This window comes from Amycolatopsis sp. M39, from assembly GCF_001651785.1.
Taxonomy (GTDB): domain Bacteria; phylum Actinomycetota; class Actinomycetes; order Mycobacteriales; family Pseudonocardiaceae; genus Amycolatopsis; species Amycolatopsis rubida.
Map to the genome: position 1 here is coordinate 105411 of NZ_LWSF01000008.1, position 56077 is coordinate 161487.

The window sequence follows — 56077 nt, forward strand, 5'->3', positions numbered from 1 at the left end:
ATCTCGGTTGCCGATGATCGGCTAATCAGCCCGCTGAACGCCGCAGCCAGCACCAATGCAAGGGCTGGCTCGGCCGTTCTTTGCACTTGAGTTCAGTCGCCGCCGACTGTCCTCAAGTGCAGACAATCTCCCTCCCGAAGGTGACGTTGCCCGCCAACGGCTACCGATTCCCCTGGGTGCGCCAAGCGGCGGCGATCAGCACTTGTCGGCGTAGAGGGTGACAACTGTGTCAGCAGAAACCACGGTTCCAGGCTTGGGATCCTGTCCGGTCTGGCACCAGTTCCGGTCGATGACCATCATCCGCTTCTTCCCGGACGAATCGACCTCGCGCAAGTTGTACAGCCCAGCCGCCTGCATGGCGTCCTGCGCGTCCTGATGGTTCATCCCGGACACGTCAGGGACTTTGATCGTCGCCGACTGCGCAGCGCTGGCCGGCGCGTTCATGGTCGCCGTCGCGGATTGGGTTGCCGTTGCGGTCACGGTCTCGATCGTGACTGTCGTTGAGGTGCCACCAGGCTGCGGTGCCGCGTTGCACGCAACAGCAAGAAACGCGGCGATGCCAACGACCGGTACGGCGGCTTGAACGAACTTCGCCATGATCACGCTTCCTCGGTACGAGTCGGTACTTCACGCGTGACAGCTTGAGTCGAAGCCAGACATCTACACGTTACAACCCGTACCCGATCGAAGCTCGCCAAACAGACGCGCCCGCGCGCGGCTGCCCGCCAGCGACAGCCTGGCTACTCCCGCCCGACCGACGCTCACCGCCACGACGGTCAAAGCACTCACCAACACCCGACGAAAGCCGGGGCGGGTTCGCCAAACCGTCGCCACTCAACGGCGAAAACCGGCGGCGAACCCCGTCCAGCGCTTTCGCCAAAAACTGGCAAAAGTCCCTGACCTGCGAGAACGAGAAGTCAGAAGCCGTATTCGTAGGCGATCAGGTTGACCCCCGGATGCGGATGCCAGTCCCGCCCCGGCAAGCGCCGGAACCCGATCCGCTCGTAGAGCCGGTGCGCCTTCCGCATCACGTCGAGGCTGCTCAGCACGACCCGGTCGACGCCGAGTTCCCGGCCGCGGGTCAGCACCGCCTGGGTGAGCGCCTCCCCGACCCCTTGCCCACGCGCCGCCTCCGCGACCGCCAGCATGCGGAACTCCAACTCCCCTGGCTGGGAAATCTCGGACAGTTCGCTCCCCGGCTGAACGATCGCGACCGACCCCACGACCTGTCCGTCCGGCCCGACCGCGACCAGCAGTTCGGCGTGCTCCGCTCGTCCCGACACGTCACGAAGTTTCGCCTCGTATGCCGCGTCCGTGTCGAAGAATCCCTCGATCCGGTAAGCCTCGACGGTCACCTCGCCGAGCGCCTCGAACTCCTCCGGCCGTGCCGGACGGATCTCCACCTCACTCATCGCCGCCCACAGCTTCCTCGTCCGCACCGGTGTCGAGCGCCAATTCCGCAGCCGCCTCCGGGCCGCGCTCCAGCAAGGCGCGGAACCCGTTCTCGTCCAGCACCGGCACCTTCAACTGCACGGCCTTGTCGTACTTCGCCCCCGGAGCATCGCCCACCACGACGAACGCCGTCTTCTTCGACACCGATCCCGCGGCTTTGCCACCGCGCGCCATGATGACTTCCTTCGCTTCGTCACGGGAAAACCCGCCGAGCGAACCGGTCACCACGATCGACAGGCCCTCAAGATTCCGCGGGATGGACTCATCACGCTCTTCCTCCATCCGGACCCCGGACCGTCGCCATTTTTCGACGATTTCCCGGTGCCAGCCGACCTCGAACCATTCCTGCACGGCGTGTGCGATGGTCGGCCCCACGCCGTCGACGTCCGCGAGTTCCTCCTCGCTCGCGTCCTCGATCCTTTGCAACGAACCGAATTCGCGCGCGAGCGCCTGCGCCGCGGTCGGCCCGACATGCCGGATCGACAGTGCGACGATCACCTTCCACAGCGGACGGTCCTTCGCCGTATCGAGGTTCGTCAACAGCTTCCGCGCGTTCGCCGACAGGTCGCCTGCCTTGGTGCGGAACAACTCCACCTCGGCGAGCGCCTCCTCAGTGAGGTCGAATACGTCGCCCTCGTCGGCGACCACCCTGGCGTCGAGCAGCGCGACCGCCGCCTCGTATCCGAGGACCTCGATGTCGAACGCGCCGCGACCGGCGAGGTGGAACAGCCGTTCCCGCAGCTGCGCAGGACAGAACCGGGTGTTCGGGCACCGGATGTCCTTGTCGCCTTCCTTTTGATAGGCGAGTTCCGTGCCGCATTCCGGGCATTCGGTGGGCATCACGAATTCGCGCTCGTCGCCGGTCCGCGCGTCGACGACGGGGCCGAGCACCTCGGGAATCACGTCGCCGGCCTTGCGGATCACGATCCGATCGCCGATCAGCACGCCCTTGCGCTTGACCTCTTCTTGGTTGTGCAGCGTCGCCCGCGCGACCGTCGAGCCCGCGACTTTGACCGGCTCGGTTACGGCGAACGGCGTGACCCGTCCTGTGCGCCCGACACCGACCTGGATGTCGAGCAGCGTGGTGATTGCTTCTTCCGGCGGATACTTGTACGCGATCGCCCACCGCGGCGCACGCGACGTGGTGCCGAGCCGGCGCTGCAAAGCGACCTGATCGACCTTGATCACCACGCCGTCGATCTCGTGCTCGGCGTCGTGCCGATGTTCACCCCAGTAGGCGACGTGATCGGTGAGTTCCTTGCCGGTCCGCAACACTCGCGTGTGCGGCGATACCGGCAACCCCCACGCCGCTAACGCGTCGTAAGCATGTGACTGCGTGACCGGCTCGAAACCGTCGCGCTTGCCGAGACCGTGGCAGATCAGCCGCAGCCGGCGCTCCCTGGTGATTTTCGGGTCCTTCTGCCGCAGCGAACCGGCAGCTGTATTGCGGGGGTTCGCGTACGGCGGTTTGCCCGCTTCAACCATCTTCGCGTTCAGCTCAAGGAAGTCCTCGACCCGGAAGTAGACCTCGCCGCGCACCTCGACCAGTTTCGGCACCGGGAACTCGTCGGTGCCGGTGAGCTGGTCCGGTACCTGGTCAAGGGTGCGGATGTTGAGCGTGACGTCCTCGCCCGTACGCCCGTCGCCGCGGGTAAGCCCTCTGGTGAGCTTGCCGTTTTCGTAGAGCAGGTTGATGGCCAGGCCGTCGATCTTCAACTCGGCCAGGTACTCCGTGGACCCGATTTCCTTCTCGACCCGTTCGACCCAGGCGAGGAACTCGTCGGTGTCGAACACGTTGTCCAGGCTCAGCATGCGCTCGAGGTGGTCGTGCGCGGTGAACTCGGTGGAGAACGTGCCGCCGACGTTCTGGGTCGGCGAATCCGGCGTGACCAGCGCCGGGTACTCGTCCTCGATCTCCTGGAGGTCGCCGAGGAGCGCGTCGAACTGGCCGTCGGAGACGATCGGCGAATCCAGCACGTAGTACCGGAACTGATGGCCGCGGATCTCCTCGGCGAGCGCGCCGTGCCGCTCGCGCACGTCGGCCGGTACGTCGGTCACGTCCTGGGCGGCCTCCACGGCCACCTGGTCTTGGGGAAGGTCGGTGCTGCTCACAGGTGGTGAGCCTAGCCGGAGGCACCGACACTTTCGTCCGGTTGCTCGGTCAGTCCGCGGACCAGCTCCCGGAACTCCAGCAGATCGATCGTGCTCTCCGGCATCGCCTCGGCGGTCTCGACCCGGCGAAGCCGCTCGGCGGCCAGGCGCTCGCCTAACGTCGCGTCGAGCGGCAGGAACGTCATCGTGGAGCGGGAAGCCTCGTCCAGCTTCGCGAACACCGGATGATGGACCGCGACGTCAACCACGCCATCGTCCACCTGCGCGACGACCCGGACGTCGGCCAGCGAGATCCGATGCTCGCCCAGGTTCACCGTCACCTCGGTCGGGTCCGGGACCGGAGGCACCGAATCGTGGTACTCCCAGATCGCGTCGTCCGGCGGTCCAGCCGCTTTCCACGCGTCGGTGTACGGGCGCAGCTCCGGGTCTTCCTGCCCGCTCACGACCAGCGCGTAAATGGCGGCCCGGCCGCGTTCGAGCGAGAAGTGCAGCCGCGGGTGCAGTGTCTCGACCAGCACGCACAGGTCGTGCTCGACGCGATGAGGCTCGCCTTCGCCCAGCGCAGCACTGACCTCGGGCAGGAGGTCGTACCACCCTTCCCAGAACGCAGTTGCCGCAGCGCCAGCGTCGGACGGCACCTGCTGCTCAGGCCATGGCGTACGGGGATCTGGCGGCGCGGCCTCGGTATCAGCTTCCGAGCGGCGACGACGGAACAAACGCATGATTCGGAATTCCCCCGGTTGTTTCTCTTCACCAACCACGGTACGCGTCACAGCGGCAGCACGTCCGTGAAATCACCAGTTCTCGGGCGGCTCCACAAACCCTTTGCCCAGGTCGCGACTAAGAGCGAGCGCACGGCGCATCCACTCGTTCGTGGCACCGGCCAGACCGCACGCAGGCGTCGGAACAGCACGCTCGGCCAGAATTGAACGATTGAATCCCAGCCGGTCCACGAGCTTGAGCGCCGGCGACGCCAGGTCCTTCAGACCCGGGTCCGTCACCGGGTCCGTGGCCGGAACGAGGCCCAGGAAGAACGAGATACCGCTGTCCCAAGCCTCGCCGATCTCGTCCAGAAGTTCAGCGGACGCCCCGGCGAGCATGCTGACGTCGAACGCGATGGCCCCGGCACCCGCGGCACGGAAGAGCGCGATCGGCGGCCGCGGAGCGCAGCAGTGGACGATGACGGGCTGCCCAGTCATCGCGCCGATTCGTTCAATCGTCGTCGCAAGCAGCTCCCGAACCTCAGGCTCAGGTACCGCCGGTACATTGCCGTATCCCGACGGAGTCGGCAGTTTTCCAGCGAGAACAGCAGGCAACGACGGCTCGTCGAGCTGCACCACCACCGGTGCGTCAGCCCTCGCGCTCAGCTCCGCGACGTGCTGTGCAAGCCCGTCGAGCAGTGACGCGGTGAAGTCCCGCAACGCCCCGCGGTCGGTGAGCACCCGATGTCCGCGGGCAAGCTCGATCCCCGCGCCGAGCGTCCACGGCCCGGCGATCTGGGTCTTGAGAACGGCTGGCGCACCAGTGTTCTCACGGGCGGCTTGGACGGCGTCGAGGTCCCACTGGAGCAGGTCACGCCCACGACGATGGTCGTGACCGGGCCGCCCGGCGACGCGGTAGCCGCTGGGCACGACCTCGACCGCGAGGTCCACGAGCAACGCCGCAGTCCGGCCGACCAGGTCGGCACCAACGCCGCGAGCCGGCAATTCGGGCACATACGGGAAGCCGGGAAGCTCTCCGAACACCACGGCGGCGGCCTCGACGGAATCGGTCCCCGGCATTGACCCGATTCCCGTCGCCGCGCCCGCGGGCCAAGGTCGTTCACTCACAGACCGGATTGTCGCGGAACGTGCGGCTGCCGTCCGCACCGCCCCTGTGGACAAGCTTCACCCAGCCGCGCGGCAATAGCCGGACATTCGCCGCATATCCCTTTGCCTGCACCGAATTCGCGGTCACCGCGTTAGTCTGGATCGTCATGACCAGCTCCGCCCCGCCACCGCCCGGCAAAACACCCGGCGACGCATCCGCCCGGGAGCCGCGGCGGGGCAGCATGCCCGGAACACCGAGCCGCCGGGCTTCAGGCCGCTCCTTTGAGCGGACCCTCTTCACGGAGCCGGTCCTTTACGTCAGCCGAGAGGCGGAGCCGACCACCGCCGGCCAGGAGTACGGCGTGTTCGACCGCCATGGCCTCCGCATTGGCGGGGTAGCCGTCACGACGCCCAGTTTTCCGCGCAGAGTCATTCAGCATCTGTGGAAATCCGACCAGTACGTCAGCCGCAGGTTCGAGGTCCGCGACGCGAATCAGAGCACTGTCCTCAAGGTCGAGAAACCCTCGAAAGACCCGTCGGCCCACTTCGTAGTCACCCGCGCGGACAGGACACCGATCGGGGAAATCATCCCGACCGACGCAGGCCGCGTCCGTTTCACCCTTCGCGCCGAAGGCAAGACGATCGCCACTGTCGTCGCCAGTGGCCGGCAACGCTGCGAAGTCACGGTCGAGGACCCGGCCGGCACCGAGGTCGCCCAAGTCGGAATTCCGTCGCCGGAGCTTTCGCCGATCAGCGGCAACGCCTGTCTCGCAGAGATCCCGCAGCAGGTCCCCGAGCCGCTGGCCAGCATGCTCGTCGCGACAACGTTGACTATCGACATCGCGCTCACCGCGTAACCCGGCTGACCACGTGACCGGTGTCTCAGCCCAGCCAGGTGGACAGCGACCGGAATGGGGCCCAATGTAAGAAAAGTCCGGGACGCCGAGGTCCCGCCTGGACGGAGGTCGCCGTGGAGCCGTTGCCCGAAGGCAGTAACTCGAACTGGGCCGATCCCGGGGTCTACGAAGTGGCCGCGGGCGTCTACCGGATCCCCTTGCCGCTGCCGAACGACGCCCTGCGTGCAGTCAACGTCTACGCCGTCACCGACGGTACGAACCTCGTGCTCGTCGACTCGGGGTGGGCCCTCACCGAATCTCGCCAGTTACTGGCCGACGCGCTCAAGGCGATCGACGCCGAACTCGGCGATGTCCGCGAGTTCCTCATCACCCACGTCCATCGTGACCACTACACACAAGCAGTCGCACTTCGGCGCGAGTTCGGCAACCGGATCGCTCTCGGCAAGCTCGAACAGCCTTCGCTCGACGCGAGCGCCAACCCGAACCAGTTCCCCATGCAAGCCCAGCTCGACCTCCTTCGCCTCAGCGACGGCCAAGAGGTCATCACCGCACTCAGCAAGCTGTTCGGGTCGGAACCTCGCCACCCCGAGGCGAATCTTTGGGAAGAGCCGGACGAATGGCTGACGCCCGGCCGGCGAGCAGTGCTGCCCGACCGCGAATTCGACGTGGTCCACACCCCAGGACACACCAACGGACATGTGGTGTTCGTCGACGGCGCAGCCAACCTGTTGTTCTCCGGTGACCACGTGCTCCCTCACATCACTCCGTCGATCGGTTTCCAGCCGGTTCCGGCTGAGTTGCCGCTGAACGACTATCTCGACTCCCTCCGCCTGGTTCGAGGCATGCCGGACCGGCGCATGTTGCCGGCTCACGGCCCAGTCACCGACAGCGTGCATGCCCGCATCGACGAACTTCTCGAACACCACCGGCAACGTCTCGAAACAATGGCGGCTCAGATCGAAGCCGGAGCGAGCACTGCTTTCGAAGCTGCCAACCGCCTCGGCTGGACTCGCCGCGGCCGCAAGCTGTCCGAAATGGACGCCTTCAATCAGATGCTCGCCGTCTTGGAGACCGGCGCACACCTGGATCTGCTGGTCTCACAGAACAAGCTCGCGGCCGAAGACGTCGACGGCATTCGCCGTTACAAGACCACGTAGCTGCCGACCATCCAGCACACACTCAGTGGAATACTGATCCGCCGTGCCTCCTATCACCGTGAGACGAGCTCGAGCCGACGATGTCGAAGCAATCGTCCAGATGCTTGCGGACGACCAACTGGGAGCGACCCGCGACTCGCCAGCCGATCTGGAGCCCTACCTGCAAGCGTTCAAAACCATTGCTGCAGACCCAAATCAGTTACTGGTCGTAGCAACGTCGAACGACCGACCGGTAGCCACACTTCAGCTGACGATCATCCCCGGTCTCGCACGGCGTGGAGCACTTCGCGGGCAAATCGAAGCCGTGCGTGTACACCGTGATCACCGCGGCTCAGGCATGGGCGCACAACTCGTGCAGTGGGCCGTCGACGAATCGCGACGACGCGGCTGCAACCTGGTCCAGCTCACCTCGGATACAACGAGGAAGGCAGCGCACCGCTTCTACGAACGATTGGGCTTCGTCGCGAGTCACACGGGTTTCAAGCTGCATCTCTGATCACTCCCTCCCGCAGCTTCAACCGTCCGAACGCTCGATGGCCCCGCTTTCACCGTGCCAGAGTTGCCACGCAGAAGCCAAGCGATTGCACGAGGGGTCCCTTCGTGCAATTTAGCTGACTGTGCTCGAATCAATGCGTATCGTGACGATCATGAGCAAGTCGACCACGCCGGCGGATCACGCCGATCAGACCAACGACACCACCGAAACCGCGGACCTCGCCTTCCTGCTCCGCACCATGCACGCGAACCTCAGCCTTTTCGATCGCTTGCAGCCAGACCAGCTGATGGCGGCAGTAAAGGACGCGAACCGTCAGATCGCCCGCTTGCAGGCGTTGCAGCTGCATTGCATGGCGGGCATGCGAAGACGAAGATCAGACCCGCACGAGCTGGCGTGCGAGTTCGCGATTGCCTTGCATATCACCGATACCCGAGCCGGAGCGATGATCGCCGCCGCGGAGGCCCTGGCCCAACGTCTGCCTCGAACCTTCCGGCTGATGGACCAGGGCAAGTTCGACCTCTATCGCGCGATGAAAGTCACCGACGGCACCAGCCAGCTGTCCGATCGCCATGCCCGGATGGTCGACTACCTGCTCGAACACCGGCTGGAGGACAAGAACCCGACCCAAGTCCGCAAGGCGACCGCTTACGCCGCAACGAAAATCGACCCGGATGGTGCGATGAACCGACTGGCTCAGCGGAAAGCTGAGCGTCGTATCATCCTGCAGCACCAGAGCGAAGGGATCTCGCGGTTCTCCGTCGACAACGCCTCGACTGACAAAGCGGCAGCAGCCTACCTCCGCGTCGACAAGATCGCCCGGTCGCTCAAGACAGGCGACGAGAAGCGAACCCTCGACCAGTTACGCGCTGACGTCGCGATCGATCTGCTGCTCAGCGGCAAGGGCGGCGTTCCAGAGCAGACCGAGGTGTACCTCTATGTCGATCTGAAGACATATCTAGGCCTCAACGACAATCCCGCTGAGCTGGCTGGCCACGGTCATATCCCCGCCGAACTCGCGCGCCACATCGCGACGGGTCCCGACACGATCGTCCGTCGGGTCATCACTGATCCGCTGACCGGGCAAGTGATCGAGGTCGGCAAGTTCCGGTATCGGCCGAACATCGATGTCGAAGAGTTCGTACGGATCCGCGACCGTGAGTGCCGACAGCCCGGCTGCCCGCGACCCGCACAGAACTGCCTCACGGAACCGACCGGTCCTGATTCCGCGGACACAGACTCGACGTTGAGCTATTGCCTACGCCACCGCCGTCTCAAGAATCGAGCCGACTGGAGCTACGAGGTCCTGCAGGACGGGAAGCTGATCGTCACGACGCCGACAGGCGAGACAGCTGAGAGCACGCCTCCGCCACTACACGATCCACAGCCCACGCCGGAACAATCTGAGGAGGAACGCCTAGGCGCATAGGGAGATCAGCGCGTGCCAGAGATCTTGGCACTCCCGAGGACGAGGTCACCGGCCTGGTCGTCTTGCCGATAAAGGACAACGACCTGGCCAGGTGCCACACCGCGCAGCGGTTCCCGCAGTTGGATGACGACTCGCCCGTCTTCGTCCGCTTCGGCGACCGCATCGGCGATGCCTCCGTGCGCGCGAACCTGGACGGTGCATTCGGTCGGTCCGTCCAATGCTCGTCCGCTCGGCCAGATCGCCCGGTCCGCGTCGATGGCCTGGACACCGAGGTCTGCTGACGACCCGACCTTCACCGTGCCCGAAACAGGTTCGAGCGAAAGGACATACCTCGGTCGCCCGTCAGCAGCCGGCGCATCGATGCCGAGGCCCTTCCTCTGGCCCACGGTGAATCCGTGCACGCCAGTGTGATGCCCAAGCACCGCACCTGTCTCTGCGTCGACGAGTTCGCCGGGACGTTCGCCGAGCCGCTTCTCCAAGAAATTTTTGGTGTCCCCATCCGGGATGAAGCAGATATCGTGGCTGTCCGGCTTCCGCGCGACGGAAAGCCCGCGCTGCTCCGCCTCGGCACGCACGTCCGACTTCCAGGAGCCGCCCAGCGGAAACATCGCGTGACGCAGCTGCGCTGGCTGTAGTGAAGCCAGTACGTACGACTGGTCCTTGCCTTCGTCCGCGCTCCGGCGAAGTTCCAACTCGCCGTCAACGGTCGCCACGCGCGCATAGTGGCCGGTCGCAACAGCGTCGAAGCCAAGAGCGAGCGCCTTCTCAAGCAGCGCCTCGAACTTGATCTTCTCGTTGCAAGTCACGCATGGGTTCGGCGTGCGGCCGACGGCGTATTCGCCGACAAACGTCTCAACGACTTCTTCAGTGAAGCGCTCCGCGAAATCCCAGATGTAGAACGGGATACCAAGGATGTCGGCAGCCCGGCGGGCGTCGTGCGAATCTTCGATGGTGCAGCAACCGCGGGAACCTGTCCGCAGCGTGCCAGGTTGAGCTGAAAGCGCCAAGTGCACTCCGACGACGTCGTGGCCGGCGTCCACTGCACGCGCGGCGGCGACGGCCGAGTCGACTCCTCCGCTCATTGCGGCCAATACGCGCATTGCTTTACACCTCTTGCTTCTGCGTTTGCTTGCGCATGCCGGCGAGGCCGGCCTGTCGGGCACGGGTGACGACGCCACCGATCTCGCGGGCCAGCGTGTGCACGTCGTCGAGGGTCGACGTGTGACCAAGCGAGAATCGGAGCGAACCGCGAGCCGCGGCAGCGTCTGCCCCCATTGCCAGGAGGACGTGACTTGGCTGGGCGACACCCGCGGTGCATGCCGAGCCGGTGGAGCACTCGATGCCCTTGGCGTCCAAGAGCATCAGCAGGCTGTCGCCGGCGCAGCCGGGGAAAGTGAAGTGAGCATGGCTCGGCAAACGCTCGCCGTCGCGACCATTGAGAATCGCGTCCGGAACCTCCCGCAGGACCGCGGCAACGAGTTCATCGCGCAGCTTCTCAACTCGGTCCGCGTACTCCGCTCGGCCGCCGATCGCCGCTTGCACAGCAGCGGCGAAGCCAGCAATCGCCGGGACATCGAGAGTGCCCGAGCGAACACTGCGTTCCTGACCACCACCGTGGAGAACAGGGACGCATGAGGTATCCCTGTCGAGAAGAAGCGCACCGACGCCGTACGGGCCGCCAAGCTTGTGGCCGGTCAGCGTGAGTGCGGCTGTGCCGGAAGCGGTGAAGTCGACGGGAACTGCTCCGACCGCCTGGACGGCGTCAGTGTGCAGGGGGATCGCGTATTCGTTGCAGACCTCGGCGAGGGCGGCGACCGGATTGGCAGTGCCGACCTCGTTGTTCGCCCACATCACTGTTGCCAGGGCGACAGTCTCCGGTGCCGACTCAATCGCCGCGCGGAGCGTTTCCGGCGAGACCCGGCCCTGGTCGTCGACTTCGAGCCAGGTGATCTCGGCGTCGGAGTGCTGCTCCAGCCACTCGACAGTGTCGAGGACCGCGTGATGCTCGACCGTGCTGCAAAGGATGCGACGCCGAGCCGAGTCCTCGCCGTGCCGAGCCCAGAAAATGCCCTTGACCGCGAGATTGTCACTCTCCGTACCACCGCCGGTGAAGATAACCTCCGACGGCCGCGCGCCCAGAGCCGCAGCGATCACTTCGCGCGCTTCCTCGACGGCCCGCCGAGCTCGACGGCCCGAAGAATGCAACGCAGAGGCGTTGCCCACGGTGGACAAAGCCTCAGTCATCGCCGCAATGGCTTCGGGCAGCATCGGAGTCGTTGCCGCATGATCGAGATAGGTCATCGCTCTATCAGGGTAGACCGATGCGGCCTGTGACGAAGCTCGCCCCGGGCCGCGGAGTGGCGCGTCACACCTGTTTCGGCCACCTGCTCGTGAGTTGGACGCCGAGCAGAGCCAGCAGGACGAGGGCGATACTGAGCAATCCCATCGCGGCAGAAGGCTGAGCGGCCGACGCGACGGCGGCCAGGAGGACCCCGCCGAGCCCGATGAGCAGCGCTGATCCGACCCAGTCGGCGAGCTGCATTGCGGAGGTGTTGAATCCTCGCTCCCCCTCCGGGGAGTAGCGCAGCAGGAGGACCGAGATAGCCGGCATCGCGATTCCCATCCCGGCTCCGCCGACCGCGTAAACGGCGAAGGCCACCCAGGCCGGGAACCACGATTGGGCGACAAAGCCGAAGCCGACCAGGCCGACCGCGACGAGCGCGAAGCCAGTGCGCAGCGATGCCTCGCGGGACCAGTCGAGGAACCGGCCTTGGAGGGCAGACGCGGCGGACCAGCCGAGAGCGGTGATGGTCAGCGGCAGGCCAGCGAGCGCAGGGCTGTAGCCGTGAACAGCGGTCATGGTCAGCGGGAGATACGCCTCCATGCCCGCATATGCGCCGGCGACCAGGGCTCGGGAGGCAACTACCGTGGGCAATCCGGGACGAGAGGTCATCGTTCCGGCAGGCAGGAGCTTGCGCAGTGCGACGGCTAGCGCGACAAGACCCGAGATTCCGTATGCGATCGCGGCAGGCGACGGGTGTTGCGCAGCCCAACTCAGGGCAGCGACACCGAGCGCAGCGACAACGGCGGCGATGACGCCCGCGCGACGTCCGGCTGGCAGGGGCACGTGGGCGGGCAAGCGGCGAGTGATCTTGCAGAGGAGAGCGATTCCGATCCCGACCAGCGGAAGCAGTCCGAGGAAGACCCATCGCCAGCCCGCGGTCACGGTCACCACGCCGGCGACGGATGGGCCAATGACCGCCGGGAGGACCCAAGCAGCCGCGTTGGCCGCGTAGATGATGGGGCGTTCGCGGTCAGTGAACGTCAGGGCGATCAGCAGTGAGACGGACACCAGCAGAAATCCCGAGCCGAAGCCCTGCAGCGCTCGGCCAACCAGGAGCATCGGCATCGTCGTTGCGATGCCCGCGACAGTGAGTCCTGCGGCGAACACAGCCGGCCCCACCAAGAGTGCTGGCGCTGGGCCTCGACGGTCGCCCAGTCGTCCGGACAAAACGGTAGCGACGACGCTCGCCACCAGGAACGTCGTGAACGGCCACGAGTAGAGCGCAAGGCCGTGAAGCTCGGCGACCAGCGTCGGCATCGCGGTGGCAACGCCCATGTTTTCAAAGGCCACCAGCGTGACCACAAGCAACAACCCGACGGTGACAAGGCGGTGTTCGCGACTCCAGAGAACGCTTTTTCGAGGCTGCGCTTCGACGATCTCGCTCATGATCGCGAGCTTGCACCCTCCAGCGCTCTGGAGGTCAAGCCGCCTGCGGGTATTCAGGTGAACAGCGGGACGCATCGCATCAGGGCGGAATTCGGGGCTTCAAGTCTGACGTTCTACGGCTCACATGGGATCGGCGAAAGCCCGTGAATGCCACGGCAGGCCAAGCGAGCGGCCCTCGGCACTGGAAGTCGATGACGCCGCGTAGCTGGCGACGTCGTAGCGGCCGTCTGGACCAATGGGTCGGGCTCTCTTGCGGCTATGGGCGGCACTGTCTGTGTCTCTACGCTGGGACAGGCCTGGTGGTCGAGCGCGACAGGGTCCAGGTTTTGCCGTTGGCTGGCGAATCGAGCGTGCGGGTCGGAATGCGCCGGATGCCGGTGGGCTTTAAGTAGGAGGTACGACGACCGAAGGAGAGTGCGAACCGAGATGCGAACCATCACTTTCGCCGAGTACGGCGGGCCCGAAGTGCTGCAGCTGAAGGAGGTTCCGACACCTGAGCCTGGCCCGGGGCAGGTTCGGGTCGCGGTCAGGCGCGCGGGGATCAACCCGATCGACTGGAAGATTCGTTCGGGGGCGATGGCTGGCGGTGCCGGACTCGAAGCTCCGCAGATTCCGGGCCTGGAGATCGCCGGAGTGGTCGACGCGGTGGGCGACGGCGCCGAATTCGGCGTCGGCGATGAGGTGTTCGGCTGGTCGGCCACCGGCGGGTATGCGGAGTTCGCGCTCGGCGGTGCGATCGTTCGCAAGCCTGCTGACCTCTCCTGGGATGACGCGGCGGCATTGCCGGTTGCTGGCGAAACCGCGTTGCGCGTGTTGCGGCTGCTCGACGTCAAAGCTGGCGAACTGTTGGTTGTCCACGGAGCGAGTGGCGCTGTCGGTCGTTTCGCGGCACAGATCGCGGTCGCATTGGGCGCGACGGTGATCGGAACGGCTGGACAGCACAATCTCGATGAGGTGAAAGCGCTGGGCGTGATTCCGGTGCGTTACGGCGATGGGTGGCTGGAGCGGGTCCGTGAGGTGGCGGACCGGCCGGTCGACGCGGTGTTCGACGCGTCCGGCCATGGCGTTTTACCGGAATCGATCGAGTTGCGAGGGTCGAAAGATCGTATCGTGACCATTGCCGACGGTGCGGCTTTCGAACTCGGACTGCCGTTCTCGTCTGGCGGTCAGGACGGGCAGACACCAGAGGTGCTGAACGAGATTCTCGGGTATGTACACAATGGGCTGCGGATTGCGCAGGGGAAGACATTCCCCTTGGAGGAAGCAGCAGCCGCGCAGGAGGAGAGCCGGAACGGGCACCCTGGCGGGAAGCTGACTCTTGCCATTTCCTGACCGCGATAGTCGGCTAGGCTCGACGACGGGTCGGCTCGGCAGGTTGGTGTTGCCGGTCTGCGGAAAGTGGCCGTTGCCGCTCAGGGGCAAAAAGGCTGAGGACCGTGGGCGGACGCTCCGAGGGTGAGCGACTGTGGCCACTCAGCGGCGACAAATGTGGGTCGCGGAAACTAGGCGCGCCGACGCAAGTGATTCGTCGCCGTGAGGCAGATGACGGGGCGGCGGTTACCTGCGACAAGCCGGAGGAGCCGTCGTCATCCGGCGGCGAGGCGAGTCGGGTGGCTGTCGCCGTTGAGCGGCGAATAGGCCCGGTCGCAGTCAGCCGAAAGGACAACCGGCCGGGTTGGAGACCCGCAGAGAAGTGTCGCCAAAAAACGGCAACTCCCCTCCGCGGGCCCGTGACCAGGGTTTTCGTCAGTGCGCGACCGGCTGGGAAGACACAGGACGGCCGACCAGAACCCGGCGGCGACGCTGTGGCGGGATGCGGACTGTGCCGAGGGCCGAGTGGACAGCTGCCTCGGCAAGAGCGGCCAGCGAACGGCGGTCTTCGGCGCGGCCCGGGGCGATCTCCGGGCATACGCGCACTTCCAGGACCAGACCGCGCAGCGCGGCGACCCGGCGCAGGGACGCGATGAGCGACTCCGGCCCGATGAACGCCGGCTGGCTGGTTTCGCGGCCATCGGCGAGGCGGTAGCGGAGGGCGATCGGCCGGACCGGAACTCCTCCGTCGATCGCGGCTTGGAAGGTGGCGGTCGTAAAGCGGCCGGAGGCCAGCCCGCACCAGGTGGTGCCTTCGGGAGTCACGTTGACGAGCGCACCGGCGCGGAGGCTGTCGGCAAGTTCGGACATGGTGTCCGGCAACGCGCGCAGACGGTTGCGGTCCAGGAAAATGCTGCCGCCGCGGCGCACGAGCGTCCCCAGGACTGGCCAGGAGGCGATCTCGATCTTCGCGAGGGCGCGCATCGGGCGCAGCGCGTTGATGGCGATGATGTCCAGCCACGAGATGTGGTTGTTCACCACGAGCGCACCGCGACCCGCTGGGGCAGCTAGGAAGTCCGCACCGCCCACCACGGACATCCCCACCCCGAACGCCCTCAGCACTGCCCGGAAGATCCGGCGCACCAAGCGTTCCCGGCTCTGGCCGCGAATCACCAGCAGCGCCGGCGCGATCAGCAGCGCCGCGAAGACCACGGAAACCGCCGCAGTGAAACGCAAAATCCGTCGGGGCAAGCCGACCGTCGGCGCGCCTTCAGTGAGACAACCGTCACCGCAGGGCGACGTCGGCATCCATGCGTGACTCATCCTTGCGCCCCGAGGAAGAACTTCAAGTACCGCTCGTCGACCTGCTGCAGATCAAGAAGGACGAAGAAGTCCGCGACCCCGAAGTCAGCGTCGAGGGCCGGCGGGCCGCACACTTTGGCACCAAGCCGCACGTAACCTCTGATCAGCGGCGGAAGCATGGCCCGGTCTGGACGCGCGATCGCGCCCGGCTCCCAAGGGTTCAATGGCGAGACGAGCAGCGAGTCGTCGGCGTGATGCTTGGTGCGCAGGACATCCCACACGCCCGCGGCGTAGCTGCCGCCGTCGTTGATCGGGACCGAAGCACAGCCGGCAAGGTAGCGATGTCCGGAAAGGAGCATGTAGCGCGCGATCCCGGCCCACACCAGGCTCACGACGGCGCCGCTGCGGTGGTCGGGGTGGACGCAGGATCGTCCGGTCTCGACCAAGGACGATCGCAGCGCGGCGAGCGTCGTCAGGTCGAATTCGCTGTCGGAATAGAGCTTTCCGGCCTGTGCGGCGCGCTCCGGCGGGAGCATGCGGTAGCAGCCGACGATCTCTCCGGTGTTGTCGTCGCGGACAACGAGGTGGTCGCAGAATTCGTCGAAGTAGTCGACGTCCCGGCCGGGCTCCGGGGAATGCAGTTCCGCCCCCATCTCCTCGGCGAAAACCCGGTATCGCAGTTTCTGTGCGGCGAGCACTTCATCGTTCCCATTGGCGACCAGAAGCGAATACCGCGGCGCGCCTGCGGGAAGGTCGGCACCCGCCTGATCAGTACTGACGAGGAGCTGTGACGACGTCATGGTCAAGGTGTACCTGCCGGTAAGCGGCCTCGGAGAGTGCCAATCGATGACCGGTCAGTGCACGTTGAGTTAATTGCGGGTTCTCAGGTTCCTCTCAGGCAACCGAGAAGCCCCCGGAGAACGCGGAAGGCCGCCGCGTGACGAGCACGCGGCGGCCTTCCGGGCGAAAGAAAAACGTCAGCCCTTGCGCTTGTCGACAGCGTCGGTCAGCTGCGGCGCGACGTTGAACAGGTCGCCCACCACGCCGAAGTCGGCGATCTCGAAGATCGGGGCCTCGGCGTCCTTGTTGATCGCGATGATCGTCTTCGACGTCTGCATGCCGGCGCGGTGCTGGATCGCGCCGGAGATGCCGAGCGCGATGTACAGCTGCGGCGACACCGTCTTGCCGGTCTGGCCGACCTGGAACTGCGCCGGGTAGTAGCCGGAGTCGACGGCGGCACGGGACGCGCCGACAGCCGCGCCGAGCGAGTCGGCCAGCTTCTCGACGACGTCGAACTTCTCCGCCGAACCGACACCGCGGCCGCCGGACACGACGATCGACGCCTCGGTCAACTCCGGACGGTCGCCGCCGACGACCGGCTCGATGCCGGTGATCTTGGCGGACTTCGCCGGGTCCTGAGCTGGGATCTCGACGGTCTCCTCGGCGGCCGCGCCATCGGCAGCCTCCGCCTCGACCGCGCCCGGACGCACCGACACGACCGGCGCGCCCTTGGCAGCCTTGGCCTTGACGGAGAACGCGCCACCGAAGATGGACTGGTCCACAGTGCCGTCGGCGTTGACCCCGACCGCATCGTAAAGCAGACCGGAGCCCAGCCGCAGCGCGACCCGCGCGGCCACCTCCTTGCCCTCGGCGCTGGCGGCGACGAGCACCGCCGCCGGGGAGACCTGCTCGGCGAGCTTCGCGAGCACGTCGACCTTCGGCGTCACCAGGTAACCGGCGGCGTCGTCGCCCTCGGCGACATACACCTTCGCCGCGCCGTGACCGGCGAGCGCTTCCTTGGCCTTCGCCGCAGTGCCAGTCGGGCCCACCACCACAGCGGAGGGCTCGCCGAGGGCGCGCGCAGCGGTCAGCAGCTCCAGCGTGACCTTCTTGACATCACCGTCGACGTGGTCGACGAGGACGAGTACTTCAGCCATTTTCCGGAATCCTCCTCGAAACCGTGTCTCAGATGAGCTTCTGCGCGACCAGGTACTCAGCGACCTTCGAGCCGCCGTCGCCCTCGTCCTCGACCTTCTCGCCCGCGGTGCGCGGCGGCTTCGGCGAGGCCTCGACGACAGTCGACCACGCGTTGGCGAGGCCGACCTCGCCCGCGTCGATGCCCAGGTCGGCGATGGTCAGCGTCTCGACCGGCTTCTTCTTCGCGGCCATGATGCCCTTGAACGACGGGTAGCGCGGCTCGTTGATCTTCTCGCTCACGCTCACCAGCGCCGGCAGGTTCGCCTCAAGGTGGGTGATCCCGTCTTCGGTCTCGCGGTCAGCCTTCACTGCGGAGCCCTCGACGGTCAGCTGACGCACGTAGGTCAGCTGCGGGACGCCGAGCAGCTCGGCCAGGATCGCGGGCACAGCGGCACCGCGGCCGTCGGACGCCTCGTTGCCGGCCAGGATCAGGTCGAAGCCCTCGACCTTGCCGACGGCGGCGGCGATGACCTTCGCGGTGGCGACCGCATCGGAGCCGTGCAGCGCCTCGTCGGACACGTGGATGGCCTTGTCGGCACCCATGGAGAGCGCCTTGCGGATCGCGTCGGTCGCGCGGTCCGGGCCGACCGAGATTACGGTGACCTCGCCCTCTCCGGCTTCCTTGATCTTGAGGGCCTCTTCGACGGCCTTCTCGTTGATCTCGTCGAGCACGGCGTCGGCGGATTCGCGGTCAAGGGTGTTGTCGGAACCGGAGAGCTTCCGCTCCGAGTAGGTGTCCGGTACCTGCTTGACCAGGACAACGATGTTCGTCATGGGTCTTCTTCGACCTCCCGGTTGGGGCCGGCTCTCGGCCGCGGGACAGTGCTCTACTGAGCGGTAGATTAGGGGCAATTCCGCGGCCGGACCCCTCGAGGTGACGGCATTCACCTGGATGAGCAATCTAATGGGACTATCGTCCTAGTAGTTGCCTGGTTAGCCCGTCCAGCGAGCCGCTCGCCCGATCGGAGCAACGGTCACTTACTCGCAGTAGGCCGTTAGGGGTTACGCTCCGGCACCATGTCCGCGCACATCGCCGTAGTCACCGACTCGACCTCGTGCCTGCCCGAGCACCTCGCCGCCCAGTGGCGAATCAATGTCGTCCAGGTCCAGCTGCACGTCGGCGACCAGACGGACGACGAGCACCGCTTCGACCGGAGCGAACTCATCCAGACGATGAAATCCGGCGCCGCCGTCACGACCTCGCCGCCCGATCCGGGCGCGTTTTTCTGGAGCTACCAGGACGCGGCCTCCGCCGGCGCGTCCGCCATCGTGAGCCTGCACATCTCCGGACGGCTTTCACAGACCGTCGAAGCCGCCCGCGAAGCCGCCCAGCAGGTCCGGATCCCCGTGCACATCCTCGACAGCGGGACGGCGAGCATGAGTCTCGGCTACGCAGCGGTGTCCGCCGCCCGGGTCGCCGGGGCCGGCGGACAGCTCGAGCGGGTCCTGGACGCCGCGGAACGGCGAGTGCGCAGTTCGACCGAACTGATCTATGTCGACACGCTCGAATACTTGCGGCGATCAGGACGGATCGGTGCCGCCCAGTCGATGCTCGGAAGTGCGTTCGCGATCAAGCCGCTGCTCACCGTCCGCAATGGAGAAGTGAGCCCGCTCGCCCGCGTTCCCGGCACCAAACGAGCGATGAACCGGCTCGTCGACCTGGCCGTGAAGGCGGCTGGCGACCAGCCGGTGGACCTCGCGGTAACCCGATTCGGCTCCGACGAGAACGAGATCGTCCGGCGGTTGCGGGAGCGTGTGCCAGGCGCGGGCGAGATCGTGGTGGGCGACGCGAGCACCGTGATCGGAGCTCACGTCGGCCCAGGTGCGCTCAGCATCACGGTATCGCCGTCGAACTGACCTCGATTCGCCGTCCCGGGACCAAAAGCACCACGAGCGGCAGCAGGACCGTCACCGCCAGCCCGCCGATGATGAGCACCTGGTCGAGCTGCGGGTAGTGCCCCACGTGACCCGCGTGGTAGATGAGGTGCGGGACGGCGAACAGCAACGCCGCGATCGCCACCAGCCTCGCAACAGTTGTGGTGCCCATCACGGCAGCGCCCACCAGCATCGCGCCGAGCGCCAGGCTGAGTCCGCCGAAATCGATGATGAAATGCTCGTTGTAGGGCCCGTCCATGGAGACCCAGCCGTGCCGGAAACCGGGAAAGTCCTGGTAAAACCCCATCGGGTCGAGCAGCGGCCACAGCCCCTGCACCAGGGTGTAGAGACCGAGCAGGATCAGGAGGATGCGCGTGATCGTCCGTTGCATACCGCTGGAACGAGACCGCTGCGCGAAACGTGACAGGCGCTAGGGTCGCGCAGGTGACCAACGCAGCCACCCGGGCCGAGGCACTGCACCTCACCGGCGAACGGACCGTCCCCGGCATCCCCGAGGAAAATTACTGGTTCCGCCGCCATGAAGCCGCGTACCTCGCCCTCCTCCCCCACTGCGCCGACGCGACTGTGCTCGAAGCCGGCTGCGGTGAGGGCTATGGTGCCGGGCTTATCGTCCAGCATGCCCGGCGAGTGCTCGCACTGGACTACGACGTACCGACCACCGAGCACGTCGCACGCCGGTACCCAAGTGTCGCGGTCGCGCGAGCCAACCTGGCATACCTCCCGTTGCAGGACGGCGCTGTCGACGTGGTGGCGAACTTCCAGGTGATCGAGCACCTCTGGGACCAGGACGGTTTCCTCGCCGAATGCTTCCGCGTCCTGCGCCCGGGCGGGAAACTGCTGGTCACGACCCCAAACCGGCTCACTTTCACGCCGGACAGCGACACCCCGCTCAATCCGTTCCACACGCGCGAACTGGCACCGTCCGAAATGGACGAATTGCTGCGCGCAGCCGGGTTCACCGTGGCGGCACTGAACGGGCTGCATCATGCAGAATCCCTGCGCACCGTGGAAAACCGCTACGGCGGCTCGATCATCGACGCCCAACTGGACGTCGTCATGGGCTCGCTCCCCGGACAGGCCACCTGGCCCGCCGAACTCCTCGCAGACGTCGCAGCGATCCGGGCCGACGACTTCGCCGTCCACAGCGACGACCTTGACGCAAGCCTCGACCTGGTGGCCGTGGCGGTGCGCCCGTGAGCGCCCGGAATCCCGCGCACGAAGGCACGTTCTGCCTCGTCTTGCACAGCCACCTGCCGTGGCTGTCGCACCACGGCAGCTGGCCGGTCGGCGAGGAGTGGCTGTACCAGGCGTGGACGCATTCGTATCTGCCGGTCGTCGACCTGCTGCGCCGATTCGCCGCAGAAGGTCGACACGACGTACTGACACTCGGCATGACGCCAGTTCTCGCCGCGCAGCTCGACGATCCGTACGCTATCCGCGCCTGCCACGACTGGATCGGCCACTGGCAACTGCGCACGCAGCACGCATCGACGCTCTGGCACGGCGATCCGTTGCTGCGCGACCTAGCCGCCGCGGAGCACCAGGCCGCGATGCACGCCACCGAGGAGCTGGAGACGCGCTGGCGACACGGTTTCTCGCCGATCCTTCGGTCGCTTGTGGACAGTGACACGATCGAACTGCTCGGCGGACCGCTGGCACATCCGTTCCAGCCACTGCTGGACCAGCGAGTGCGACGATTCGCCCTCCAGGCCGGACTCGAGGACACCGCGCTGCGTATTGGCCGCGTGCAAGAAGGTATTTGGGCACCTGAATGTGGTTATGCACCGGGAATGGAACAAGATTATCACGATGCCGGTGTGCGACGCTTCCTTGTCGATGGCCCTTCACTCCATGGTGACACTTCAGCCGCACATCCCGTCGGAGACTCCGACGTCGTCTGCTTCGGCCGCGATCTCGAAGTCACCTACCGGGTTTGGTCGCCGAAAGCAGGTTATCCAGGCCATGCGGCGTACCGGGATTTCCACACCTGGGCGCATGAAGTCGGACTGAAGGCATCGCGGGTCACCGGAAAAACCGTTGAACCACAAGACAAATCTCCATACGAACCTGCGCTTGCCGCGGACGTATTAGGTTCGCACGTCAAGGATTTCGTCGAAACTGTCGTCGCGCGGCTGAGAGCCCTCCGCGAGCAACACGGCCGCGAGTCGCTTGTGGTTGCGGCATACGACACGGAACTCTTCGGACACTGGTGGCACGAAGGCCCAGCGTGGCTCGAAGGAATCCTGCGCGCGCTGCCCGAAGCCGGCGTCCGGGTGACCACATTGCGCGGCGCGCTCGACGCTGGTCATCTAGGCGAACCGGTCCAGCTGCCCGCGTCCTCATGGGGTTCCGGCAAGGACTGGCGAGTATGGGACGGCGAGCAGGTCGCAGACATGGTGCAGGACAACACTGCCCTGCAGGCCCGCCTGCTCGACCTGGTCGATAAGCAAGATGAGACCACTCGCGACGCCGTTGCCGATCAAGCCGTCGCTGAGGCGATGATGGCGCTGTCCAGCGACTGGGCGTTTATGGTCACCAAAGACTCCGCCGCCGACTACGCCCGCCGGCGGGCCCGTGTGCACACCGAACGATTCGATGCCCTGGCGGGGTTGCTGCGCAGCGGGGATCGCGCTCGCGCGCTCACCCTGGCCGAGGAATACCGCCGGGCCGACGGCCCGTTCGGACATCTGGACGCGCGCGCCCTGCGGCGTCCTCGCACATGACGATCGAAGGGAATTCCATGGGAATCCGCGACCTGCCCCTCAAGACCCTTGCCGGCGAAGACGCCTCCCTCGGCGGACCGCTGGCCGGCAAGACGCTGCTCGTGGTGAACGTGGCGTCGAAGTGCGGGTTGACGCCGCAGTACACCGGCCTGGAACGCCTGCAAGAACGCTACGGCGACAAGGGCTTCTCGGTCGTCGGGTTCCCCTGCAACCAGTTCGCCGGTCAGGAGCCAGGCACGGCGGAGGAGATCCAGACGTTCTGCTCCACCACGTACGGCGTGTCGTTCCCCCTCTTCGAGAAGATCGACGTCAACGGCGAAAGCCGTCATCCGCTCTACGCGAGCATCACGGAAACTCCTGACGCGGATGGCGAAGCCGGTGACGTGCAGTGGAACTTCGAGAAGTTCCTGATCAGCCCGGACGGCAAGGTGCTCGGCCGCTTCCGGCCGCGCACGGAGCCTGAAGACGAGGCGATCGTCGCGGCGATCGAAGCGGCACTGCCTGCTTGAGCTACGGTCCTGCTCTCCGGCCAGCGTTTACCGCGGCCGGAGAGCATTTGCCGTTTTACGGCAAATGCCGGTGAACGCAGAGACGGCTGGCTTCCCACGGAGATAGCCCTGATCATTGGTCGCTGCCGTTGCCGTTCAGTGGCGAAAGGTCCAGCGTTCATCACCTCTGCTTGTTCCCTGCGTCGTCTTGTCCGCGGCGTTGTCGCCTCTTATCGACAGCTGTCGACCAATGACGTGAGTCGCCATCAGCGGACGTCACCGCGCACCACAACGTCAGCCCGGTGCCACGGCCGAGGATGCCGTCGCCGTCCAAAGGCTGGTTCGACGCCAAGGTCGACACGGCACCGTAGACGGTGACGCACCATGCCCGGACCGGACAGCATCTCGCCAGCTTCGAAACACCGTTGGCCAGTTCGTCGCCAGTGAGCGGCGAATCGCGAGTCGGCCTGGTTCGCCCCCCAGGCCGCAGCCCAGTGCAGGACTGCATATCTTGCGTTGCCGCTCAGTGGCGAATCGCAGGTCAACGGCTGTCCGAAGCCTCGCCGGCCAGCTCGGCAGCGGTCTTCACCTCGGGGTGCGAACCACGCGCGATCACCGCTCGGTTGTGGTTCGCGGCGTCGGCGAAGTCGAGCTTCTGCACTCGGCGGTCGTAGGTGAGGAGGCCGTTCACTTCGTTCTCCACATCAGTGGTCTGAGTATAGATCGCGCCGGACAACCCCAGATCGGAAACCAACCGTTCGAGGCGTTCACTCACCTCCGCGTACCGGCGAGTGAGGTGCGCCGAATCAGTCGCCATTTCGTAGGCATTGGGCGGGCCTGGCCAAATGGAATCTTCGAGTACCAAGCCCAGGCCGCCGTATTCGCCGTCCACCAATGCGCGATGGTCCCCCTCGTGCGGCTCCCCCGGCCCGACGTACGTGTGATCGTCGTAGATGTCGCCAGCACCAGTGTCTGTGCGAGAGAAACAGCAGTTCACTCCGCTGTTGGCGATCACCAGCCGAGTCGGGTCGAGTTCCTTCACGAGCGCCGCGATCCGGGCCGTGTCGAATTCTCCCCATCCTTCGTTGAACGGCACCCAGGCGACGATCGACGGGACGTTGCTCAGCTGCGCGACCATTTCCCGCAACTCGGCCTCGAATCGCTGTTGCCCCTCGGGCAACGGATCCGGCGCGTGGCCGGGCGGACCGGCGAACGAGACGACCAGCGACGGCATGTCCTGCCAGACCGCCAACCCCAGCCGGTCCGCCCAGAAGTACCAGCGCGCGGGTTCGACCTTGACGTGCTTGCGGACCAGGTTGAACCCGAGTTCCTTCGTCTTCTCCAGATCGAACCGGAGCGCCTCGTCTGTCGGCGCGGTGTAGCCGCCGTCCGGCCAGTAGCCCTGGTCGAGTGGTCCGTGCAGGAAGGTCATTCGGCCGTTCACAGCGATCCGTGGCCGTCCGTCGACATCCGGGACAATTTCTACCGTTCGCAGGCCGCAATAACTGGCGACTTCGTCCAATACATCACCGTGCGCATCGAGAAGACGGACGGTGATGTCGTAGAGAAACGGATCGTCGGGAGACCACGGATGCGGTTCCGGAAGGTTGGCCCGCAGCCGCGAGCCAGCGGTACCCCGAATGCGTACTGCCTCGTCGCCGTTTGGCGGCGAAACGATCAGCTCCGTTTGAGCGCCACCGGTGACCTGCGGGAACACAGACACGCCGGACAGGTCCGAGGTGACTTCGATGGAGGAAATGCGCTCGTTCGGCACCGGCTCGACCCAGACGGTCTGCCAAATGCCCGACGTCGGGGTGTAGCAGATACCGCCGGGTGCGTTGCGCTGCTTGCCGATCGGGTACGGCTCGATGTCCGTACGGTCCTCTGCGCGAACGGTAATTTCCTGCGGTCCCGATGCACGGAGCGCGTCTGTGATGTCCGCGGAGAACGACGTGTACCCGCCCTCATGGGTGACCACCGTCTGGTTGTTGACCCGCACCTCGGCTTTCTGGTCGACTGCACCGAAATGCAGCAACACCCGCCGCCCGCTCCAGCTTTTCGGGACCTCGAACAGCCGCCGGTACCACAGCACTTCGTCGCGTCGGCCGATTCCGGAGAGGGCCGATTCCGGGGCGAAGGGAACCAAGATGCGCTCGCTGTACCCAACAGGTCGTGGTGCCGCGGGCGAAGCAGGCCATCCTGCGTACTCCCAGATGCCGTTAAGGCTCAGCCATTCTGACCGGCGGAGCTGGGGTCGCGGGTACTCGGGCAGCACCGCGGCCGGGTCGACTCGGTCGGTCCACGGGGTAGTCAGTGGCGGATCCGCTCGCTGCCATTCGGGCTCTGTTGGAGTCATCGCCGGTCATGGTGGCAGAGAATCGCGGTCCGCGACATGGCTTCAGGGCTGCTCGGACAGGTGGCACCCAGGTGCTGCTCGACGGCTACGTCAGCCGTCTGTGGTCGCTGGCTGGCAACTGGTCCTCGGTGGAGGTTCCTCGGGCGAATCAGCGGAACTGCTGTCGGCGACCTCCTCGCCGATCAGCGGCTAACCGCTGGTCAGCGCGATTCAACCTCGGGTGCAGAGGGTGTGCGGCGGCACGAGAGAGTTACTCGTCGCGGCAGGGGCCCTAGCAGGAAACTCGCACTTCAGCCTGGTGGTCGCCACTGCCCGCATAGGCGTGCTGAGCTGCGGGGATGCGGTCGTCGCAAGCTGGCAGAACGACCAGACAGGACTGTTGCCGTTTTTTGGCGAAACGCTCTGACCAGCGGATTCTCCCCAGCGCTAGCACTCTTGCGCGAGGTCGCGACAAGGCTTTCCGTCGGTCGTTCGGGCGGCCGCCCCGGAGTAAGCGACTGGCGAGTAACCTCGGGCCATGCGCGTGCTGATGTTGTCCTGGGAGTATCCGCCGGTGGTCATCGGCGGGCTGGCCCGGCACGTTCACGCGCTGGCGAGACACCTCGCGCAGCAGGGCCACGATGTCGTCGTCCTCTGTCGGCACACCGCAGGTACCGACGCCTCGACGCATCCGCGCAGCGACCGGGTCATCGAGGGGGTCCGCGTCGTCCGTGTGGCTGAGGATCCGATGCACCTGACTTTCGAGCGGGATCTTGTCGCGTGGACGCTCGCCATGGGCCACGCCATGATCCGGGCGGCGCAGGATTTGCTCCGCACATGGCAACCTGACGTCGTCCATGCCCACGACTGGCTGGTCACGCATCCGGCGATCGCGGTCGCCGAGGCTGCTCGGGTGCCGCTCGTCGGGACCATCCACGCGACCGAAGCGGGCCGGCATTCGGGGTGGCTGTCGCATCCGCTCAACCAGCAGGTGCATTCGGTCGAATGGTGGCTTGCCAACCGCGCCGACGCGGTGATCACCTGTTCGCAGGCCATGCGCAAGGAAGTCGCGCACCTTTTCGAGATCGACCCGGCCGACGTCGCGGTGATCCACAACGGCATCGAGGGGCGCAGCTGGCGCGTGTCGTCCGCCGAGGTCGTGAGGATGCGAGAGCAGCACAGTCCGGACGGGGCTCCGTTCCTGCTGTTCTTCGGCCGGCTGGAGTGGGAAAAGGGCGTGCAGGACCTGCTGGCCGCACTGCCGCGGATCCGCCGACGGTTCCCCGGGACTCGGGTGGTCGTCGCCGGAAAAGGGCGACATCATGACGAACTCGTCGCGCAGGCTCGAAAGCTGCGGATTCGCCGGGCCGTGGACTTCGTCGGCCATCTCTCCGACCGTGACCTGCGAGCTCTTCTCGCCGCAGCCGATGCGGTCGTGCTGCCGAGCCGGTACGAGCCGTTCGGGATCGTCGCGCTGGAGGCTGCCGCGGCGAAAGCGCCGTTGGTGGCGTCGACCGCGGGCGGGCTCGGCGAGGTTGTCATCGATGGGGAGACCGGTTTGGCTTTCGCGCCGGGTGACGTCGCTGGTCTCGCCTCATCCGTGACGACAGTCTTGAGTGACGTCCCGGCCGCGACCCGGCGCGCGCGTGCGGCGCAGGCTCGGCTTGGCGCGGACTTCGATTGGGGGCGGATCGCGGAGGCGACCGTCGAGGTTTATCGGCGGGCTCGGGTCGGCGAGCCAGCAGAGTTGGGGCGACCGAAGATCGCGACTGGCAACGCGTTCGAGGTGTAAGATAAGCGTTTGGTCAGCGGTGGCTCGCGTGATTCGCCGCTTAGTGGCGAATACCTGGTCAGGGTGCTTTCAGCGGGGGTCGACGGCGGCGATGAGGTCGCGGTAGTCGGGGTCTGCTGCCACGCGGTCGAAAGCGTTCGCCAAGGCGGCTTCGTAGACCGGAACGGCTTTGCGCAACGTGACCCGTCCGGCGTCGGTGATTCCGGTGTAGACGCCTCGGCGGTCGTATTCGCAGAGACGTCGTTCGGTCAGACCGGTCCGTTCGAGCCGGCCCACCAGGCGGGTCGCGGAGCTCTGGTTGAGTGACGTCGCGTCCGCGAGCTCCTGCATGCGGAGCTCGCCGTCGGGGCGATCGGCCAGCGACATCAGGGCGACGAATTCCGAGAAGCCCAGGTGCAGCTGCCGTTGCAAGGCCTGCTCTACCTCATGGTCGATGCGGCTGCGAAGTGCCATCATGCGGGGCCACATCGCGCCGAGGGTGGTGAGTTCCGCCCCTGCCTGCTTGCGGCCGGGGGAAGGTGTGGTGGTCACGCGAACGACCTCTCCGGCAAAGCCTTGTCCGGCGTCGACAAATGACGCCGAGACCTCTTGTATAGCACATGTGCGCGCATGCAATTGGGCGTTCGTCAAGCCTCTCGCTGTCCGGGGTCGCGGGTGACCTGCATGGTCTCGGGCGGCGGGAGAACCCGGCGTTTCTGGCTGTGCGGAAGTCTCGACCGCTCGGCGGAACCGGTCAGGCCAACGTCCGCAGGAACTGTTGCAGCAACGGGTTGACCTGCTCTGGATGCGTCAGTGTCGGGGTGTGGGCCGCGCCGTGGACTACGTGCACATTGCTGGCATTCGGGAGGCGTTCGCTCAGCAGGTCCATGCGGTCGCGCGGAAGGGAAACGTCTTGCTCGCCCCACATCAGCAACGTCGGGCAGGTAATTTCGTTCAGACGGCCCGAGACGTCGTCTCGTTCCAGCAGGCAGTGCGCGGCCGGGCCCAGCGGTAGTGCGGGTGTGGCACGCCATCGTGTGCGCAACTCGTCGCGCAGGTCGGATTCTCCGAGGAGTTGTGTCGACAGCGGTATGATGAGGTCATCAATTGGGCCGTATTCGCGCAATGCGGCGAACATGTCGCCATAGGCTGCTTTGTCGGCCGGGTCGCACGGTGTTGCTTCGGTGTCCCATAGCACCAGGCCTGCGACCCGTTCGGGCGCCAGCAATGCAATTCGCAGCGCTGTGAAGCCGCCTTGGGACAGTCCGCCTGCGACGGTGCGTTCGATGCCTAGGTGGTCGAGCAGACCGAGCGCGTCTCTTGCTTGGTCCCAGTAGGTGTATGACGTGCCGGGATGGTCGTCCGGGGTTTGCCCGTGGCCGCGGGCGTCCCAGCTGATCAAGCGCCACTCTGGCGCGAGCACCGCTGCTTGTGGCGAGAACGTTGAGTGGTCCAGGAAGTAGCCATGTCCCAGAAGCAACACCGGTCCGTCTCCCCCGGTGTCGGCGAAGAAGATCGGGCGGTCGTTGACGGTCGCCATGGGCATTGGCTGGCCTCCAAGTTCGTCGCAAGCTACGGTGCCGCGCCGGTGCAGCGTAGTGACGAAAACGCGTTCACAGTGCCCGCGGCCAGAACCAGGCAGGTTCGCTGCCAGTCGGCGGAACTGGGGATGTCGGGCTGGATACGGTCAGTCGTCAGCCTTCGCCGATTCGGTTGAACCGCCGGCGAGTTTGAGGCAGATGACTCCGGTAATGATCACTGCCAGGAACAGGATGCGCAGCGGCCCCAGACTTTCGCCGAAGATGATCGCGCCGAAGATCGCGGCACCGCTCGCGCCGATACCGGTCCAGACCGCGTAGCCGACGCCGACGTCGATAGTGCGCAAGGCCAGGCTGAGCGTGAAGATCGTCGCGGCGGCCGTAATCACTGTGGCGATCGACCACGGCAGATTGGTGAAGCCTCGGCTGCCGTCCGTGCTGACGGCGAACGCGATTTCGCAGACTCCGGCGAAGAGAAGAATGCCCCATGCTCGGCGAGTGGTCTGCGACTTCTCCGGTGTGCTGACTGGTGCGGCTTCGGACTGAACGGACACGGCGGAAATCCTTTCGGGAGCGGGAAGACGAGCGTTCAGGCACCGGTCAGCTGGAGGCCGATGATGCCGCAGATCACCAGGCCGAAGCCGATGAGTTTGCGCCAGTTGAGCTTCTCGTTGAAGAACAGCGCGCCCAGCAGCACGATGCCCACCGAGCCGAGACCGGTCCAGATCGCATAGCCGGCGCCGACGTCCAGGGTCAGCAGGGCCCGGCTGAGGAAGAAGATGCCGCCGGCCGCCATGACCAGCGTGAACACCGACGGCCACAGCTTGGTGAACCCGTTCGTGGCGTTGGCTCCGAGTGCGAAGGCGATCTCGAAGAGCACAGCGATGCCGAGGTAAAGCCAATGCATGATTTCTCCGGGTGCGAGTGAGGTCGGAAGCTGCTCGGCACCCTCGCCGGCGACGCTCCCCCAGGTAGTTACTTGTGCAATATATGTATGTCGAATCAAATAAGCAAGAGGGGTTCGTCAGGTGGGCGGAGCGATGCCGGGTGCCTGCCGAGGAAAGGAGCCGTGGGTGGCCAAGAGGGCGATCGAACGCTTGAAAATGGGCGTTGAGCAGGCATTCGCCACTGAGCGGCAACGGCGTTCGGCCGGGACGAGGCTGGAGTCGGAAAGTTCGACGCCGCCCGTTCGCATCACCGGTCAGACCAGTCGAGGAACCGGGATCTCGGCTGGATAGTCCGTTCAGAGAGCGCGACGGCTGGGCGCGGCCAAGGTCTGGAGACCGGTCGAACGGAGCGGGCGAGATCCATCCGGGACGGAGGTGTCACGGACTCGGCGGCATGGGAGTCTGGGCTGGAGCGCGTGTCCGAACTGGGCGATGCGGTCAAACCGGCCGCAGTGATCGGTGAGGTCCGGACGAGAGGCGGGATCAAACGAGTTCTAGCGTCGTGCGGGGATTCGCCACTGACCGGCCACGACAACGCCGCTCCGAACAGCACCGAGGCTTCCGCAGGGTTCGGGCAGCGCGCGAGCGGAAGTGGGCGAACCCCAAGCCAGGCAATGTCCAAGGCTGAAGCATCGAAACCCGTGAAACCGAAAACCCGCGCCCCTCGCCTGTCGACGGCGAAGGAGCGCGGGTCCGGAAAGACCCGGGCCCGGTGGCGGGGAGCCTCCGCCACCGGACCCGTCCCCTGCACCATCCCAAAATGTGGTGCGGGGTAACCGGTCGCCGGTGGTCAGGTCACTGGCGACCGGAGCCTGTCACCGCTCGGTCAGGTAGCGGGCGTAGGCGACAGTCGTGAGGAAGCTCGGCAGCTTCTCGCCGAGGGCGGTCTCGGTGAAGATCGCACGGGCATCGTCGAGGCGGGCCGACGCGTCGAGGTCCGTGCGGACCTTCGCCAGTTCGTCGTCCAGGAACTCGACGGCGAGCTCGTGGGTCAGCGCCGTGCCGTCCTCGAGCTTCGTGCCGTTGCGGATCCACTGCCACACCTGGCACCGCGCGATCTCCGCCGTCGCGGCGTCTTCCATGAGGTTGTGGATCGCCGCGGCACCGGTGCCACGCAGCCAGGAGTCGATGTAGCGGAGGGCGACGTTGATGTTCGCCCGCACGCCCGCTTCGGTGACCTCGCCGCCGGCGCTCGCGACGTCGAGCAAGTCCGAAGCGTCGACAGTCACGTCTTCGCGCAGCTTGCCGAGCTGGTTCGGCCAGCCGCCGAGCACCTGGTCGAACACCTCGCGGCACACCGAGACCAGACCGGGGTGCGCGACCCAGGAGCCGTCGAAGCCGTCGCCGGCCTCGCGTTCCTTGTCCTGGCGGACCTTCTCCAGCGCGTTCTCGTTGGTGACCGGGTCCTTGCTCGGGATGAACGCGGCCATCCCGCCGATCGCGTGCGCCCCGCGGCGGTGGCAGGTGCTGACGAGCAGTTCGGTGTAGGCACGCATGAAGGGGACCGTCATCGTCACCTGAGCACGGTCCGGCAACACGAAGTCGGCCCCGTGCGCGGAGAAGTTCTTGATGACGCTGAAGATGTAGTCCCAACGTCCGGCGTTCAGGCCGGCCGCGTGCTCGCGGAGTTCGTAGAGGATCTCGTCCATCTCGAAGGCCGCGGTGATCGTCTCGATCAGCACGGTCGCGCGGATGGTGCCGCGCGGGATGCCGAGTTCCTTCTGCGCCAGCAGGAACACGTCGTTCCACAAGCGCGCTTCCTGGTGGCTTTCCAGCTTCGGCAGGTAGAAGTACGGGCCGCTGCCGCGCGCCAGGAGCTGCCGGGCGTTGTGGAAGAAGTACAGGCCGAAGTCCACGAGGCTCGCCGAAACCGGGCGGCCGTCGATGCGGATGTGCTTCTCGACCAGGTGCCAGCCGCGGGGGCGGGCGACGATCGTCGCCGGGTCCTCGCCGATCGTGTAGCGCTTGCCGGCCTCGGTGGTGAAATCGATGTTGCGGCGGATCGCGTCGAACAGGTTGAGCTGGCCGTCGACGACGTTGTGCCAGGTCGGCGAGGTCGCGTCCTCGAAGTCGGCCAGCCAGACCTTCGCGCCGGAGTTGAGCGCGTTGACGGTCATCTTCCGGTCGGTCGGACCGGTGATCTCGACGCGCCGGTCCTCCAGGCCGGGCGCGACGGGGGCGATGTGCCAGCTCTCGTCCGACCGGATCGACCGCGTTTCGGGCAGGAAATCCAGCTGCTCCTCCCCCGACTGCAGCCGCTCGCGACGGCGGCGGCGCTCGTCGAGGAGTTCGCGGCGGCGTCCGGCGAAGGTGTTGTCGAGTTTGGCTACGAAGTCCAGTGCTGCCGGGGTGAGGATCTCGGCGAAGCGGCCATCGGCGGGCCCGGTGACCTCGATGCGGGTGTTCAACGTGTCAGCCATCTCGTACCTCCGCGAAGGGGGAAAGGGAAGGGGCGGGCCGGCGACCGGAATCGCCGGCCCGCGGGGTGCGTCAGTGGAACTGGTCTTCTTCGGTCGAACCCTTGAGCGCGGTGGTCGAGCTCTCCGGGTTCAGCGCGGTGGACACCAGGTCGAACCAGCCGGTGCCGACCTCGCGCTGGTGCTTCGTCGCGGTGTAGCCGCGCTCCTCCGAGGCGAACTCGCGCTCCTGCAGGTCGACGTAGGCGCTCATGCCGTTGCGGGCGTAGCCGTGCGCCAGGTCGAACATCGAATAGTTCAGCGCGTGGAAACCGGCCAGCGTGATGAACTGGAACTTGTAGCCCATGGCGCCGAGTTCGCGCTGGAACCGCGCGATGGTGTCGTCGTCGAGGTGCTTCTTCCAGTTGAACGACGGCGAGCAGTTGTAGGCCAGCATCTGGTCCGGGTACTGCGCCTTGATCGCCTCGGCGTACTTGCGGGCGACCTCGAGGTCCGGCGTGGAGGTCTCCATCCACAGCAGGTCGGCGTACTGCGCATAGGCCAGGCCGCGGTCGATGCACGGCTCGATGCCGTTGTTGACCTCGTAGAAGCCCTCAGCGGTACGGCCGCCGGTCAAGTACTTCTGGTCGCGCTCGTCGACGTCGCTGGTCAGCAGGGTCGCGGCCTGCGCGTCGGTGCGGGCGACGACCAGGGACGGCACGTTCAGCACGTCGGCGGCGAGACGGGCGGCGTTCAGGGTGCGCTCGTGCTGCTTGGTCGGGATGAGGACCTTGCCGCCAAGGTGGCCGCACTTCTTCTCGGACGCGAGCTGGTCTTCCCAGTGCACGCCCGCGGCACCGGCCGCGATCATGCCCTTCATCAGCTCGAACGCGTTCAGCGGACCGCCGAAGCCTGCTTCCGCGTCGGCGACGATCGGGGCGAACCAGTCGATGTCGCCGTTGCCTTCGGCCCAGTTGATCTGGTCGGCGCGGCCCAGCGCGTTGTTGATGCGGCGGACGACGGCCGGGACCGAGTTGGCCGGGTAGAGACTCTGGTCCGGGTAGGTCTGGCCGGAGAGGTTGGCGTCGGCGGCGACCTGCCAGCCGGACAGGTAGATGGCCTTCAGGCCGGCGCGCACCTGCTGCACGGCCTGGTTGCCGGTGAGGGCGCCCAGCGCGTGCACGTAGTCCTCGCTGTGCAGCAGCTCCCACAGCTTCTCGGCGCCGCGGCGGGCGAGGGTGTGCTCTTCGACGACAGAACCGCGAAGCTTCACCACGTCGGCGGCGGAGTAGGTCCGCTGGACACCCGCCCAGCGGGGGTCGGTCTTCCACTGCTCGGCCAGCTCGGCCGCCGCCTGCTCGAGCTGATTGGCCTGCTCGGTCATCGGACTCTCCCGTGTTGCGAAGTTTGCGATTGCTCGCCTTGCCTGGTCACGACCCTGACACGAGCGGGAAAACGCGGTCTACTGCTCCAATTTGCCAATTTCTGCGAAGGTTGCCTAGCATGTTGCAAAGGTTGCGAATCTGCCGTTCGCAACCGCAGCGAAAATTCGCGGGCTTGATCGTTCACGTAATCGTTCAGGCCCGGAAACTTTCCGGCCGGACGGAGCACCCATGGACAAAACTTTCGCCGGGGCGCGGCTGCGGCATCTGCGCGAAAGCCGGTCGATGAGCCAAGCGGATCTCGCCCGTGTGCTCGAGATCTCACCCAGTTACCTCAATCAGATCGAGCACAACTCGCGCCCATTGACCGTGCCGGTGCTGATGCGGATCACGCAGGCGTTCGGCGTCGACACCGAGTTCTTCGCCAACAACGACACCTCGCGGCTCGTCGCCGACGTGAAAGAAGCCCTGCTCGACGAGGCGGTGGGCGTCGAAGCGACCACGAGCGAGCTGAACGACCTGGCCAGCAACCTGCCGTCCATCGCCCAGGCGCTGGTGAAACTGCATCGCAGCTACCGCAACGCGGTCGAGAGCACGGCCGCGCTGACCACGGAAAACGGCCTCGGCCTGCACGGGAGCGCCGCCGCGCCGCTGCCGCACGAGGAGGTCCGCGACTTCTTCTACGAGCGGGAGAACTACGTCGCCGAACTGGACGAACGAGCCGAGCGGATGGCCGCGCAGATCCCGCTGCGGCGCGGAGCGGTGCTGGGGTCTCTCAAGGAACGGCTGTGGCAACGCTACGGCGTCGAGGTGTCCAACGAGGGCATCAACGAATCCGCAGGTGAGCAGCATCGGTACGAGCCGGCGACGCGAGTGTTGCGGCTGGCCCCGAGCCTCCGGGTCGGACAGCAGGCTTTCCGGATGGCGTCCCAGATCGCGTTGCTGGAATACGACGATCTGATCACCGAACTCGCCGATTCGTGGGCGTTTTCCGGCCCGGCCGCGCGGACGCTCGCGCGCGTCGGCCTGGCGAACTACTTCGCCGGCGCGCTGATCCTGCCGTACAGCCCGTTCCTGGCCGCGGCCGAAGAGTTCCGGTACGACATCGAGCGCCTTTGCGACCACTTCGGCGTCGGGTTCGAGACGACGTGCCACCGGCTGTCGACGCTTCAGCGGCCAAAACAGCGCGGCGTGCCGTTCTCGTTCGTGCGCGTCGACCGGGCCGGGAACATGTCGAAACGCCAGTCAGCGGCGGGTTTCCACTTCTCGCGTGTCGGCGGTGCCTGCCCGTTGTGGAACATCTACGAGGCCTTCACCTCGCCGGGCAAGATCCTCACGCAGATCGCGGCGCTCCCGGACGGCAAGCGGTACTTCTGGGTCGCGCGGACGGTGTCGCGCAATATCGGCGGGTATGGCAGCCCGGGCAAGACGTTCACCGTCGGCCTCGGCTGTGAACTGCGGCACGCTGGCCGGCTGATCTACTCGACCGGCCTCGACCTGGACGAACCCGCCGCCGCGACGCCGATCGGCATGGGGTGCAAGGTGTGCGACCGGCCCGCTTGTTCACAACGCGCGTTTCCGGCGATCGGCAAACCGCTCACAGTGGACGAAAACACCAGCACGTTCGTCCCGTACCCGGCGGTGCCGAAGACGTGAACGCAGCCCGTGACGTGAGTGCCCCGGACGTGTTCACCGGGTGCGAAGTACATTCACCCGAGTGCACGACATCGACACGGTGAACGCAGAACTGGTCGAACAGGCCGCCGAACGGCTCGCGGGCGTGGTCACACGCACGCCCTTGGAGCCCAACGCGCGTCTCTCGTCCCGCGTAGACGCGCGCGTCTGGCTTAAGCGCGAAGACCAGCAGACGGTCCGCTCGTACAAGATCCGCGGTGCGTACAACTTCATCGTGCAGCTCGACGCTGAGACGCGGGCGGCCGGTGTCGTATGTGCGAGCGCCGGTAACCACGCACAAGGCGTCGCGTACGCGTGTCGCCGTTTAGGGGCGAACGGTCGCGTGTACGTGCCGGGCACGACGCCTCGACAGAAGCGTGAACGCATTGCGGCTCTCGGCGGCGCGCACATCGAGGTCATCGTCGTCGGCGAGACGTACGAAGACGCCTTCGCCGCGGCTAAAGACGACGCCCACAGCAGTGGAGCGACGCTCGTGCCGGCGTTCGACGACGTACGCACTGTCGCCGGCCAGGGCACTGTCGCGCTTGAAGTGGTTTCGCAGCTCGGCTTCGTGCCGGATGTCCTGGTGGTGCCTGTTGGCGGCGGTGGGTTGCTGGCCGGGATCGCGACGTGGGTCCGCGAGCGGCATCCGGACATCCGGGTCGTCGGCGTCGAACCGGCAGGCGCGATGTGCATGGCGGCAGCCCTCGAAGCGGGCGAACCGGTGCGGATCGACGCGGTGGACCCGTTCGTGGACGGTGCCGCCGTGCGCGAGGCCGGCCAAGTGACGTTCCCGTTGATCCGCGACAGCAGCGCGGAACTGACGTCCGTCGCCGAGGGCGCGGTGTGCACGGAAATGCTGTCGATGTACCAGTCAGACGGCATCATCGCCGAACCCGCGGGTGCGCTCGCGGCCGCCTCGCTCGGGATCAGCGTGCAGGTCGAGCCGGAGCAGACGGTGGTGTGCATCGTGTCCGGCGGCAACAACGATGTCAGCCGGTACAGCGAAATCCTCGAACGCTCGCTGATGCACGAGGGGCTGAAGCACTACTTCCTCGTCAGCTTCCCGCAGGAACCCGGCGCGCTCCGGCGGTTCCTTGACGAAATCCTCGGTCCGGAAGACGACATCACGCGGTTCGAGTACGTGAAGCGCAACAACCGGGAGATCGGTCCCGCGCTGATCGGCGTCGAGATCCCACGGCGCGCGGACCTGCCCGGGCTGCTGGCGCGGCTGGAGAAGAGCCCGCTGNCCCGCTGCAGGTTGAGCGGGTGGAGCCGGGGAGTCCGTTGTTCCACTTCCTGCTCTGAGGCGCCGCTGGTCTGGCGAGCACGACGATTGGGTGCCTGCGGCTTTGCGGCATTTGCCGCCGCGTTCGTCCCACCTCAACAACAACATCAGTGGGCGGACTCGCGCGAACGCGTCGAGCACCTTGGCAGTACAGAGGCCCCGGACTGGCCGTTGCCGGACATCGACCTGGCCGTCGTGATCGCGACTCGCGACGACCTGCCAGCCGTTGTCGCCAGTTTTCAGGCAATCGGCTACTGGCACGATGACGTTCTCGGCATTTCCGTTCCGGGAGAAAATCTCAGTCGAGTACGCGCGTTCCGGGGCCTTCGCCGCACCCACCCGGACGCCGCGCAGACCGACGCGACACTGGAGCGTTCGCCCGCCCATCGCCGAGCGCGGGCTTTCAGACGTCTCGATCCCTGCCGGCGACCGACCAATCGAGCTTCATGAGGGATCGTTTATGCAGGTCAGTGCGATTCGCCAAAAAACGGCAACACCGCTCAGCCGAGCTCGGCGCTGCCCTCGCGGTAGATCTTCGCCGACTTGATGCGGTCTCCGGACAGCCGATAGAAGCCGGCGATAGCGAAAACGTGGTCCTCGCCGTTGTGGGTGAGCCGCTCAGTCAATTGGGCGGCGACCTGGTGACCGTCCGCGAGGACGTTCTCGACCGTCAACGTCGGGAGAAGCTGCACCATCGCGCCGCTGAACAGTTCGGTTAGTTCGTCGCGTCCGCGCGCGACGCTGCTGCCGGTGATCCAGACCGCGTCCTCGGTGAAGCCAACGAGGAGGGCTTGAAGGTCACGGTTGTTGAAGGCGGCGACATGCCTACGCAGAGCTTCGCTCATAAGGCGAGGCTATCGACATTGTCAGGTCATTTTCGCCGCCGAACCGACGACCGGCTCGCTGACCTCAGCTGTCGCCGAGTGTCTTCTGCAGTGCCTTGTTCGCCTTGCGCGCCATGTCGGCGACGGCCTCGCGCCGGGCGGCATCCGCCGCGTAGTCGTCCTCGCGGTTGCGGACCACCCGGGCCGGTGAACCGACCGCGATCGAGTAGTCCGGGATGTCACCCCGCACCACCGCGTGCGCACCGAGCACGCTGCCGCGGCCGACGCGCGTGCCCTTGAGGATGCTGACCTTCGTGCCGAGCCACGTGTCCGGGCCGATCCGGACCGGAGACTTGACGATGCCCTGGTCCTTGATCGGCACGTGGATGTCCGCGGTCACATGGTCGAAGTCGCAGATGTACACCCAGTCGGCGACGAGCGTGGCGGCGCCGAGCTCGATGTCGAGGTAGCAGTTGATCACGTTCTGCCGGCCGAACACCGACTTGTCGCCGATGCGAAGGGACCCCTCGTGACAGCGGATGGCGTTGCCGTCACCGATGTGCACCCAGCGGCCGATCTCCATCCGGCCGTATCCGGGACGGCAGTGGATCTCGACGTTCTTTCCGAGGAACAGCATGCCGCGCAGGATGATGTGCGGGTTCGCGATGCGGAATTTGAGCAGCCGGTAGTAGCGCACGAGGTACCACGGCGTGTAGGCGCGATTGCGCAGGATCCAGCGCAGCGAGTCGGCCGTCAGGAACTTCGCCTGGTGCGGGTCCCGCCGGGCCCGCCGCCAGGCGCGCACGCGCGACAACGCGGGCGCACCCCACATCGACGTCATGCTCTTGACCGTAACCTGTGGGCGACGGTCGGCCACAGGCAAGGGGAGCAGGATGGGGACCAAGCTGATCATCGACACCGACCCCGGCGTCGATGATGCCTTCGCGATCGCACTGGCCGCGAGGTCGGCGGACGTCGACCTGCTGGGCGTGACGACTGTCTTCGGCAACGTACCGCTGGCCACGACAACCTCGAATGCACGCCGTCTGCTGCAGCTGTGCGACCGCCCGGACGTGCCGGTCGCCGCAGGCGCGTCGAGGCCGCTCCTCTACCGCGAACTGCACCGGTCGAGCACCGTCCACGGCTCCGACGGACTTTCCGGGCACGCCGCTTCGCTGCCCGACGCCACCCGCCCGCTCGAGGATTCCGACGCGGTCAGCCTGATGGTGTCGCTGCTCGAAGCCTCGGACGAGCCGGTGACCATCGCGCCGATCGGCCCGCTCACCAACATCGCCGCCTTGCTCGCGGCCCACCCCGGGGTGCGTTCGAAGATCGCGCGCATTGTCCTGATGGGCGGCGCGATCACCCTCGGCAACTCGACCGCGGTCTCCGAATTCAACATCTGGGCCGACCCAGACGCGGCACGACGCGTGATCGCCGAGGACGACGTTCCGTGCGTGATGGTCCCCCTCGATCTCACACACCGGTGCGCGGTCGACAGCACGTGGCTGGCGAAACTCGCGGCGTCCGGACCGGTCGGGCAGGCGCTGAACTCGTTCACTCCGGACTACCTGGCGCACTACCGGCAAGTGCTCGGCTATGAAGGCATCGTCCTGCACGACGCGGTGGCTGTCGCCGAGGCGATCCACNCGATCCACCCGGGCATCCTGCGCGCGGAGACCTACCCGGTCGACATCGACTCCGGCCTCGGCCCGACTCGCGGTATGACGATCGTCGACCGGCGGGCGGTCCCGAACATCTCGACCGGGCGGCCGGTCGAGGTGGCAGTGGACACGGAACTGGATGTGCTGCGCGAGTTCGTGTTGTCGAGACTCGCCGGGGGCCGGTGATGGACGGGGCCGGGAGATCGCCGCTGGACGGCGAATCGCAGGTCACGCCTGGTGCGACGGCGGGTGCGGGCGGCGGGGAGCCTGGGGGTGCGGGTTCGTTGCCGGTTAGTGGCGAATCGGTTGGCGCGGATGATTCATCCGCAGGTGAGGCGTCGCCGGTGGGCGGCGAATCTGTCGGTTCCGGACGTTCGCCGGTCGGTGAATCGTCGCCAGCGCGTGGCGAAAATCCTGGGTCGACCAGTGAGTCGCCGCTGAGCGGCGAAACAGTCGGCGCGAGTGATTCGCCTGCCGGTGAGGCGTCGCCGGTAAGTGCCGAATCAGCCAGCTCCGGTCATTCTGCCGCGGGTGAGGCGTCGCCGATGGGCGCCGAAACAGTCGGCCCCGGACGTTCGCCGGTCGGTGAATCGTCGCCAGCAAGTGGCGAAAATCCTGCGTCGACCAGTTTGTCGCCGCTCAGTGGCGAAACCTCCGGGCTGGCTGCTGAGTCCTCGTTGGGAGGCGACTCGCCTGAGCTGAACAGCGCGTCGCCGTTAAATGGCGACGGGGTCCAGGCCTCGGAGGGCACCGGGATCGCGCGTTCTGCGAGGCAGGGGTTTCTCGCGCGGAATCGGCGGGCCGTGGTGGCGTTGGTGGCGGTCGTCGCGGCGTTGGTCGTCGCGGTGCGGGTTTTGCCGAGCGGTGCCGGTGATGCGAATTCCGGGAACGTCGCGGCGACGTCGTCGTTGGTCCCGAGCACCTCGAAGACGGCTCCGGTTTCGACTGCGCCGACGTCGGCGGTGCCGAGCCAGCCTGGGGTGCCGCGGGCTGGGGAGTTCGGGGCGTGGGCGTCGCGGACCAGTCAGTGGCTCGACATTCCGTTGCGGGCGATGAACGGGTACGCGCAGGCGACTGTCACGCTCGGCAAGGAACAGCCCGGCTGTCACCTGTCCTGGATCACTCTCGCCGCGATCGGGAAGATCGCCAGCGATCATGGACGGGCGCAGGGTAATCGAGTCGGGGAGAACGGGACTCTCGCGAAACCGCTTGGCACGGTGGAGGTTCTCGACTTCTATCACCGGCCCGTTTCGACGCCGGGGGCCGCTGGGCCGTTGCAGCTCTCCCCCGCGGTGTGGAGCAAGTGGCAGCGCAGCGCGTCCGGCGGTAAGCCTGACATTCAGAACATCGATGACTCGGCGCTCGCGGCTGGGCGCACGCTCTGTGCGAATGGCCGCGATCTGGCGACGGACTGGTGGAACGGGGTCGCCACGTTGGAGCCGGCTCCGGTCGTCTTGCATCGGACGCTTGCGACGACCAACGTCTACGGCACGGTCGGCCAAAGCGATCAGCCGCCCAATCCCGCGGTGCTCACTGCGGTCGGCTTCGCGATCGACCAGATTGGCCTGCCGTACGTCTGGGGCGGCAACGGCACTCGCGACGCCGACCCGGGGTTCGACTGTTCCGGTCTGACGACCGCGGCTTACGCCAGCGCTGACGTCAAGCTGATGCGGACGGCGGACACGCAATTCCGCAGCGTTGCCCATGTGAGCGAACCTCAATTAGGCGATTTGATCTTCTACGGCGCGCCCGCTACGAAGATCCATCATGTAGGGCTGTACATCGGGAATCAGCAGATGATCGACGCGCCGCAGACCGGGCAGGCGGTGCAGGTTCATCCGTATCGGAAGCCTGGCGACGACTACGCGGGCGCGGGGCGGCCGACGGCCTGACCTGCGCGGTGACGTCTCGAGAACCAAGGCCTGCCGTCCCGAGAGCCTGTCTTTGAACCTGTTGGCGGGTGTGGGTCGGGCCTCTGCTGGTGATCTAGACACCACATCATGATCACGAACAAGCAGAGGCCCGGTCTTCTTTGTACCCTGCCGCAGGTCAGCCCATGTCGGCGGGCTGTCGCATCCGCCGTTACCCGTCGGGCACCACTGACGCCGAGTGGGCATTGCTGGAGCCGTTGCTGCCTCGGCCCGCGTGCAAGACCGCGGCGGGCGGGCGGCCGGAGAAACATCACCGGCGGGTGATTGTCGACGCGTTGCGGTATGTGACCGACAACGGCATCAAATGGCGGGCGCTGCCGGCGGATTTCCCGCCGTGGCAGACCGTGCACGGATTCTTCGCCCGCTGGAGCGAAGCCGGGGTGTTCGAGAGGATCCGCGACCGGCTGCGTGAGAAGATCCGGCTGCGCGCGGACCGGAATCCGGCGCCGTCCGCGGCGGTGATCGATTCCCAGCCGGTCAAGGCCGCCGAGACCGTCGGGCGCCCGTCGCGGGGTTACGACGGCGGGAAGAAAATCGACGGCCGCAAACGCCGCATCGCCGTCGACACCCAGGGACTCCTGCTGGTCGTGCTGGTCACCGCCGCCAGCCTGCAAGACCGCGCAGCCGCCCGCCAGCTGCTCACCGCGCTGCACACCGCCTTCCGCGGCGTCGCCTGGGTCTGGGCCGACGGCGGCTACACCAGCAAGGCTTTGGCCGACTGGGCCAAAGACGCCCTGCGGATCACCTTCGGCGTGGTGAAAAAGATCGCCGGGCAGACCTCCTTCGTGATCCTGCCGCGGCGCTGGGTGGTGGAACGCACCTTCTCCTGGATCACCCAAGCCCGCCGCAACGTCCGCGACTACGAACGCCTGCCCGGCCACTCCGCCGCATTCATCAACAACGCCATGATCACTATGATGACCAGAAGCCTGACCCGCCGGAAAAAACAGGCCAGGACCACCTAGCCAAGTTCAAAAACAGGCTCTGAGGACCGACGGGGTTTCCGGATGAGGCTCGCGTTGGGCGGCGCTTTCGCCGTTCAGCGGCGAGAGCCTGGGGTTCGGGACCGCTGGGCGATCCGGGGGGGTGGTGGCGAGATGATGTCGCCACCTGGGCGCGGGGTCTGTGGAGCAGCGCATGACGTGGTCATTGGCCAGCTTTGTCGTTTGAGTGTCGTTGTGAAATCTCGGCATCCGAGGGCCAAAGCACGGCTGAGCAAAAGTGCAGGCAACCAGGCGGTGCTTGCTCGGCTAGTAGGTGATGCCTGTGCGCTTCAGCAAAGCGGTGCCTGCGACGAAACCCGGTGCCTCCATCGTCGCCGAGGCGGCAGCAGTCGCGGAGGCCCGCGCGGTGGTCGTCTAAGGTGGCGGTAGTTGTCAGCAAGCAGGTCGTGGTGCCGAAGGTTGGCCCTTCGCACTGCGTCGGTCAGCAGCGTGGTTCGCTCACGTGCCGTGGTCCATAGCGCCTGCCACTCGCAATGACAACCACAGATATGCGGCTCAAGCTCTCGTGTTCACAGCAGAACCTTGCGAATGCGAGGAAACCGCCCTTGCGGCAACACAATTACGCGCTTTCGCGGACCGTGTTGGGTATTCAGTGGGTCCGTCAGCGTTGACGGACCAGATTTAGGGACACCTCCCATAGCTGGTGCGCGGCCGCGGCGTCGCGGGCCCAGCGTTTGACTGCATGACTGTTTCCTGCCAAGTCGACGTCGTCGGGAACTGTCGCGGCTTCGTTGCCGTCGTCCAGGTAATGGCCACCGTTATGGGCGAATTCTCGGGCGGTCGCGGCGACGAGAGTGGTGGCCGCGCCTTGTCCGACGGTCTTGTATGCGAAGACTCCGGCGGCTTCGAGCCGATCTAGGTGGTCCTTCATGTGTTGGGTGAAATCCCGTTGCAGGCCAGTGGAAACTCCGCCGGGGTTGACCGCGTTGGCGATGATTCCGTCGGCTGCCCACCGGCGAGTCGCCTCGACAGCGAACAGCGAGTTGGCCGTTTTCGACTGCCCGTAAGCCAATTGGGGGTCGTAGGCGCGGCGGGTAAAGTGGATGTCATCGAAGACAACGGGTGAGTACATGTGCGCACCGGAGGTCACCGCGACGATCCGGGCCGTTCCTCGCTGGTTCGCGCCTGCGGCTAGGGCGTCGTGCAGTCCCAGCGCCAGCGCGAAGTGGCCGACGTGATTGGTCGCGAACTGCAGTTCCCAACCCTGCGGAGTGCGGCCCAGGGTGGGCCGCATGACGCCGGCATTGTTGATCAACAGGTGCAGCGGGCCGTCCCAGCTGTCGGTGAAGCGGGTGACGGCGGCGAGGTCGGCCAGTTCGAGGTGCGCGACGCGGACGGCGCGGTTTCCGGTGGAGGCGGTGATCTCCTCGGCACCGCTCGTGCCGAGGGCAGTATTGCGTACGGCCAGGGTGACGTCTGCGCCGGCGGACGCGAGCGCGCGGGCTGTTTCGCGGCCGAGGCCGGACGTGGCACCGGTCACGATTGCGCGGACGCCGATGAGGCTCTGGCCTGCGATGACGTCATCGGCGGTGCTGGTGGCGTCGAAGGCCGTGCGGATCAAGGAGGTTCGAGACACCCTTCGGACTATACGCATAGTACCTTCTTTGTATAGTGTGTCTATGAGCAGTGATCGGCGCACGCACGTACTGGACTCGGCCTTGGAGGTGTTCGCGCGCTACGGCTATCGCAAGGCGTCCATGGACGACGTCGCGAATGCCGCGGACATCTCGCGTCCTGGTTTGTACTTCTACTTCTCGTCCAAGCCGGAACTGTTCCGCGCCACCGTGCGGCATTCGCTCGACGGCAGCATCGAGGCAGCCCGGCGCGCTCTCGCCGATTCGCGGCAACCGCTGCGCGAGCGGCTGGTCGAGGCGTTCGATCACTGGGCCGGTCGCTACGTGGGACCGATGGCCGCGGAGATCGGCGTTCTGATCGACTCGAATCCCGACCTGCTCGGCACGATGCCAGCCGAGTACCCGAAACGGTTCCGCGCGCTGGTCATCGAGGCGATCGGGGGACGCTCCCCCGCAGACGTCGCAGGAACACTGATCAGCACCGCGATCGGGATCAAGCACGACGCGGAGACCCGCGACGAGTTCCGCGCTCGGATGACCATCGCGGTCGACCTTTACCGCAAACGCTGAAACTCAGGCAGGCGGCCAGTTGCACAGAGCCGCGTCGGCGACTTCCTGCAGCTCTTCACGGGTTGCGCCGCTTGCCGCTTCGACGGCGATTCCGAACGCGACCGTCATGACGTAGCGAGCCAGCCGCGCCGCATCGGCGTCCGGTGGCAAATCGCGTTCCTCGATGGCGCGTCGAAATCGCTTCTCAAGGGCTCGGCGCGCGGCGTTTCGCCACTCGAAGAGCAATTCGCGCGCGGGGTGGCCTAGTTCGCCAGCTGCCAACGAGCCTTGGACGCCCAGGCATCCGGGCGGGCAGCCGGGATCGGTCGTCGCTCGGACGGCACCGTTGAGTATCGCGGCGGCCACCTTGGCGGCGGTCGGCTCGGCCCACGCTCGCGGGCCGTAGGAGGCAGGGCCTTCGTCGTACAGCGCCAAAGCCTTGCGGAACAGCTGCTCTTTGTTGCCAAAAGCCGCGTACATGCTGGTTTTCGTGATGCCCATGGCCTCGGTCAGGTCGGCCAAGCTGGCCCCTTCGTAGCCCTGCTCCCAGAACACCAGCATCGCGCGCCGCAATGCCTCGTCGGCGTCGAATCCGCGCGGGCGGCCGATGTGCGCCTTGTCCTGACTGGTCACCTCGCCAGCATACTCCTTCGGTACCGATCGGTTCATAAGTGATACGGTCGCTTTAAGTACCGATCGGTACTTAACTATCCGGAGGTCAGGAATGGGACAGTTTGAGGGCAAGACAGCGATCGTCACCGGCGGAAGCAGCGGGATCGGCCTGGCCGCGGCCGAGCGGCTCGCCGCCGAGGGCGCGCATGTCTTCATCACCGGCCGGAATCAGGACGCGCTGGAGTCCGCCGTGAAGACCATCGGTTCGGCCACCGCGGTAGCGGGCGACATCGCCGATCTGGCGGACCTCGATCGGCTTTACGCCGCGGTTCGCGCCCGCGGCAAGGGTCTCGACATCGTTTTCGCCAACGCGGCAGCGGGATCTTTCGCAAGCCTGGAGGAGACCACCCCAGAGCACTTCGACCAGGTCTTCGCCACCAACGTCCGCGGCACGCTCTTCACCGTGCAGAAAGCGTTGCCGCTGCTCAACAAAGGCGCGTCGGTGATCCTGAACTCGTCGGTGCGCGCGGATGACGGCCTCGCGACTTTCGGGGCGTATTCGGCATCCAAAGCCGCCCTCCGCTCCTACGGCCGAACTTGGGCCAACGAACTGAAGGACCGTGGCATCAGGGTCAACGTGGTGTCGCCCGGCACCATCGACACGCCGGTGCTCGAAAAGGCGGTTGGCGCGGACAAGGTCGACGAGGCTCGGGCGAGTTTCGCGGCGCGCGTTCCGCTCGGCAGGATGGGAACACCGCGCGAGGTCGCCGATGCCGTGCTGTTCCTCGCCTCTGACCAGAGCAGCTTCATCCTTGGCGCGAACATCTACGTCGACGGTGGCGAAAAGCAGTTCTGACCAGCGGCAGCGCGGGGACAACGACGTTCCCGCCGTTTCGTACTGGCGCGGATACTATACGAACGTGTAGTCTGCTATTCATGCGTATAGCGACGACTCCATGACTGACCCCGACGACCTGACCGCGCGTGCCCGTATCCGCGACGCGGCGATGCGGCACTTCGGCGAGCACGGCTTCGAGCGCGCGACGATCCGGGGCATCGCGGTGGAAGCCGGAGTGTCGTTGGGATTGGTGCGGCACCACTTCGGGTCCAAGCAGGCGCTCCGCGAGGCGTGCGACGCGCACCTGATCAAGCTCCTTCGCCAGCTCAACGACCAGGTGCCGGACGACCTGGCCGCCAGCGTCACCGCGAATCCCGTCGCGGCGGCGCGGGTCGCCGTCGGGCCCTACCGGGACTATCTCGTCCGGGCGCTGGTCGAAGGCGGCGTCGCGCCGTTGTTCGACGAGATGGTCGAACTCGGCACGAGCCGGCTTGTCGCCACTGACCGGCAACGGACGGACCCGCCGACGGTCGACCCCAAGGTCCGCGCCGCGATCGGCACCGCGATGGCGTTGTCGATCACCGTGCTGCACCAGCATGTTTCCCGTGCGGCAGGCATCGACATCCTCAGCCCGGCGGGCGACAACATGCTCGCCCGCGCGCTGATCGACATCTACTCGCATCCGCAGCTCAGCCTCGACGAAGCGCAGGTGGCGCTCGACCGCCTGCCGGCGGAAGGAAACTGACATGCCGCACGCGACGATTCCCCGCATCCCGCCGCTCGAACTCGACGAGATGGATCCCGAGCGGCAAAAACTGGCGAAACTCGGCGCGGACACCGTGATCCAGGTTCTCGCCCGCGCGCCGGAAGTGCTGCAGGCGTCCGGTGCATTGGGCGGTTACCTGTTGAGCCGAGGGAAACTGCATCCGCGGATCCGCGAGCTGGCGATTCTTCGCGTCGCGCTCCGGTGCGACGCTCCGTATGAGTGGGCCAACCACGCGCCCGCCGCACTCGGCGGTGGCGCGACGGACGCGGAGATCGCGGCTCTCTCCGATCCGGACGCCAGTTGGCCGCCCGAGGACGACGCGGTGCTGCGCGCCGTCGATGAACTGTGCGCGGATGTCTTTGTGTCCGACGGAACCTGGACAGCTCTCGCCGCGACCCGCGACCACGCCGAGATCATCGAGATTCTGTTCCTCGTCGGCTACTACCGGATGATGGCGGGATTCCTCAATTCCGCGGGCGTCCCGGTGAAGCCCGGGCAGCCGGCGCTCGGCGAACCACCGGCGCCCGTGGTTGCCCCGGCTCAGCAGGTTCGGCCCGCCAGCGGCGAAACCGGCCCGGACGGCAGCTGGAAGATCACGTTCACCCATCCGGCGGGAAGCAAGGACCTGCTCCTCGACCTCGGGACCGACGGCACCAAGGTGTCCGGTTCCATTTTCGACACGCAGCTGAAGGTCACGGTCCCCATCGTGTCGGGGACAGTCGACGGTCAAAAGGTCACCTTCACCGCGCTGGTGACTGATCCGGCGCGCTTCGAGGTAAGCGTGACCGGCACGGTTGACGGGGATGCGTTCTCCGGCTCCGTCACGGTGTCCGGTGGCGGCACCTTTCCGCTGACCGGGGTTCGGGAGGTCAGTCCCAGTAGTTGAAGAAGGCTTCGCCGACCGTCGATGGTTTCCAGTAGGCGACGTCGGACCGCGTGAGGTGTGACCGATCTTTGGCGGCGAAGGACCGGTCGAGGTCGCTGGCGTGAGCACTTGGAACTGCCCTGTTTCCGCCAGCACCGCGGTCAGGTCCGATTCGTCGGCGAACTCCGACGGTCCCCGTTCCCGCGTCGGCGCGAAGTCCAATGAGCGAGGCGAGCGAGCGCGACCANCGACCACCGGTGCGTCGTTGGCAGCGACGACCGAGATCGTGCGGTCAGGCTGCTCGATGACAGCTTGACGGAAGTTCGGCGTGACCGACGGGACACGAGAATCGGTCAAGGTTCCGCCGGCACGACGGACGAAGTCGTAACAGAGACGGCGAACCTCGGCCACTGCCGCATCCTGCGCGGCCGTTCCCCCGGCAGGGGGCGCGGAATTGCGGCGGACGAGGACGGGTGGTCTTCTTGGCTCAAGATCGAAAGGTGAGCCGCCATGCCGTACGCGTACACATTCGACCAGATCCGCGACCGGCCGGTCACCGTGTTCGGTGCCGGGACGTTGGGCAGGCGCATCGCGCTGATGTTCGCCTCACGCGGCGGGACCGTGCGGATCAGCGACCCGAGCGCCGAACAGGTCGCTGCCGCAGCCGAATACGTGGCGGAGGCGTTGCCTGTCCTGCTGGAAAAACGCGGCAACGGCGAGATCGGCCAGGTCGAGGACGCGACGTCGATCGAGGACGCCCTGCGCGACGCGTGGCTTGTCGTGGAGGCGGTGCCGGAGCGGCTGGACATCAAAATCCCGCTGTGGGGTCAGATCGACGAAGCCGCGCCTGCCGACGCCATCTTCGCCACGAACTCGTCGTCGTATCCGTCGCGGATGATGGCCGAGAAGGTGCGTGACAAATCGCGGCTGTGCAACATCCACTTCTACATGCCGCCGACGGCGAACGCGGTCGACCTCATGTCCGACGGCGAAACCGGCCGGGCCGTGCTCGACACGCTGCTCGGAGTGTTGCCGGAGTTCGGCATTCATCCGTTCGAGGCGCGTAAGGAAAGCGTCGGCTTCATTTTCAACCGTGTGTGGGCGGCGATCAAACGGGAATCGCTGGCCGTAGTCGAGGAGGGCGTCGCCCGGCCGGAGGATGTGGACGGGATGTTCAAAATCAACTGGCATCTGCCGTACGGGCCGTTCCAGATGATGGACCAGGTCGGACTGGACGTCGTGCTGGACATCGAAAACCATTACGCGGACGAGAATCCGCACCTCCCGACCGGGCCGAGGGACCTGCTGCGCAGCTACGTCGAGGCGGGGAAGCTCGGGATCAAAACCGGCGAGGGGTTTTACTCGTACGGCTGAATCATGGCAGCACGACGTCGACCTGCAGCCCGCCGTCCGCCACCGCGACCGCGGAGACGCGACCGCCGTGTGCGGTGGCTACCGAGTTCACGATCGACAATCCGAGGCCGGCTCCGTCGCGATGGTTCAGGCGTTCGGCGGTCAGCCTGCGGAACGGCTGGAACAGCGAATCGACCGCCTCGGCAGGCACTCGGTCGCCGGAGTTGCGGACGCTCAGTGCCGGCTCGCCGCCAACGTGCACCTCGACCCATCCGCCGGGGCGGTTGTACTTGATCGCGTTGTGCACGAGGTTGGCGATCATCCGTTCGAGCAGGACGGGATCGCCGGATACCGCGCGCTCGGCGGAGTGACGGCGCAGGGTCAGTTCGTGCTCGGTCAGCTGGTCGCCGTACCGGGCGACGACGGCGTCCACCAGTTCGTCAAGCCGGACCGGGATCGTGCCGGGCAGTCCGCGGTCGGCTTCGGCCAGCACCAGCAGGCCCTCGATCAGCTGCTCGTTGCGTTCGTTGACGACGAGCAGCTGTGCCGCGAGCCGCCGCACGTCCTCTCCCCCGCCGGTGACGATCGCGACCTCTGCGAGCGTCCGCTGCACGGCAAGCGGCGTGCGCAGCTCGTGTGACGCGTTCGCGGCGAATCGGCGCTGGCCTTCGAAGCCGGCTGCGACGCGGTCGAGCATTCCGTTGACCGCCGTCGAGAGGACCCACAGCTCGCGCTCGGTCTGGTGCGGGGGCATGCGCTGTCCCAGGTTCTGCGGGCCCAGCTGGTCGATGGTGGACGAAAGATCCAGCAACGGCCGCACCACCCACGACACCACCGGACGCCACCCGCGAATCGCCACAACGACGACGAGGACCAGCGGCAGGAACCACCAGATCGTGCCCAGCGGGTTGCGGCAAGCGGTACCGCGAGGGCAGAACGAACTGTCCACGTAGGTCCCGAGCACCATGGCGGCTCCTTTGCCGACCGGGTAGGCCAGCACCAGCGCGACCAGCAGTCCGCCGAGGAACACCAGCTCGATGCGACCGCGCAGCGAGGCCCGGGCCCGTTTCAAGTAGCCAAACGGTAGCCAGCGCCGGGAACTGTGTGGACTATCGGCGGCGGGCCGAGTTTCTTCCGCAGCGTCATGACCGTCATCCGCACTGTGTTCGTGAACGGATCGGCGTGTTCGTCCCATGCCTTCTCCAGCAGCTCTTCCGGGCTGACGACCCGCTCCTCGGCCCGCAGCAGCACCTCCAGCACGGCGAATTGCTTGGGAGACAAGGACAACGGCCGGCCGTCGCGCGACGCGAACCTCTTGGCCGGATCCAGTTCGACGCCCGCGCCGCACAGCACCGGCGGCAACGAGGGTCGTGCCCGCCTCGCCAGCGCGTGCACCCTGGCGACGAGTTCGGCGAACGCGAACGGCTTCGTGAGATAGTCGTCCGCGCCCAGGCCGAGCCCTTCGACCCGGTCGCGAATACCCGCCGCGGCGGTCAGCATCAGCACCCGGGTCTCGGCGCTGTCGCCGGCGATCCTGCGGCAGATCTCGTCGCCGTGCACCCGGGGCAGGTCGCGGTCCAGCAGCACGACGTCGTACCGATGGACGGCGACGCGTTCGAGCGCGGCATCGCCGTCGTAGCAGACGTCGACTGCCATGCCCAGATGCCGCAATCCCTCCGTGACAGAGTCGGCCAGCATCCGCTCGTCCTCGGCCACGAGCACTCGCATTCAGTTTCCCCTCACGAGCGCCAGTACACCCCCGGGCGGATAAAGACCGGATAAACGCCGATCTTAACTGCTCGGGATCACGCGCTGACTAGACCTGCGGGATGATCTTCGCCAGGAAACGCGCGTCTGGTACACGGTTCGCGGGGGCGGGCGGGCCGGTCGCGAGACGCTGGTCTGCCGCGCGGTTCCAGCGCAGCGCACGGCTTGAGCCGAGTGCGCGAATCCGGCCTCGCGCACTGCTCGAGCCGGGCGGATCCACCTCACAGCTCGGGTCAGTCAGCGGGGTCGCGATCGTCGCGTCCAGCCCATCGTCCAGGCCGCCCGCAGGCTCCGGGAGCACCGGACGGCTCGAACCGGCCGCGCAGTCCGGATTCTTGGCACAGCCTGGGTGCCTTGGGCTGTCCGGATTCGTCACATGGCCGGGATCGATGGCATGGGTCTGGCCCGTCGCGCGAGCCGCCGGGAAACGCGTGTCCGTCCCGATGCTCACCGGAAAGCACGCGCCTGCCTCAGCGCGTCCGGGAATGCGCACCTTCGCCGTGAAGTCTTCCGGAGCGAACGAGTCTGCCTCCGGACTCTCCGGGAAGCGCGTGTCCACACCAGCACTCGGCAGAAGAAACGCGTCCCTCCCAGCGCACACCAGGAAACGCGCCTCGGCGGCACGGTCTCCCGGACGGGGAGCGTCTGCCGTTGGGCTCGCCGGATCGGTACTGGTTTCGCTCGGCGCGTTCGGCGCGGGCGCGACGCCGCGGCACGACCCCGTGCTGTCGGGGACCGTGTTGAGCGCCGTGCGGTTCGGCCATGGCCGCCTGCTGGCGACTGCTGTTGTCTATCTCGGCATTTTCCTCCTGATATCAGCTTGGGTCCGATTAGGACATTCTGCGCGCGCGGGCCAGGTGAACGCACGGAAGATCGTGCGGACGACCTGGATGTGGTGCGTGCCGCTGCTCTGCGCACCGCCGTTGTTCAGCACGGACCTGTACACGTATCTCGCACAGGGCGTGGTGGCACACGCCGGCTTCGATCCCTATACCCGCGTTGCGGCTGACTTTCCGGGTCCGATCACCGACAACACGGCCGGTGACTGGCTGCGTATTCCGTCGCCCTACGGGCCGTTGCAAATCCTGATCGTGAAAAGCGTCCTCTCGGTGACTGGTGACAACGTGATACTCGGGGCGCTGCTGACCCGCCTTGCCATGACGGCGGGTCTGGCGCTGATGTTCGTCGCGGTGCCGATCCTGTGCCGACGACTGGGCGCGCGAGCGGAGTGTGCGCTGTGGCTGGCAACCGCGAACCCGTTGACGGTGCTGTGCGTGGTTTCAGGCGGGCACAACGACTTGCTGATGATCGGGCTCTTGAGTGCGGGCGCTGCGTTGGTGATCACCACTCTACCAGGGTTGGGGTTCGTCTTGGTAGCGCTTGCCGCGGCGGTGAAAGCTCCGGCCGCGGTGGCGTTGCCGTTTCTCTGGTGGGAGTGGGCGCGCCGTCGATCGGGCGGGCGGATTTCTGTTCGTGGCTATGGATTCACGTTCGTCGCCGCAGTGTCCGTTGTGGTCGCTACGATAGGCCTCTGCAGTGTCGTCGCCGGAGTCGGCCTCGGATGGATTCGTGCGTTGAGCGGAAATTCGATGCTGAAGCCTTGGCTGTCGGCTTCGACTTCGGCCGGGAAGATCGTGGGCGTTCTGACAGATGATTCCGCGGAAGCCGTTGCGGTGAGCCGGATTGCGGGCTGCGTCGCGCTCGTGGTTGTGGTCGCTTGGCTGTGGTGGCGTTCGCGAGCGGGCGGCGCGGGCGTGGTGCGTGGTGCTGCTGCGGCCCTGTTTGCGACTGTTGTGCTGGCACCGGTGGCTCTTCCCTGGTATTTCACGTGGCCGCTGGTTCTGGGAAGTGCTGCTGCGTGGCCTGTTTCCCGGGTCGCCGTCGCGGCTGCTGCGTCCGCGTGGCTGGTGGTCAGCACTCATCCTGACGGGAAAAGTTTGCTGCCGCCTTGGGGATTCGGGGTGCTGGCGGTGGCGTCGATCGTCGTGGGCGTGCTGACGATGCACGGGAAGTTCGCACGCCCGGGTGATGCTGGCGGTGGTAGAGTGGTGGCATCAACCTTCGAAGGTTCTTCTTTACCCATCAATGGATTTTCTTGCCATTCGTGCGAATCTGCGTGCCGGTCTGGGTGTGGCGCTCAAGGATCGTGACCGTGTCGCTGTTACTGCACCACGGTCGGCCCTGGCGGATGGAGACGGATGCGCCGAGGAACGCGGGTGCTCGGCTGAGCCGGGCGTTACACGGCCGTCGTGCTGACGCGGAAGGCTGAGCGTCACACGACCGCCGCGCAGACGCGAAGGCCGAGCGTCACACGACCGTCGCGCTGACACAGAAGGCCGAGCACCACACGACCGTCGCACTGTCACGGAAGGCCGGGCGTCACGCGACCGTCGCGCTGGCGCAAAAGAACGGCAGGCCGAGCACGCCTGGCTGAGGGCGGGCTCGGAATGGCTCCACGCTCAGCCAGGCACCGGCACAAGCCCGGCCCAGCCCGGCCCAGCCCGGCCAGCCCAACCCGGCATGGCACGGGACGGGACGGGACGGGACGGGACGGGACAGCACGGCACGGCACGGCACGGCACGGCACGGGCATGACAGGACCAAGGTCCAGAGAGGAGAACACCAGAGAACTCAATCCAGCGAAACCGCGACTTGCTCCAGTGCGTCCATCGACTCCTGCATGCCACCCTCCATACCGGACTCCAGGATGGCGTCGCGGAGTTCCTTGGTACGCGTTTCGGTCAGCAAGGTCACCGTGGTGCGGTTGCCCGATTCGGCGAACGTCACGGTGACCACGGGGGCGTCCGCGTCCGAGGCTCCTGGGGTTTCGTAGACCTCGGTGTGGACCAGGCGTTCGCTGGGCGTTATCTCGCGATATTCGCCGTGAAAAGCGACCTCGAAATCGCCGTTCGCCAGCATCACGTAGCGCCATTGGCCGCCGACGCGCAGGTCGATGTCCACGGACGTCACGGTGCCCCGGTTGCCTGCCCACCAGCGTTTCACCAGGTCTGGCGTGGTCCAGGCGCGGTAGACGCGCTGTCGCGGGGCGGCGAAATCGCGGGTGATCAGGATCTGGTCGTCAGCGGGCAGGGTCACCTTCGCGGTGCCGGTCGTCGTGCCGGTCATGGTTTTTCTCCTCGGTCGGGTCCATTTCTTCCAGGACGGCGTCCAGCGAGGCGAACCGTTCCTCCCAGGAACGTTCGTAGCGGCGCACCCAGTCGTGGATCGGTTTGAGGGCGCGGCCGTTCAAGCTGTAGAGGCGCTGCCTGCCCTCGTCCCGCACCTCGACCGCGCCTACCTCGCGCAGTACTCGCAGGTGCTTCGACACTTGCGGTTGGCCCAAGCCCAGCATGCGGACCAGGTCGTTCACTGGGCGTTCGCCCTCGGCGAGGACGTCCAGGATTTCCCGGCGCCGTGGTTCGGCGACGGCGTTGAAGACGTCCGCGGTGGTTGCTGCCCGTGCCATGCCTCAATCATATGCCGGTATGGGTATGCGTCAAGAGGTCGGGCGGGCGCGGACGTGGAAGCGTTCTCCTTGCGGACCGAACAGGGCCAGGACCTCGCAGACCTCGTCCCCCGCGTTGCCGAACCAGTGCGGGACGTGGGTGTCGAACTCGGCGACCTCTCCTGGACGGAGGATTACGTCGTGGTCGCCGAGCATCAGGCGCAGCTGTCCGGACAGGACGTACATCCACTCGTATCCCTCGTGGACCCGCTGGTCGGGGGGTTCGGGGGTTCGCTCTGGCGGGAGGATCATCTTGTAGGCGCGCAGGCCGCCGGGGCGGCGGGTGAGCGGCAGGTAGGTCCGGCCGTGCCGGACGAACGGTTTCGGGTGCAGGCGCGGGTCGCCGGTCGGCGGTGCGCCGACCAGTTCGTCCAGCGGGACCTGGTAGGCGCGGGCCAGGGCCAGCAGCAGTTCCAGGGACGGTTTGCGCTGGCCGGCCTCAAGCCGCGACAGGGTGCTCACCGAGATGCCGGTCGTTTCCGAAAGACCGGTCAGCGTCGCGTTGCGTTGTTTGCGCAGGGCGCGCAGCCTCGGGCCGACCGCGTGCAGGACCTCGCCGAGCTCCTGGTCGTCTTCGCTCATGCCGTTCAATTTGCCACTTCGGCAAAGAACTTTGTCAAGTTGGCGCGTTCTCCGGATAGTCCGGTGGCAAGGGGACCGACAGGAGGATCCAGTGGACGAGAAGTACGACGTGGTGGTGGTCGGCGGCGGTGCGGCCGGGCTCAGCGGAGCGGTGGCGCTCGCTCGGTCGCGGCGGTCGGTGCTGGTCGTGGATTCCGGTGAGCCGCGCAACACGCCGGCCGGGCATGTGCACAACTATCTTGGCCGCGAGAGCACGCCGCCTGCCGAGTTGCTCTCGCTCGGGCGCGCGGAGCTGGCCGGGTACGGCGGCGAGGTGATCGCGCAGACGGTGACGTCGGTTGCCAAGGGGGACAACGGGTTCGAGGTCTCGCTGGCCGACGGGCGGCGCGCGCACGCGCGGCGGGTGCTGGTCGCGACCGGTCTCGTCGACGAGCTTCCCGACGTCGCCGGGCTGGCGGCGCGGTGGGGGCGTGACGTACTGCATTGCCCGTACTGCCATGGCTGGGAAGTGCGCGACCGGGCGGTCGGCGTGCTGTCGACCGGTCCGATGACCGGGCACCAGGCGCTGATGTGGCGGCAGCTGACCGGCGACGTGGTCGTTTTCCGGCACACGCACGGGGATTTCGACGAGGCTCCGCTGCTGGCTCGCGGGATCCGGATCGTGGACGGAGCGGTCGCGGCGGTCGAGGCCGAGGACGACCAGCTGACCGGGGTGCGGCTTGAATCGGGTGAGGTCGTGGCGCGGGAGGCGTTGGCGGTCGCGGCGCAGGCCAGGACGCGGGCGGACTTTCTCGCGCCGCTCGGGATCGAGCCGGAACCGGTGGAGTTCAACGGTTTCGTGATCGGCACGCGGGTTCCCGCGGACGCGGCCGGACGGACCTCCGTGCCCGGTTTGTGGGTGGCGGGGAACGTCACGGACATGCGGGCGCAGGTCGTGGTTTCGGCCGCGGCGGGATTGATGGCCGGGGCGGCGATCAACGGCGAGCTGGTCGAGGAGGACGTCGTGGAAGCCCTGCGGCTGCGGGAAGAGCCGTTCTCGCACGAGATGGAGCGGGAGGTCGCGCGGGCCAACGAGCACCACGCGGAGGCGCCGCCGTTCGACCGTGCTTCCTGGGAGGAGCGGTACCGCTCGCAGGACGAGATGTGGAGCGGGCGGCCGAACGATCAGCTCGTGACTGAGGCTCGCGGCCTCGAACCGGGCCACGCGCTGGACGCCGGCTGCGGCGAGGGCGGCGACGCGCTGTGGCTCGCGCAGCAGGGCTGGCACGTGACGGCAGTCNCGGCAGTCGACTTCTCCACGACGGCCATCGAACGCGGGCGCGCGCAGGCGGCAGAACTCGGGGTGGCGGACCGGATCACGTGGGTCGCGGCGGACTTGGGCGAGTGGGTGCCGGAGTCGAAGTTCGACCTGGTGACGTCGCATTTCCTGCACATACCGGCGGCGGCCCGGACGGTGGCGTTCGCGCGGCTCGCGGACGCGGTGGCACCGGGCGGGACGCTGCTGGTGGTGGGCCACGACCCCGCGGATCACCACGCCGGGCGGCCGCATATGGCGGACATGATGTTCACGGCCGAGGAAGTGGCGGAGACGTTGGATCAGTCGTGGGCTTCGGTGGCGGCGGACATTCGCGAACGGACCGCGGTCGGGGCGGAGACGGTGGTTCGGGACACGGTGCTGGCGGCTCGGAAGAAGTGACAGCTCCCCCGGTCTGGCCGGAACCCGGACCGGGGCTCCGTCCCACCAGCAGCGCGAAACAGCCGCGGGCGAGCGATTTCAGCATGGCGCGCACGGTCGTCCTCGTTTGAGGCCGCCGATTCCCGTTGCCGCACCGAGGATTCCGGCAAAGCCGTCAGGGTGTTCGGAGTGCGGAAATCGCCATTCGCGGCGCGGCGGGCAGAGCTGCCCGGCAAGACGGCGCGGTCGCCGAGGACCAGCCGGCCCGATAAGCGGCTAGAATCCGGGTCCGGATCCGCAGCTGCGGAGTTCACGGCAAAAAGGGGACGCGGATGCGCAAGACTCTGCTCGCACTGATGACAGCCGCTCTCCTGGCTGTAGTCGTAACACCCGCCGAAGCGGCTGTCGGCGTCGAGGTCGGCGGTGCTGTCGCCAAGCCCGGGGATCTCAGCACGGCACAGTTGGACGGCGCGCGGCTCGATCAGGTCGTGAACGACGCGTC

Annotated in this window: 53 protein-coding genes and 1 pseudogene (1 of these 54 running past the window's edge); 24 read left to right on the forward strand and 30 right to left on the reverse strand. The window is 66.6% G+C overall.

Annotation, left to right across the window (positions count from 1 at the left end; genetic code table 11):
• Positions 1 to 195: 195 nt before the first annotated feature.
• From A4R44_RS20920 to A4R44_RS20940, 5 genes are all read right to left on the reverse strand, one after another.
• Positions 196 to 597 carry a PASTA domain-containing protein gene (locus tag A4R44_RS20920; RefSeq protein WP_067583215.1) on the reverse strand — a complete coding sequence of 134 codons (402 nt, stop codon included), beginning with the start codon at positions 595 to 597 and terminating at the stop codon, positions 196 to 198.
• Positions 598 to 917: 320 nt separating this feature from the next.
• Positions 918 to 1412, reverse strand: a complete 495-nt coding sequence (locus tag A4R44_RS20925; protein ID WP_067583218.1) for a GNAT family N-acetyltransferase — start codon at positions 1410 to 1412, stop codon at positions 918 to 920.
• Positions 1405 to 3564 carry an NAD-dependent DNA ligase LigA gene (ligA, locus tag A4R44_RS20930; protein WP_067583221.1) on the reverse strand — a complete coding sequence of 720 codons (2160 nt, stop codon included), beginning with the start codon at positions 3562 to 3564 and terminating at the stop codon, positions 1405 to 1407. Before ligA ends, A4R44_RS20925 begins: the two co-directional genes overlap by 8 nt.
• Positions 3565 to 3575: 11 nt before the next feature.
• Positions 3576 to 4286, reverse strand: coding sequence for a hypothetical protein (locus A4R44_RS20935; protein WP_067583224.1), 711 nt, complete (start codon positions 4284 to 4286; stop codon positions 3576 to 3578).
• 72 nt (positions 4287 to 4358) lie between these two features.
• Entirely contained in the window at positions 4359 to 5393 is a 1035-nt protein-coding gene (locus A4R44_RS20940) for a methionine synthase (protein ID WP_067583227.1), read from the reverse strand.
• Between the two features lie 20 nt (positions 5394 to 5413).
• On the opposite strand from A4R44_RS20940, the gene A4R44_RS20945 reads away from it, so the two are divergent.
• The 4 genes from A4R44_RS20945 to A4R44_RS20955 all read left to right on the forward strand — a co-directional run bounded on the left by A4R44_RS20945 (position 5414) and on the right by A4R44_RS20955 (position 9308).
• Entirely contained in the window at positions 5414 to 6229 is an 816-nt protein-coding gene (locus A4R44_RS20945; RefSeq protein WP_232791699.1) for a hypothetical protein, read from the forward strand.
• Positions 6230 to 6342: 113 nt separating this feature from the next.
• A complete protein-coding gene (locus tag A4R44_RS20950; protein ID WP_067583233.1) occupies positions 6343 to 7386 on the forward strand; it encodes an MBL fold metallo-hydrolase in 1044 nt (347 codons plus the stop codon).
• 52 nt (positions 7387 to 7438) lie between these two features.
• Complete coding sequence (locus A4R44_RS45960) at positions 7439 to 7882, forward strand: N-acetyltransferase family protein (protein ID WP_369805920.1); 444 nt, start codon at positions 7439 to 7441, stop codon at positions 7880 to 7882.
• A gap of 151 nt (positions 7883 to 8033) precedes the next feature.
• A complete protein-coding gene (locus A4R44_RS20955; protein WP_067583538.1) occupies positions 8034 to 9308 on the forward strand; it encodes a DUF222 domain-containing protein in 1275 nt (424 codons plus the stop codon).
• Positions 9309 to 9313: 5 nt separating this feature from the next.
• Here A4R44_RS20955 and mnmA read toward each other — a convergent pair whose 3' ends face one another.
• The 3 genes from mnmA to A4R44_RS20970 form a co-directional block, all read right to left on the reverse strand.
• A complete protein-coding gene (gene mnmA, locus A4R44_RS20960; protein WP_067583234.1) occupies positions 9314 to 10408 on the reverse strand; it encodes a tRNA 2-thiouridine(34) synthase MnmA in 1095 nt (364 codons plus the stop codon).
• 4 nt (positions 10409 to 10412) lie between these two features.
• Positions 10413 to 11609, reverse strand: a complete 1197-nt coding sequence (locus A4R44_RS20965) for a cysteine desulfurase family protein (protein WP_067583237.1) — start codon at positions 11607 to 11609, stop codon at positions 10413 to 10415.
• A 64-nt stretch (positions 11610 to 11673) separates the two neighbouring features.
• The gene (locus A4R44_RS20970) at positions 11674 to 13038 is read right to left on the reverse strand and encodes an MFS transporter (RefSeq protein ID WP_067583240.1); all 1365 of its coding nucleotides are present in this window, start codon (positions 13036 to 13038) and stop codon (positions 11674 to 11676) included.
• A 426-nt stretch (positions 13039 to 13464) separates the two neighbouring features.
• Between A4R44_RS20970 and A4R44_RS20975 the strand changes: the two genes are divergently transcribed.
• Positions 13465 to 14370 (forward strand): NADP-dependent oxidoreductase, encoded by a 906-nt coding sequence (locus A4R44_RS20975; RefSeq protein ID WP_067583243.1) that lies wholly within the window; start codon positions 13465 to 13467, stop codon positions 14368 to 14370.
• Between the two features lie 414 nt (positions 14371 to 14784).
• Here the strand turns inward: A4R44_RS20975 and A4R44_RS20980 are convergent, their stop codons facing one another.
• The 4 genes from A4R44_RS20980 to A4R44_RS20995 all read right to left on the reverse strand — a co-directional run bounded on the left by A4R44_RS20980 (position 14785) and on the right by A4R44_RS20995 (position 18402).
• On the reverse strand, positions 14785 to 15672 hold the full coding sequence (locus A4R44_RS20980; RefSeq protein WP_067583246.1) for a 1-acyl-sn-glycerol-3-phosphate acyltransferase: 888 nt from the start codon (positions 15670 to 15672) through the stop codon (positions 14785 to 14787).
• Positions 15669 to 16451, reverse strand: coding sequence for a GNAT family N-acetyltransferase (locus tag A4R44_RS20985; protein ID WP_067583249.1), 783 nt, complete (start codon positions 16449 to 16451; stop codon positions 15669 to 15671). Before A4R44_RS20985 ends, A4R44_RS20980 begins: the two co-directional genes overlap by 4 nt.
• A 177-nt stretch (positions 16452 to 16628) precedes the next feature.
• On the reverse strand, positions 16629 to 17588 hold the full coding sequence (locus A4R44_RS20990; RefSeq protein ID WP_067583252.1) for an electron transfer flavoprotein subunit alpha/FixB family protein: 960 nt from the start codon (positions 17586 to 17588) through the stop codon (positions 16629 to 16631).
• Positions 17589 to 17616: 28 nt separating this feature from the next.
• Positions 17617 to 18402 carry an electron transfer flavoprotein subunit beta/FixA family protein gene (locus A4R44_RS20995; protein ID WP_067583255.1) on the reverse strand — a complete coding sequence of 262 codons (786 nt, stop codon included), beginning with the start codon at positions 18400 to 18402 and terminating at the stop codon, positions 17617 to 17619.
• Between the two features lie 243 nt (positions 18403 to 18645).
• Here A4R44_RS20995 and A4R44_RS21000 point away from each other — a divergent pair, with 243 nt between their 5' ends.
• On the forward strand, positions 18646 to 19485 hold the full coding sequence (locus A4R44_RS21000) for a DegV family protein (RefSeq protein ID WP_067583258.1): 840 nt from the start codon (positions 18646 to 18648) through the stop codon (positions 19483 to 19485).
• Here the strand turns inward: A4R44_RS21000 and A4R44_RS21005 are convergent.
• On the reverse strand, positions 19463 to 19894 hold the full coding sequence (locus A4R44_RS21005; protein ID WP_067583261.1) for a hypothetical protein: 432 nt from the start codon (positions 19892 to 19894) through the stop codon (positions 19463 to 19465). The genes A4R44_RS21000 and A4R44_RS21005 overlap by 23 nt on opposite strands.
• Positions 19895 to 19947: 53 nt before the next feature.
• On the opposite strand from A4R44_RS21005, the gene A4R44_RS21010 reads away from it, so the two are divergent.
• The 3 genes from A4R44_RS21010 to A4R44_RS21020 are packed head-to-tail and all read left to right on the forward strand — an operon-like array spanning position 19948 to position 22756.
• Positions 19948 to 20721 (forward strand): class I SAM-dependent methyltransferase, encoded by a 774-nt coding sequence (locus tag A4R44_RS21010; protein WP_067583265.1) that lies wholly within the window; start codon positions 19948 to 19950, stop codon positions 20719 to 20721.
• Complete coding sequence (locus A4R44_RS21015) at positions 20718 to 22247, forward strand: glycoside hydrolase family 57 protein (RefSeq protein ID WP_067583267.1); 1530 nt, start codon at positions 20718 to 20720, stop codon at positions 22245 to 22247. Before A4R44_RS21010 ends, A4R44_RS21015 begins: the two co-directional genes overlap by 4 nt.
• A gap of 17 nt (positions 22248 to 22264) precedes the next feature.
• A complete protein-coding gene (locus tag A4R44_RS21020; RefSeq protein WP_067583541.1) occupies positions 22265 to 22756 on the forward strand; it encodes a glutathione peroxidase in 492 nt (163 codons plus the stop codon).
• A gap of 520 nt (positions 22757 to 23276) precedes the next feature.
• Here A4R44_RS21020 and A4R44_RS21025 read toward each other — a convergent pair.
• Entirely contained in the window at positions 23277 to 25091 is a 1815-nt protein-coding gene (locus A4R44_RS21025) for a glycoside hydrolase family 2 protein (RefSeq protein WP_067583270.1), read from the reverse strand.
• 517 nt (positions 25092 to 25608) lie between these two features.
• On the opposite strand from A4R44_RS21025, the gene A4R44_RS21030 reads away from it, so the two are divergent.
• Positions 25609 to 26862, forward strand: a complete 1254-nt coding sequence (locus tag A4R44_RS21030) for a glycosyltransferase family 4 protein (protein ID WP_067583272.1) — start codon at positions 25609 to 25611, stop codon at positions 26860 to 26862.
• 69 nt (positions 26863 to 26931) lie between these two features.
• Here A4R44_RS21030 and A4R44_RS21035 read toward each other — a convergent pair whose 3' ends face one another.
• The 6 genes from A4R44_RS21035 to aceA all read right to left on the reverse strand — a co-directional run bounded on the left by A4R44_RS21035 (position 26932) and on the right by aceA (position 33106).
• On the reverse strand, positions 26932 to 27393 hold the full coding sequence (locus tag A4R44_RS21035) for a MarR family winged helix-turn-helix transcriptional regulator (protein WP_093573975.1): 462 nt from the start codon (positions 27391 to 27393) through the stop codon (positions 26932 to 26934).
• Between the two features lie 202 nt (positions 27394 to 27595).
• Complete coding sequence (locus A4R44_RS21040) at positions 27596 to 28381, reverse strand: alpha/beta fold hydrolase (protein ID WP_232791700.1); 786 nt, start codon at positions 28379 to 28381, stop codon at positions 27596 to 27598.
• Between the two features lie 147 nt (positions 28382 to 28528).
• On the reverse strand, positions 28529 to 28933 hold the full coding sequence (locus A4R44_RS21045; protein ID WP_067583278.1) for a multidrug efflux SMR transporter: 405 nt from the start codon (positions 28931 to 28933) through the stop codon (positions 28529 to 28531).
• Between the two features lie 35 nt (positions 28934 to 28968).
• A complete protein-coding gene (locus A4R44_RS21050) occupies positions 28969 to 29286 on the reverse strand; it encodes a multidrug efflux SMR transporter (RefSeq protein ID WP_067583281.1) in 318 nt (105 codons plus the stop codon).
• Positions 29287 to 30141: 855 nt separating this feature from the next.
• The gene (aceB, locus tag A4R44_RS21055) at positions 30142 to 31746 is read right to left on the reverse strand and encodes a malate synthase A (RefSeq protein ID WP_067583285.1); all 1605 of its coding nucleotides are present in this window, start codon (positions 31744 to 31746) and stop codon (positions 30142 to 30144) included.
• A gap of 70 nt (positions 31747 to 31816) precedes the next feature.
• A complete protein-coding gene (gene aceA, locus A4R44_RS21060; RefSeq protein ID WP_067583288.1) occupies positions 31817 to 33106 on the reverse strand; it encodes an isocitrate lyase in 1290 nt (429 codons plus the stop codon).
• 229 nt (positions 33107 to 33335) lie between these two features.
• Here aceA and A4R44_RS21065 point away from each other — a divergent pair, with 229 nt between their 5' ends.
• From A4R44_RS21065 to A4R44_RS49155, 3 genes and pseudogenes are all read left to right on the forward strand, one after another.
• Complete coding sequence (locus tag A4R44_RS21065) at positions 33336 to 34760, forward strand: short-chain fatty acyl-CoA regulator family protein (protein WP_067583291.1); 1425 nt, start codon at positions 33336 to 33338, stop codon at positions 34758 to 34760.
• Between the two features lie 61 nt (positions 34761 to 34821).
• Positions 34822 to 36086 (forward strand): annotated as a pseudogene (ilvA, locus tag A4R44_RS21070) (threonine ammonia-lyase IlvA).
• 151 nt (positions 36087 to 36237) lie between these two features.
• Positions 36238 to 36516, forward strand: coding sequence for a hypothetical protein (locus A4R44_RS49155; protein WP_198545379.1), 279 nt, complete (start codon positions 36238 to 36240; stop codon positions 36514 to 36516).
• A gap of 50 nt (positions 36517 to 36566) precedes the next feature.
• Here the strand turns inward: A4R44_RS49155 and A4R44_RS21075 are convergent, their stop codons facing one another.
• Both A4R44_RS21075 and A4R44_RS21080 read right to left on the reverse strand, forming a co-directional pair.
• Positions 36567 to 36911 (reverse strand): nuclear transport factor 2 family protein, encoded by a 345-nt coding sequence (locus A4R44_RS21075; protein ID WP_067583294.1) that lies wholly within the window; start codon positions 36909 to 36911, stop codon positions 36567 to 36569.
• Between the two features lie 64 nt (positions 36912 to 36975).
• Positions 36976 to 37731, reverse strand: coding sequence for an acyltransferase (locus A4R44_RS21080; protein WP_067583297.1), 756 nt, complete (start codon positions 37729 to 37731; stop codon positions 36976 to 36978).
• A 52-nt stretch (positions 37732 to 37783) separates the two neighbouring features.
• Here A4R44_RS21080 and A4R44_RS21085 point away from each other — a divergent pair, with 52 nt between their 5' ends.
• A complete protein-coding gene (locus tag A4R44_RS21085; protein ID WP_067583300.1) occupies positions 37784 to 38740 on the forward strand; it encodes a nucleoside hydrolase in 957 nt (318 codons plus the stop codon).
• Between the two features lie 331 nt (positions 38741 to 39071).
• On the opposite strand, the gene A4R44_RS49160 is transcribed toward A4R44_RS21085, so the two are convergent.
• Positions 39072 to 39476, reverse strand: coding sequence for a hypothetical protein (locus A4R44_RS49160; protein ID WP_163069781.1), 405 nt, complete (start codon positions 39474 to 39476; stop codon positions 39072 to 39074).
• On the opposite strand from A4R44_RS49160, the gene A4R44_RS21090 reads away from it, so the two are divergent.
• On the forward strand, positions 39358 to 40446 hold the full coding sequence (locus A4R44_RS21090) for a C40 family peptidase (RefSeq protein ID WP_161269504.1): 1089 nt from the start codon (positions 39358 to 39360) through the stop codon (positions 40444 to 40446). The genes A4R44_RS49160 and A4R44_RS21090 overlap by 119 nt on opposite strands.
• A gap of 164 nt (positions 40447 to 40610) precedes the next feature.
• Positions 40611 to 41450 (forward strand): IS5 family transposase, encoded by an 840-nt coding sequence (locus A4R44_RS21095; RefSeq protein ID WP_067583303.1) that lies wholly within the window; start codon positions 40611 to 40613, stop codon positions 41448 to 41450.
• Positions 41451 to 42090: 640 nt separating this feature from the next.
• Here A4R44_RS21095 and A4R44_RS21100 read toward each other — a convergent pair.
• A complete protein-coding gene (locus A4R44_RS21100) occupies positions 42091 to 43050 on the reverse strand; it encodes an SDR family NAD(P)-dependent oxidoreductase (protein WP_232791701.1) in 960 nt (319 codons plus the stop codon).
• Positions 43051 to 43108: 58 nt separating this feature from the next.
• Between A4R44_RS21100 and A4R44_RS21105 the strand changes: the two genes are divergently transcribed.
• Positions 43109 to 43633, forward strand: a complete 525-nt coding sequence (locus A4R44_RS21105; protein ID WP_067583308.1) for a TetR/AcrR family transcriptional regulator — start codon at positions 43109 to 43111, stop codon at positions 43631 to 43633.
• A gap of 3 nt (positions 43634 to 43636) precedes the next feature.
• Here A4R44_RS21105 and A4R44_RS21110 read toward each other — a convergent pair whose 3' ends face one another.
• Positions 43637 to 44245 carry a TetR/AcrR family transcriptional regulator gene (locus A4R44_RS21110; RefSeq protein ID WP_067583310.1) on the reverse strand — a complete coding sequence of 203 codons (609 nt, stop codon included), beginning with the start codon at positions 44243 to 44245 and terminating at the stop codon, positions 43637 to 43639.
• 91 nt (positions 44246 to 44336) lie between these two features.
• Between A4R44_RS21110 and A4R44_RS21115 the strand changes: the two genes are divergently transcribed.
• The 4 genes from A4R44_RS21115 to A4R44_RS21130 all read left to right on the forward strand — a co-directional run bounded on the left by A4R44_RS21115 (position 44337) and on the right by A4R44_RS21130 (position 48067).
• Positions 44337 to 45080, forward strand: a complete 744-nt coding sequence (locus A4R44_RS21115) for a glucose 1-dehydrogenase (protein WP_067583314.1) — start codon at positions 44337 to 44339, stop codon at positions 45078 to 45080.
• Positions 45081 to 45180: 100 nt separating this feature from the next.
• On the forward strand, positions 45181 to 45807 hold the full coding sequence (locus A4R44_RS21120; RefSeq protein WP_067583316.1) for a TetR/AcrR family transcriptional regulator: 627 nt from the start codon (positions 45181 to 45183) through the stop codon (positions 45805 to 45807).
• A 1-nt stretch (position 45808) separates the two neighbouring features.
• A complete protein-coding gene (locus A4R44_RS21125) occupies positions 45809 to 46714 on the forward strand; it encodes a carboxymuconolactone decarboxylase family protein (RefSeq protein ID WP_067583325.1) in 906 nt (301 codons plus the stop codon).
• 489 nt (positions 46715 to 47203) lie between these two features.
• Positions 47204 to 48067, forward strand: a complete 864-nt coding sequence (locus A4R44_RS21130) for a 3-hydroxyacyl-CoA dehydrogenase family protein (RefSeq protein WP_067583328.1) — start codon at positions 47204 to 47206, stop codon at positions 48065 to 48067.
• Position 48068: 1 nt separating this feature from the next.
• Here A4R44_RS21130 and A4R44_RS21135 read toward each other — a convergent pair whose 3' ends face one another.
• Together A4R44_RS21135 and A4R44_RS21140 are read right to left on the reverse strand one after the other, a co-directional pair.
• Positions 48069 to 49118 carry a HAMP domain-containing sensor histidine kinase gene (locus tag A4R44_RS21135; RefSeq protein ID WP_067583332.1) on the reverse strand — a complete coding sequence of 350 codons (1050 nt, stop codon included), beginning with the start codon at positions 49116 to 49118 and terminating at the stop codon, positions 48069 to 48071.
• Complete coding sequence (locus A4R44_RS21140; protein WP_067583336.1) at positions 49115 to 49774, reverse strand: response regulator transcription factor; 660 nt, start codon at positions 49772 to 49774, stop codon at positions 49115 to 49117. Before A4R44_RS21140 ends, A4R44_RS21135 begins: the two co-directional genes overlap by 4 nt.
• Before the next feature lie 524 nt (positions 49775 to 50298).
• Between A4R44_RS21140 and mptB the strand changes: the two genes are divergently transcribed.
• Positions 50299 to 51963, forward strand: coding sequence for a polyprenol phosphomannose-dependent alpha 1,6 mannosyltransferase MptB (gene mptB, locus A4R44_RS48130; protein ID WP_198545382.1), 1665 nt, complete (start codon positions 50299 to 50301; stop codon positions 51961 to 51963).
• 481 nt (positions 51964 to 52444) lie between these two features.
• On the opposite strand, the gene A4R44_RS21155 is transcribed toward mptB, so the two are convergent.
• Genes A4R44_RS21155 through A4R44_RS21165 form a run of 3 tightly spaced genes read right to left on the reverse strand, consistent with a single transcriptional unit; the run spans position 52445 to position 53900 of the window.
• Positions 52445 to 52939 (reverse strand): SRPBCC family protein, encoded by a 495-nt coding sequence (locus A4R44_RS21155; protein ID WP_067583343.1) that lies wholly within the window; start codon positions 52937 to 52939, stop codon positions 52445 to 52447.
• The gene (locus A4R44_RS21160) at positions 52893 to 53279 is read right to left on the reverse strand and encodes a helix-turn-helix transcriptional regulator (RefSeq protein ID WP_067583346.1); all 387 of its coding nucleotides are present in this window, start codon (positions 53277 to 53279) and stop codon (positions 52893 to 52895) included. Before A4R44_RS21160 ends, A4R44_RS21155 begins: the two co-directional genes overlap by 47 nt.
• Before the next feature lie 30 nt (positions 53280 to 53309).
• The gene (locus A4R44_RS21165) at positions 53310 to 53900 is read right to left on the reverse strand and encodes a helix-turn-helix domain-containing protein (protein WP_095213493.1); all 591 of its coding nucleotides are present in this window, start codon (positions 53898 to 53900) and stop codon (positions 53310 to 53312) included.
• Positions 53901 to 53991: 91 nt separating this feature from the next.
• On the opposite strand from A4R44_RS21165, the gene A4R44_RS21170 reads away from it, so the two are divergent.
• Both A4R44_RS21170 and A4R44_RS21175 read left to right on the forward strand, forming a co-directional pair.
• Positions 53992 to 55596, forward strand: a complete 1605-nt coding sequence (locus A4R44_RS21170) for a bifunctional NAD(P)/FAD-dependent oxidoreductase/class I SAM-dependent methyltransferase (RefSeq protein WP_067583349.1) — start codon at positions 53992 to 53994, stop codon at positions 55594 to 55596.
• A gap of 311 nt (positions 55597 to 55907) precedes the next feature.
• Positions 55908 to 56077, forward strand: the start of a protein-coding gene (locus A4R44_RS21175; protein WP_067583352.1) for a hypothetical protein. 622 nt of this gene lie beyond the right edge of the window; 170 of the gene's 792 nt are visible here — the first part of the coding sequence; it begins with the start codon at positions 55908 to 55910; the stop codon falls past the right edge of the window.

Coding starts and splice junctions, on each gene's coding strand:
- A4R44_RS21155 (WP_067583343.1), bottom strand. CDS start 52,939: ATGACCGGCACGACGACCGGCACCGCGAAGGTGACCCTGCCCGCTGAC.
- A4R44_RS21130 (WP_067583328.1), top strand. CDS start 47,204: ATGCCGTACGCGTACACATTCGACCAGATCCGCGACCGGCCGGTCACC.
- aceA (WP_067583288.1), bottom strand. CDS start 33,106: ATGACCGAGCAGGCCAATCAGCTCGAGCAGGCGGCGGCCGAGCTGGCC.
- A4R44_RS21080 (WP_067583297.1), bottom strand. CDS start 37,731: ATGACGTCGATGTGGGGTGCGCCCGCGTTGTCGCGCGTGCGCGCCTGG.
- A4R44_RS20990 (WP_067583252.1), bottom strand. CDS start 17,588: ATGGCTGAAGTACTCGTCCTCGTCGACCACGTCGACGGTGATGTCAAG.
- A4R44_RS21040 (WP_232791700.1), bottom strand. CDS start 28,381: ATGGCGACCGTCAACGACCGCCCGATCTTCTTCGCCGACACCGGGGGA.
- A4R44_RS20975 (WP_067583243.1), top strand. CDS start 13,465: ATGCGAACCATCACTTTCGCCGAGTACGGCGGGCCCGAAGTGCTGCAG.
- A4R44_RS21165 (WP_095213493.1), bottom strand. CDS start 53,900: ATGAGCGAAGACGACCAGGAGCTCGGCGAGGTCCTGCACGCGGTCGGC.
- A4R44_RS20955 (WP_067583538.1), top strand. CDS start 8,034: ATGAGCAAGTCGACCACGCCGGCGGATCACGCCGATCAGACCAACGAC.
- A4R44_RS21030 (WP_067583272.1), top strand. CDS start 25,609: ATGCGCGTGCTGATGTTGTCCTGGGAGTATCCGCCGGTGGTCATCGGC.
- A4R44_RS21065 (WP_067583291.1), top strand. CDS start 33,336: ATGGACAAAACTTTCGCCGGGGCGCGGCTGCGGCATCTGCGCGAAAGC.
- aceB (WP_067583285.1), bottom strand. CDS start 31,746: ATGGCTGACACGTTGAACACCCGCATCGAGGTCACCGGGCCCGCCGAT.
- A4R44_RS20985 (WP_067583249.1), bottom strand. CDS start 16,451: ATGACGTCGTCACAGCTCCTCGTCAGTACTGATCAGGCGGGTGCCGAC.
- A4R44_RS20980 (WP_067583246.1), bottom strand. CDS start 15,672: ATGAGTCACGCATGGATGCCGACGTCGCCCTGCGGTGACGGTTGTCTC.
- A4R44_RS20925 (WP_067583218.1), bottom strand. CDS start 1,412: ATGAGTGAGGTGGAGATCCGTCCGGCACGGCCGGAGGAGTTCGAGGCG.
- A4R44_RS21020 (WP_067583541.1), top strand. CDS start 22,265: ATGGGAATCCGCGACCTGCCCCTCAAGACCCTTGCCGGCGAAGACGCC.
- mnmA (WP_067583234.1), bottom strand. CDS start 10,408: ATGCGCGTATTGGCCGCAATGAGCGGAGGAGTCGACTCGGCCGTCGCC.
- A4R44_RS21005 (WP_067583261.1), bottom strand. CDS start 19,894: ATGCAACGGACGATCACGCGCATCCTCCTGATCCTGCTCGGTCTCTAC.
- mptB (WP_198545382.1), top strand. CDS start 50,299: ATGCGCACCTTCGCCGTGAAGTCTTCCGGAGCGAACGAGTCTGCCTCC.
- A4R44_RS20935 (WP_067583224.1), bottom strand. CDS start 4,286: ATGCGTTTGTTCCGTCGTCGCCGCTCGGAAGCTGATACCGAGGCCGCG.
- A4R44_RS21050 (WP_067583281.1), bottom strand. CDS start 29,286: ATGCATTGGCTTTACCTCGGCATCGCTGTGCTCTTCGAGATCGCCTTC.
- A4R44_RS21075 (WP_067583294.1), bottom strand. CDS start 36,911: ATGAGCGAAGCTCTGCGTAGGCATGTCGCCGCCTTCAACAACCGTGAC.
- A4R44_RS21000 (WP_067583258.1), top strand. CDS start 18,646: ATGTCCGCGCACATCGCCGTAGTCACCGACTCGACCTCGTGCCTGCCC.
- A4R44_RS21095 (WP_067583303.1), top strand. CDS start 40,611: ATGTCGGCGGGCTGTCGCATCCGCCGTTACCCGTCGGGCACCACTGAC.
- A4R44_RS20970 (WP_067583240.1), bottom strand. CDS start 13,038: ATGAGCGAGATCGTCGAAGCGCAGCCTCGAAAAAGCGTTCTCTGGAGT.
- A4R44_RS21120 (WP_067583316.1), top strand. CDS start 45,181: ATGACTGACCCCGACGACCTGACCGCGCGTGCCCGTATCCGCGACGCG.
- A4R44_RS21140 (WP_067583336.1), bottom strand. CDS start 49,774: ATGCGAGTGCTCGTGGCCGAGGACGAGCGGATGCTGGCCGACTCTGTC.
- A4R44_RS21125 (WP_067583325.1), top strand. CDS start 45,809: ATGCCGCACGCGACGATTCCCCGCATCCCGCCGCTCGAACTCGACGAG.
- A4R44_RS20920 (WP_067583215.1), bottom strand. CDS start 597: ATGGCGAAGTTCGTTCAAGCCGCCGTACCGGTCGTTGGCATCGCCGCG.
- A4R44_RS21115 (WP_067583314.1), top strand. CDS start 44,337: ATGGGACAGTTTGAGGGCAAGACAGCGATCGTCACCGGCGGAAGCAGC.
- A4R44_RS21105 (WP_067583308.1), top strand. CDS start 43,109: ATGAGCAGTGATCGGCGCACGCACGTACTGGACTCGGCCTTGGAGGTG.
- A4R44_RS20965 (WP_067583237.1), bottom strand. CDS start 11,609: ATGACCTATCTCGATCATGCGGCAACGACTCCGATGCTGCCCGAAGCC.
- A4R44_RS20995 (WP_067583255.1), bottom strand. CDS start 18,402: ATGACGAACATCGTTGTCCTGGTCAAGCAGGTACCGGACACCTACTCG.
- A4R44_RS21025 (WP_067583270.1), bottom strand. CDS start 25,091: ATGACTCCAACAGAGCCCGAATGGCAGCGAGCGGATCCGCCACTGACT.
- A4R44_RS21160 (WP_067583346.1), bottom strand. CDS start 53,279: ATGGCACGGGCAGCAACCACCGCGGACGTCTTCAACGCCGTCGCCGAA.